This is a genomic window from Mesorhizobium sp. M0800, assembly GCF_040320095.1.
Classification (GTDB): Bacteria; Pseudomonadota; Alphaproteobacteria; order Rhizobiales; family Rhizobiaceae; genus Mesorhizobium.
On the sequence record NZ_JAMYOZ010000001.1, the window covers coordinates 455038 to 512140 of the forward strand.

53 protein-coding genes (2 of these 53 running past the window's edge) are annotated in these 57103 nt (G+C 62.9%); 26 read left to right on the forward strand and 27 right to left on the reverse strand.

The window, feature by feature from the left end; genetic code table 11:
- The 10 genes from NKI18_RS02100 to NKI18_RS02145 all read right to left on the reverse strand — a co-directional run.
- A protein-coding gene (locus NKI18_RS02100; protein WP_352454727.1) for an NAD(P)(+) transhydrogenase (Re/Si-specific) subunit beta crosses the window boundary here: on the reverse strand, positions 1 to 981 show its 5' portion. It extends 417 nt beyond the left edge of the window; 981 of the gene's 1398 nt are visible here — the first part of the coding sequence; the start codon lies at positions 979 to 981; the stop codon falls past the left edge of the window.
- A 6-nt stretch (positions 982 to 987) separates the two neighbouring features.
- On the reverse strand, positions 988 to 1410 hold the full coding sequence (locus NKI18_RS02105; RefSeq protein WP_036238371.1) for an NAD(P) transhydrogenase subunit alpha part 2: 423 nt from the start codon (positions 1408 to 1410) through the stop codon (positions 988 to 990).
- Entirely contained in the window at positions 1410 to 2684 is a 1275-nt protein-coding gene (locus NKI18_RS02110) for a Re/Si-specific NAD(P)(+) transhydrogenase subunit alpha (RefSeq protein ID WP_352614383.1), read from the reverse strand. The genes NKI18_RS02105 and NKI18_RS02110 overlap by 1 nt, the downstream gene beginning before the upstream one ends.
- An 81-nt stretch (positions 2685 to 2765) precedes the next feature.
- Positions 2766 to 2990, reverse strand: a complete 225-nt coding sequence (locus NKI18_RS02115) for an aa3-type cytochrome c oxidase subunit IV (protein WP_023676259.1) — start codon at positions 2988 to 2990, stop codon at positions 2766 to 2768.
- A gap of 173 nt (positions 2991 to 3163) precedes the next feature.
- On the reverse strand, positions 3164 to 3313 hold the full coding sequence (locus NKI18_RS02120) for a DUF3096 domain-containing protein (RefSeq protein WP_013528205.1): 150 nt from the start codon (positions 3311 to 3313) through the stop codon (positions 3164 to 3166).
- A 119-nt stretch (positions 3314 to 3432) separates the two neighbouring features.
- Positions 3433 to 4212 (reverse strand): N-acyl amino acid synthase FeeM domain-containing protein, encoded by a 780-nt coding sequence (locus tag NKI18_RS02125; protein WP_352614382.1) that lies wholly within the window; start codon positions 4210 to 4212, stop codon positions 3433 to 3435.
- A gap of 150 nt (positions 4213 to 4362) precedes the next feature.
- Entirely contained in the window at positions 4363 to 6675 is a 2313-nt protein-coding gene (locus tag NKI18_RS02130; RefSeq protein WP_352614381.1) for a putative bifunctional diguanylate cyclase/phosphodiesterase, read from the reverse strand.
- A 152-nt stretch (positions 6676 to 6827) separates the two neighbouring features.
- Positions 6828 to 10307 (reverse strand): indolepyruvate ferredoxin oxidoreductase family protein, encoded by a 3480-nt coding sequence (locus tag NKI18_RS02135; RefSeq protein WP_352614379.1) that lies wholly within the window; start codon positions 10305 to 10307, stop codon positions 6828 to 6830.
- A 225-nt stretch (positions 10308 to 10532) separates the two neighbouring features.
- On the reverse strand, positions 10533 to 11063 hold the full coding sequence (locus tag NKI18_RS02140; protein ID WP_352452209.1) for a hypothetical protein: 531 nt from the start codon (positions 11061 to 11063) through the stop codon (positions 10533 to 10535).
- Positions 11056 to 11664 (reverse strand): CGNR zinc finger domain-containing protein, encoded by a 609-nt coding sequence (locus tag NKI18_RS02145; protein WP_352469881.1) that lies wholly within the window; start codon positions 11662 to 11664, stop codon positions 11056 to 11058. The genes NKI18_RS02140 and NKI18_RS02145 overlap by 8 nt, the downstream gene beginning before the upstream one ends.
- A 140-nt stretch (positions 11665 to 11804) precedes the next feature.
- On the opposite strand from NKI18_RS02145, the gene NKI18_RS02150 reads away from it, so the two are divergent.
- From NKI18_RS02150 to NKI18_RS02165, 4 genes are all read left to right on the forward strand, one after another.
- Positions 11805 to 12710 (forward strand): branched-chain amino acid ABC transporter permease, encoded by a 906-nt coding sequence (locus NKI18_RS02150; protein WP_023676253.1) that lies wholly within the window; start codon positions 11805 to 11807, stop codon positions 12708 to 12710.
- A gap of 204 nt (positions 12711 to 12914) precedes the next feature.
- Complete coding sequence (locus NKI18_RS02155) at positions 12915 to 13499, forward strand: TRAP transporter small permease subunit (RefSeq protein ID WP_352452211.1); 585 nt, start codon at positions 12915 to 12917, stop codon at positions 13497 to 13499.
- On the forward strand, positions 13499 to 15277 hold the full coding sequence (locus NKI18_RS02160; protein WP_352614749.1) for a TRAP transporter large permease: 1779 nt from the start codon (positions 13499 to 13501) through the stop codon (positions 15275 to 15277). The genes NKI18_RS02155 and NKI18_RS02160 overlap by 1 nt, the downstream gene beginning before the upstream one ends.
- Before the next feature lie 16 nt (positions 15278 to 15293).
- Positions 15294 to 16319: a zinc-dependent alcohol dehydrogenase family protein gene (locus NKI18_RS02165; RefSeq protein WP_353018723.1), complete on the forward strand. Its 1026-nt coding sequence runs from the start codon at positions 15294 to 15296 to the stop codon at positions 16317 to 16319.
- A gap of 386 nt (positions 16320 to 16705) precedes the next feature.
- Here the strand turns inward: NKI18_RS02165 and NKI18_RS02170 are convergent, their stop codons facing one another.
- On the reverse strand, positions 16706 to 17815 hold the full coding sequence (locus tag NKI18_RS02170; RefSeq protein ID WP_352492671.1) for a TRAP transporter substrate-binding protein: 1110 nt from the start codon (positions 17813 to 17815) through the stop codon (positions 16706 to 16708).
- A gap of 284 nt (positions 17816 to 18099) precedes the next feature.
- On the opposite strand from NKI18_RS02170, the gene NKI18_RS02175 reads away from it, so the two are divergent.
- The gene (locus tag NKI18_RS02175; protein ID WP_352614375.1) at positions 18100 to 18873 is read left to right on the forward strand and encodes a gamma-glutamyl-gamma-aminobutyrate hydrolase family protein; all 774 of its coding nucleotides are present in this window, start codon (positions 18100 to 18102) and stop codon (positions 18871 to 18873) included.
- A 13-nt stretch (positions 18874 to 18886) separates the two neighbouring features.
- On the opposite strand, the gene NKI18_RS02180 is transcribed toward NKI18_RS02175, so the two are convergent.
- From NKI18_RS02180 to NKI18_RS02200, 5 genes are all read right to left on the reverse strand, one after another.
- The gene (locus NKI18_RS02180; RefSeq protein WP_352614373.1) at positions 18887 to 19282 is read right to left on the reverse strand and encodes a hypothetical protein; all 396 of its coding nucleotides are present in this window, start codon (positions 19280 to 19282) and stop codon (positions 18887 to 18889) included.
- 153 nt (positions 19283 to 19435) lie between these two features.
- The gene (locus NKI18_RS02185; protein WP_352614371.1) at positions 19436 to 20416 is read right to left on the reverse strand and encodes a 2-hydroxyacid dehydrogenase; all 981 of its coding nucleotides are present in this window, start codon (positions 20414 to 20416) and stop codon (positions 19436 to 19438) included.
- Positions 20413 to 21435 (reverse strand): LacI family DNA-binding transcriptional regulator, encoded by a 1023-nt coding sequence (locus NKI18_RS02190; protein WP_023676245.1) that lies wholly within the window; start codon positions 21433 to 21435, stop codon positions 20413 to 20415. Before NKI18_RS02190 ends, NKI18_RS02185 begins: the two co-directional genes overlap by 4 nt.
- A gap of 68 nt (positions 21436 to 21503) precedes the next feature.
- Positions 21504 to 22388 carry a DMT family transporter gene (locus tag NKI18_RS02195; RefSeq protein ID WP_352614370.1) on the reverse strand — a complete coding sequence of 295 codons (885 nt, stop codon included), beginning with the start codon at positions 22386 to 22388 and terminating at the stop codon, positions 21504 to 21506.
- A gap of 197 nt (positions 22389 to 22585) precedes the next feature.
- A complete protein-coding gene (locus NKI18_RS02200; protein WP_352568386.1) occupies positions 22586 to 22993 on the reverse strand; it encodes a DUF2000 family protein in 408 nt (135 codons plus the stop codon).
- A 52-nt stretch (positions 22994 to 23045) separates the two neighbouring features.
- Here NKI18_RS02200 and NKI18_RS02205 point away from each other — a divergent pair, with 52 nt between their 5' ends.
- On the forward strand, positions 23046 to 23918 hold the full coding sequence (locus NKI18_RS02205; RefSeq protein ID WP_352614368.1) for an AraC family transcriptional regulator: 873 nt from the start codon (positions 23046 to 23048) through the stop codon (positions 23916 to 23918).
- 1 nt (position 23919) lies between these two features.
- Here NKI18_RS02205 and NKI18_RS02210 read toward each other — a convergent pair whose 3' ends face one another.
- Positions 23920 to 24402, reverse strand: a complete 483-nt coding sequence (locus tag NKI18_RS02210) for a MarR family winged helix-turn-helix transcriptional regulator (protein ID WP_254816029.1) — start codon at positions 24400 to 24402, stop codon at positions 23920 to 23922.
- Between the two features lie 203 nt (positions 24403 to 24605).
- Complete coding sequence (locus NKI18_RS02215; protein ID WP_352614366.1) at positions 24606 to 25328, reverse strand: intradiol ring-cleavage dioxygenase; 723 nt, start codon at positions 25326 to 25328, stop codon at positions 24606 to 24608.
- A 197-nt stretch (positions 25329 to 25525) separates the two neighbouring features.
- Between NKI18_RS02215 and NKI18_RS02220 the strand changes: the two genes are divergently transcribed.
- Entirely contained in the window at positions 25526 to 26593 is a 1068-nt protein-coding gene (locus NKI18_RS02220) for a CobW family GTP-binding protein (protein WP_352614365.1), read from the forward strand.
- A 249-nt stretch (positions 26594 to 26842) separates the two neighbouring features.
- Positions 26843 to 27817, forward strand: a complete 975-nt coding sequence (locus NKI18_RS02225; RefSeq protein ID WP_352614363.1) for a WD40 repeat domain-containing protein — start codon at positions 26843 to 26845, stop codon at positions 27815 to 27817.
- Between the two features lie 8 nt (positions 27818 to 27825).
- On the opposite strand, the gene NKI18_RS02230 is transcribed toward NKI18_RS02225, so the two are convergent.
- Positions 27826 to 28281: a hypothetical protein gene (locus tag NKI18_RS02230; protein ID WP_352614362.1), complete on the reverse strand. Its 456-nt coding sequence runs from the start codon at positions 28279 to 28281 to the stop codon at positions 27826 to 27828.
- A 157-nt stretch (positions 28282 to 28438) separates the two neighbouring features.
- On the opposite strand from NKI18_RS02230, the gene NKI18_RS02235 reads away from it, so the two are divergent.
- The 3 genes from NKI18_RS02235 to NKI18_RS02245 all read left to right on the forward strand — a co-directional run bounded on the left by NKI18_RS02235 (position 28439) and on the right by NKI18_RS02245 (position 32065).
- Positions 28439 to 29821 carry an aspartate aminotransferase family protein gene (locus tag NKI18_RS02235; protein WP_352614361.1) on the forward strand — a complete coding sequence of 461 codons (1383 nt, stop codon included), beginning with the start codon at positions 28439 to 28441 and terminating at the stop codon, positions 29819 to 29821.
- A 14-nt stretch (positions 29822 to 29835) separates the two neighbouring features.
- Positions 29836 to 31257, forward strand: coding sequence for a glutamine synthetase family protein (locus NKI18_RS02240; RefSeq protein ID WP_353018730.1), 1422 nt, complete (start codon positions 29836 to 29838; stop codon positions 31255 to 31257).
- Between the two features lie 118 nt (positions 31258 to 31375).
- A complete protein-coding gene (locus NKI18_RS02245) occupies positions 31376 to 32065 on the forward strand; it encodes a UdgX family uracil-DNA binding protein (RefSeq protein ID WP_084641065.1) in 690 nt (229 codons plus the stop codon).
- A 1-nt stretch (position 32066) separates the two neighbouring features.
- On the opposite strand, the gene NKI18_RS02250 is transcribed toward NKI18_RS02245, so the two are convergent.
- From NKI18_RS02250 to NKI18_RS02265, 4 genes are all read right to left on the reverse strand, one after another.
- A complete protein-coding gene (locus NKI18_RS02250) occupies positions 32067 to 33332 on the reverse strand; it encodes a glycerate kinase type-2 family protein (RefSeq protein ID WP_352614359.1) in 1266 nt (421 codons plus the stop codon).
- Positions 33333 to 33507: 175 nt separating this feature from the next.
- Positions 33508 to 34014, reverse strand: coding sequence for a heme-degrading domain-containing protein (locus NKI18_RS02255; RefSeq protein ID WP_352614358.1), 507 nt, complete (start codon positions 34012 to 34014; stop codon positions 33508 to 33510).
- A 74-nt stretch (positions 34015 to 34088) separates the two neighbouring features.
- A complete protein-coding gene (gene guaD / locus NKI18_RS02260; RefSeq protein WP_023676231.1) occupies positions 34089 to 35402 on the reverse strand; it encodes a guanine deaminase in 1314 nt (437 codons plus the stop codon).
- Position 35403: 1 nt separating this feature from the next.
- Positions 35404 to 36621 carry a urate hydroxylase PuuD gene (locus NKI18_RS02265; protein ID WP_352614357.1) on the reverse strand — a complete coding sequence of 406 codons (1218 nt, stop codon included), beginning with the start codon at positions 36619 to 36621 and terminating at the stop codon, positions 35404 to 35406.
- Positions 36622 to 36761: 140 nt separating this feature from the next.
- On the opposite strand from NKI18_RS02265, the gene NKI18_RS02270 reads away from it, so the two are divergent.
- The 4 genes from NKI18_RS02270 to dps all read left to right on the forward strand — a co-directional run bounded on the left by NKI18_RS02270 (position 36762) and on the right by dps (position 40654).
- A complete protein-coding gene (locus NKI18_RS02270; RefSeq protein ID WP_352614355.1) occupies positions 36762 to 37682 on the forward strand; it encodes a LysR family transcriptional regulator in 921 nt (306 codons plus the stop codon).
- A 75-nt stretch (positions 37683 to 37757) separates the two neighbouring features.
- Positions 37758 to 38771, forward strand: coding sequence for an LLM class flavin-dependent oxidoreductase (locus NKI18_RS02275; RefSeq protein WP_353018736.1), 1014 nt, complete (start codon positions 37758 to 37760; stop codon positions 38769 to 38771).
- Positions 38768 to 40021: an LLM class flavin-dependent oxidoreductase gene (locus NKI18_RS02280; RefSeq protein ID WP_352614354.1), complete on the forward strand. Its 1254-nt coding sequence runs from the start codon at positions 38768 to 38770 to the stop codon at positions 40019 to 40021. Before NKI18_RS02275 ends, NKI18_RS02280 begins: the two co-directional genes overlap by 4 nt.
- A 144-nt stretch (positions 40022 to 40165) precedes the next feature.
- Positions 40166 to 40654 carry a DNA starvation/stationary phase protection protein Dps gene (gene dps, locus NKI18_RS02285; protein ID WP_352590942.1) on the forward strand — a complete coding sequence of 163 codons (489 nt, stop codon included), beginning with the start codon at positions 40166 to 40168 and terminating at the stop codon, positions 40652 to 40654.
- Positions 40655 to 40663: 9 nt separating this feature from the next.
- Here the strand turns inward: dps and xdhC are convergent, their stop codons facing one another.
- The 4 genes from xdhC to uraH all read right to left on the reverse strand — a co-directional run bounded on the left by xdhC (position 40664) and on the right by uraH (position 45873).
- The gene (gene xdhC, locus NKI18_RS02290) at positions 40664 to 41602 is read right to left on the reverse strand and encodes a xanthine dehydrogenase accessory protein XdhC (protein WP_352614747.1); all 939 of its coding nucleotides are present in this window, start codon (positions 41600 to 41602) and stop codon (positions 40664 to 40666) included.
- A 62-nt stretch (positions 41603 to 41664) separates the two neighbouring features.
- Positions 41665 to 44016, reverse strand: a complete 2352-nt coding sequence (xdhB, locus tag NKI18_RS02295; RefSeq protein ID WP_352614353.1) for a xanthine dehydrogenase molybdopterin binding subunit — start codon at positions 44014 to 44016, stop codon at positions 41665 to 41667.
- On the reverse strand, positions 44016 to 45497 hold the full coding sequence (gene xdhA, locus NKI18_RS02300; RefSeq protein WP_352614351.1) for a xanthine dehydrogenase small subunit: 1482 nt from the start codon (positions 45495 to 45497) through the stop codon (positions 44016 to 44018). Before xdhA ends, xdhB begins: the two co-directional genes overlap by 1 nt.
- A 1-nt stretch (position 45498) precedes the next feature.
- Positions 45499 to 45873 carry a hydroxyisourate hydrolase gene (gene uraH / locus NKI18_RS02305; protein WP_352614350.1) on the reverse strand — a complete coding sequence of 125 codons (375 nt, stop codon included), beginning with the start codon at positions 45871 to 45873 and terminating at the stop codon, positions 45499 to 45501.
- 173 nt (positions 45874 to 46046) lie between these two features.
- Between uraH and puuE the strand changes: the two genes are divergently transcribed.
- The 11 genes from puuE to NKI18_RS02360 form a co-directional block, all read left to right on the forward strand.
- The gene (gene puuE, locus NKI18_RS02310) at positions 46047 to 47480 is read left to right on the forward strand and encodes an allantoinase PuuE (protein ID WP_352614349.1); all 1434 of its coding nucleotides are present in this window, start codon (positions 46047 to 46049) and stop codon (positions 47478 to 47480) included.
- Between the two features lie 63 nt (positions 47481 to 47543).
- The gene (locus NKI18_RS02315) at positions 47544 to 48392 is read left to right on the forward strand and encodes a bifunctional allantoicase/(S)-ureidoglycine aminohydrolase (RefSeq protein WP_502900645.1); all 849 of its coding nucleotides are present in this window, start codon (positions 47544 to 47546) and stop codon (positions 48390 to 48392) included.
- Positions 48389 to 48892, forward strand: a complete 504-nt coding sequence (locus tag NKI18_RS02320) for an ureidoglycolate lyase (protein WP_352614347.1) — start codon at positions 48389 to 48391, stop codon at positions 48890 to 48892. The genes NKI18_RS02315 and NKI18_RS02320 overlap by 4 nt, the downstream gene beginning before the upstream one ends.
- Positions 48892 to 49485, forward strand: coding sequence for a nucleoside deaminase (locus NKI18_RS02325; RefSeq protein WP_352454754.1), 594 nt, complete (start codon positions 48892 to 48894; stop codon positions 49483 to 49485). Before NKI18_RS02320 ends, NKI18_RS02325 begins: the two co-directional genes overlap by 1 nt.
- Positions 49486 to 49539: 54 nt before the next feature.
- On the forward strand, positions 49540 to 49845 hold the full coding sequence (locus NKI18_RS02330; RefSeq protein ID WP_352614345.1) for a type II toxin-antitoxin system MqsR family toxin: 306 nt from the start codon (positions 49540 to 49542) through the stop codon (positions 49843 to 49845).
- A gap of 2 nt (positions 49846 to 49847) precedes the next feature.
- Complete coding sequence (locus tag NKI18_RS02335; protein WP_352614344.1) at positions 49848 to 50267, forward strand: type II toxin-antitoxin system MqsA family antitoxin; 420 nt, start codon at positions 49848 to 49850, stop codon at positions 50265 to 50267.
- 91 nt (positions 50268 to 50358) lie between these two features.
- Entirely contained in the window at positions 50359 to 52341 is a 1983-nt protein-coding gene (locus NKI18_RS02340; protein WP_353018740.1) for a CocE/NonD family hydrolase, read from the forward strand.
- Between the two features lie 154 nt (positions 52342 to 52495).
- A complete protein-coding gene (locus NKI18_RS02345; RefSeq protein ID WP_352614341.1) occupies positions 52496 to 54085 on the forward strand; it encodes an ABC transporter substrate-binding protein in 1590 nt (529 codons plus the stop codon).
- A 16-nt stretch (positions 54086 to 54101) separates the two neighbouring features.
- Positions 54102 to 55061: an ABC transporter permease gene (locus tag NKI18_RS02350; RefSeq protein WP_352590910.1), complete on the forward strand. Its 960-nt coding sequence runs from the start codon at positions 54102 to 54104 to the stop codon at positions 55059 to 55061.
- Between the two features lie 10 nt (positions 55062 to 55071).
- Positions 55072 to 55896 (forward strand): ABC transporter permease, encoded by an 825-nt coding sequence (locus NKI18_RS02355; protein WP_352590907.1) that lies wholly within the window; start codon positions 55072 to 55074, stop codon positions 55894 to 55896.
- Positions 55896 to 57103: the 5' portion of an ABC transporter ATP-binding protein gene (locus NKI18_RS02360; protein ID WP_352614340.1), read on the forward strand. 478 nt of this gene lie beyond the right edge of the window; the window shows 1208 of its 1686 coding nt (coding positions 1–1208); its start codon is at positions 55896 to 55898; its stop codon lies off the right edge, out of view. The genes NKI18_RS02355 and NKI18_RS02360 overlap by 1 nt, the downstream gene beginning before the upstream one ends.

Consider the following 57103-nt stretch of genomic DNA (forward strand, 5'->3'; position numbering starts at 1 on the left):
CAGCGCGTGCTGCGCCTGGGCGACGGCCATGCCGTAGCCCGGCACGATGATGACCTTTTGCGCATTCATCATCAGATAGGCGGCATCCTCGGCCGAGCCCTGCTTGACCGTGCGCTCGATGCCGTCATTGGCAATGGCTGATGTCTCGCCGCCGAAGCCGCCGAGGATGACCGAGATGAAGCTCCGGTTCATGCCTTTGCACATGATGTAAGACAGGATGGCGCCCGACGAGCCGACCAGCGCGCCGGTGATGATCAGCGCCAGATTGCCGAGCGTGAAGCCCAGGGCGGCCGCGGCCCAGCCCGAATAGGAATTCAGCATCGACACGACCACCGGCATATCGGCGCCACCAATCGGGATGATGAGAAGCACACCCAGCACCAGCGAGGCGGCAACGATCAGCCAGAACACCACCTTGGACTCGGCGGTGACGAGCAGCACGATCAGCACGATCAGCGCAATGCCCAGGGCCGCGTTGATGAAGTGGCGGCCACCGATCATGATCGGCTTGCCCGACATGCGGCCGTCGAGCTTCAAAAAGGCGATGACCGAGCCGGTGAAGGTGATGGCACCTATGGCAACGCCGAGGCTCATCTCGATCAGTGCCTGGGCATGAATATCGGCGACGGTGCCGATGCCGAAGCTTTCCGGTGCATAGATGGCGGCGGCCGCCACCATGACCGCGGCAAGACCGACCAGCGAGTGGAAGGCGGCGACCAGCTGCGGCATCGAGGTCATGGCAATGCGCCGTGCCGTGACCGCACCGGCCGAGCCGCCTATCAGCAGCCCGAGCACTATGAGGCCGAAGCGCCCGGCCGAAGGGGTCGCCAGCGCCAGCGTCGTGGCGATGGCGATGCCCATGCCGATCATGCCGTACATGTTGCCCTGGCGGCTGGTGGTCGGATGCGACAGGCCGCGCAATGCCAGGATGAACAGGATGCCGGAGACCAGATAGAGAAAGGAGGCGAAGTTGGCGTTCATAGCGGCCTACTTTTCCTTCTTCTTGTACATGGCCAGCATGCGCTGGGTGACGAGGAAGCCGCCGAAGATGTTGACCGATACCAGCATCAGCGCAACGAAGCCGAATCCGGTGGCAAGCCCTGAGGCCGAGATGCCGACGGCCAGCAGCGCGCCGACGACGATGACCGAGGAAATGGCGTTGGTGACCGCCATCAGCGGCGTGTGCAGCGCCGGCGTGACGGACCACACGACGTAGTAGCCGACGAAGATCGCCAGGACAAAGATGGCGAAGCGAAAGACGAAGGGATCGATGGCACCGCCGGACAGCGCGTGAGCGGCGTCACCCGCCGCCTCGGTGCCGGGCGCGGCCGCCAGGTTCTGCACCGCGAGCCGCACGGCAGCTGTCGCCTGGTCGAGCTGGTCGAGGGCTTTCTGCAGAGTCTGATCCATCACGCGATCCCTCCGGTGGTCTTGGGCTTCCTCGAAGCGGCCGTTTTCTTCGCAGCCGGCTTCGCCGAAGCCTCGGCAACCATCGTCCTGGCCGGAATGGCCGGTGGCTCGACATATTGGCCCTTTGGCGGCTGCTGCTCAGCCTTTGCGAAAGCCGGATGCACGATCTTGCCAGCATCGGTCAGCATCGTCGCCTTGACCAGTTCGTCGTCCTGGTTGATGGCAAGCGTCTTCGCCGCCTTGTCGACCAGCGTCTCGAGGAAGGCATAGAGGTTCCTGGCATAGAGAAGCGAAGCGGAGGCGGCGACGCGACCGGGAACGTTGAGATGGCCGACGATCTTTACCCCGTTGGCCGTGGTCACCACCTTGCCGGCTTCGGCGCCCTCGACATTGCCGCCGCGCTCGACCGCGAGGTCGACGATCACAGAGCCGGGTTTCATCGAGGCGACCATTGCTGCCGAGACCAGCTTCGGCGCCGGACGGCCGGGGATCAGCGCGGTGGTGATGACGATGTCCTGCTTGGCGATGTGCTCGGCGGTCAGCGCCGCCTGCTTGGCCTGGTATTCCTTCGACATTTCCTTGGCGTAGCCGCCGGCCGTCTCGGCCGCCTTGAACTCCTCGTCCTCGACGGCCAGGAATTTTGCGCCGAGCGAGGCGACCTGCTCCTTGGCGGCCGGGCGCACGTCGGTGGCGGTGACCACGGCGCCGAGGCGGCGCGCGGTGGCGATGGCCTGCAGACCGGCGACGCCGACGCCCATGACGAACGCCTTCGCTGCCGGTACGGTGCCGGCCGCCGTCATCATCATCGGTAACGCCCGGTCATATTCGGCAGCCGCGTCGATCACCGCCTGATAGCCGGCGAGGTTGGCCTGGCTGGATAGAACGTCCATCGACTGGGCGCGGGTGATGCGCGGCATGAACTCCATGGAGAAGGCAGTAACACCGGCCCTGGCAAGGGCTGCGACGGCAGCGTCGTTGCCGTAGGGATCCATGATCGCGATGACAGCGCCGCCGGACTTATAGCCCTTCAGCTCGGCGTCCGTGGGGCGGCGCACCTTCAGCACCACATCGGCCCTGGCTGCATCGCCGGCCTTGCCGATCGCGGCGCCCACCCGGGCGAACTCCTCGTCGGGAATGCGCGACGCTGTGCCGGCGCCGGTTTCGACAATCACGTCGAAACCCAGTGCCGCCAGCCGCTTCACCGTGTCGGGGGAGGCCCCGACGCGCGGCTCGTTTGCGTCGAGCTCACGAGGGATGAAAACCGTCTGTCCCACCGCATGATCCTTTCGGCCGGAACCCTGTTACCGCAAGACATCGACCGACCCCGGCGGCGCCTTCGACAAAGGTTGGAGGAGTTATCGGAGAATAAAGGCGCCGATGGCCAGGATCAGCACGAATAGGATAGTCCCCGAGAAGAAGCCGCCCACAAAGAAGCCGAACGCCATGGCAAGAAGCACGGCGGCGCAAAATAGCGACCCATATTTGGCCAGCATCACAAAGCCGGCATAGGTGCGGTCGTGCTCGGCATAGTCCATCTTCGCGCCTAGTTCGACAGGACCGGTCGGCGTGTGTTCAGCCATTGGAATACCCCTTCGAAGACATCTTTCAGGCACATAGCGAAAAGCCGCGTTAAGGGCAATGGCGCTATTGCCGCATCGCCGCAGCCAACAATCTCAAGCAAAACTTGAAATCGCTGCGCGAAGCGCGGCGATACCAATCACAATGGATGGCAGGTCCGCTATTGCCGATGTCGTTAGCCGGCGAGATGCGGGAACAGACCGAGCAGGCCGACAACGATCAGATAAAGGGCGACGATATAATTGAGCAGCCGCGGCATCACCAGGATCAGCACGCCTGCAATCAGCGAGATAAGCGGGGTAAGGGCGAGCGTGGAAATGGTCATATCGGTTCCTTTGATCGGATCGCTATCGAAGCGATGCTTGGCGGATGCCGGCCATGCCGACCTACTACCAGCACCCTTGCCCAGAACGCCGAAGCGACCGGAAGGCTCCATGGGCTCGTTCAGGCGGCTTCGCGAAAATACTTGGCGGTGGGCAGGATGGTCAGCGGCGCGAGTTCGCCGGCGCCGGGCGTGTCGAACAACATGCGCTGCTCCATCGGCGTCGAACGGAAAAACGGAAAGCGCGATAGCGACCGCTCGCGGATGGCGCCGACGTCGGCGCGGTAGAGCACGACCTTGTTATAGACGCCAGGGTAGGCACGAGGCTCACTGATCTTCTCGGCGTAGTAGATCCGCTTGTAGAAGCCGGCGTGATCCTCGCGAATGGTCGAAAGACAATAGGGCGCGTTGAAGTGAAAACATGCCATGCCGGCGAGCCGCAGCGTGAGATAAGGTATCTGCGGATAGACGCGCGACCATTCCGGGTCGGAGGCGAACCGACTGGGGCAGATGAAGCTCATGCCCTCCCCCAGCATCGGCAGTACGATGTCACCAAAAGCCTTGGTGGAAGGCGATCTTGGCGTCGACAGCGTGACGTGATGAATACGCAGCGTGCTGACGAGTTCCTGGTCGATGTAGACACCGAACCGGAAGACGTTAGGCACCTCGTCGAGTTCGTCGTGAATGGTATGGTTCTCGTTGTCAGGAACCATATCGTTGGAACGGTACGACTTGTAGCGTAGGCGATAGATGTCCTCGAGATCCTCGCCCTTGTCGCAACGGCGGTATTCCGTCCGCTCCAGCATCGCCGAAACATTCCTGGCGAAACTGGACATGGTTTCGGACGAATTTTCCCCGCCCGCGCTCGCCGCATGGCCGAGCGAAGTCAACTGGGCACACATGAACTCTATTCCCCGCGATTACCGCCACCAGCCGACACTACGGACGGGTCATGAGATGTAAAGATGAAAATAAGTAGAAGCTCGTTTACCGCTCGTTAAGGTTAACAATTAATAAAATTATACTAAAATAGGCGGTTTTTCACCGCGAAGTCAGCGCCGCGGCGCCTTCCTTGCCGTCCGGATGTCCTTGGCGAAGGGCCAGACGGTGCTCGACATCGTCTCGATGCCGGACGCGCTGAGTGCCGACCCGAACAGAAAGCCCTGGACCAGGTCCGGCTTGACCTGCAATGCCAGGATCTTGAGCTGTTCGAAGGTCTCGACACCTTCGATGGTAACCGAAAGTCCCAGCGGCCGTGATAGGTTGACGATGCCCTTGAGCAATTCGAGCGACCGGCTGTTCTGAGTGACATCCATCAGGAACGAGCGGTCGATCTTGATTTTGTCGAGCGGCAGTTTGTGGAGATAGCTGAGGCTCGAATACCCGGTACCGAAATCGTCGAGCGCAATGCGCACGCCGAGCCGCTTCAACTCCTCGATATATTGGCGTGTTAGCGACTTGTCGTCGAGCAGCGCCGTCTCGGTGACCTCGATCTCCAGACGTCCGGCGGAGAGACCGGATTCAGCCAGCGCGTCGCGAACCTTCTGGATGACATCACGGTTGCGGAAATCCTTGGCCGAGAGATTGACCGACACGCTGGTCTGGGCCGGCCATTTGGCGCATTCCGTGCAGGCCGCATGCAGGACGAAGGTGCTGATGTCGGAAATAATCCCCATTTCCTCCGCCAGCGGAATAAAGATACCGGGGGAAATCGGCCCGAGATCGGGATGATCCCAGCGGCACAGCGCTTCGCAACTGGCGATACGCATCGTGCTCATCGCCACGATCGGCTGATAGACCACCCGCAATTCGTTGTTTTCCACGGCGCTGCGCAGGTCCGCCTTCATCAGCTGACGGCTGCGGAAGGCAGCATCCATGGAGGCCTCGAACAGCCGCCAACCGTTCTTGCCAAGCTCCTTGGCCTTGTAGAGTGCAAGGTCGGCTTTGACGATCATGGCGTCAACGTCGGTATCCTTGACCCGCGACAGCACCGCGCCGCCGGAGGCCTGGATGCGTAATCCGTGGCCGGCGACATCGACCTCGCCCTGTAGATTGACAAAGATCTCGTCAACCTGGCCGGTCAGGTGGCTTTCATCCTCGATGCGCTCGAAGAAGATCATGAACTCGTCGCCGCCGAAGCGGCTGACGGTGATGCCTGGCCCAGCGACTGCCGCCAGCCGCTCGGCAACGGCGTAGATCAATCCGTCGCCGACCGGATGGCCGAGCGTGTCGTTGACGCTCTTGAAATCATCGAGATCGAGCACCACCAGCCCGCAGAGACGCTCGGGATCCCCTGAGGACATGGCTTCCACCACCAACTCGTGGAAGTAGGCGCGGTTGGGCAGGCCGGTGAGACTGTCGTAGCGCGCCATGAAGCGGATCTTGTCTTCCGCCTCGACTCGGGCGGTCACATCCTCGAAAGTGACGACGCCCAGTTCCTGGCTGCCTTCGCGCGCCGAAAATTCATAGTGCTGGCCGTTGGCGAGCGAGACCAGAACCTTGCGGTCGCGGCCCTCGCGCAGCGCACGCGTCAGTTGGGCTTCGATGTAGCGGCAATCCTTCGGCGCCAGCATGCCGCCGGCAACCCCACGCATCAGCAGACCGTGGATCGACCGGCCGAGCAGCGCATCGGCCGATTTGAGGGACATCAGGTGCGCGGCTTCGGCATTGGCCACCGCCACCCGGCCGTCGGGACCGAGCATGACAAGGCCATGCGACATGGTGTTGAGCGCACGGTTGAAACGTTGCGCAATGCGGTTCGCCTTTTTTTCTTCCGAGACAGCGGCGAAAAGTACATCGCGGACAGTGTTGGCGAATTTGCGGATCGCAAACAGGAACGGCGCGGACAGGAGCCCGAGAAGGATGTGGTAGATATCGCCACGTAAAAGGAAACCCAACGAGATCGGCCACGTCAAGGCAAGCGTCAGGATGGTGACCATGCGCGGGGAGCCGTAGTTGCGCCCGGCAATGGAGGTGGCCGTGGCCAGCGTCAGGCAGACGGAGGCGATCTCAGCGAAATTGTCGCGCGCAAAATAGATGCCAAGCAGGCAGAACGCGCCAAGCGTGAGCCCGTGCAAGGACCCGTAGAGGATATAGTCGTTCTCGCGCTTGTGCGCCTCTTCCCAGGTCGTCGGCGGGGGCAAGCTGTTGTATTTCCGGAAGTTTCTCATCCGGAAGATGCCGACAAGAACCATCGTGATAGCGACAAGCAGATAAAGCGGGTCGCCGCTTTTCCACCAGACAAGAGCAATCAGGAAGCTCTGCGCGACAATGCCGATCGAAAGCGTCACGCCGTCGCGAAACAGAGTTTCCACGAACGGAATGTAAACGTCGACCGGAATCTCGTTTTTTCTTCTCAGATTCACGCCTGGATCCCAATCCTGGGGAACCCAGCAGTGTCACATTGGCCTTAAGAAAGGTTTAGAGCGGCGTTTCGAGCCCTGCCGGCATCCATTGGTGACGCGGCGGAAGCATGGAAACTACAGTTCAGGTAAACAAGGCGTATCACAGCGCTGAATTATTCGGCGGCTTGAAGTTGCGGCCGCAGCGGCGCCGTCGAGAGGCGGTCGAGCAGACGCTGGCGTTCGCCGGCGGCTTTTTCGGCACTGGCCTGCTTGACGTGGCCAAAGCCGCGGATGAGCGCCGGTACCGAAACAAGCGCGGCAGCAACCTCGATCTTGCCCGGCGCCAGCGCGCCGGCGACAAGCTCCAGGTCGGCTTCATAGAGGGCAAGAAGCTGCCGCTCCATACGCCTCTCGGCGCTGTAGCCGAACAGGTCGAAAGCGGTGCCGCGCAGGCCCTTCATCGCCGCCAGCAGGCGGAACCCGTTCATCATCCACGGGCCAAAGCTCGATTTCTTCGGCTTCCCGTCACTGCCGCGCCTGCCCATGATCGGCGGTGCGAGATGGAATTCAAGCTTGCCGTAGCTCTGGAACTGCTTTGCGAGCTCTGCGGCAAAGGAGCCGTCCGTATAAAGCCGCGCCACCTCGTATTCGTCCTTGATCGCCATCAGCTTGAAGAGGTTCTTTGCGGCAGCCTCGGTCACCACGGTCGACCCGGGCACAGCATTGGTTTCGGCCTTGCGCAGCGCCGCCAGTCTGTCGGCATAGCGCTTGCCATAGGCGGCGTTCTGATAGGCGGTCAGGAAGGCGACGCGGCGAGCAATGATATCGTCCAGCGTCTCGGCAATGGCGGAATGCTGCGTGGCCTTGCCCGGCTGGGCGAGAAGGCTGCGGACGAAATCCGGCTGGTGGGCGGCGCGGCGGCCCCAGCGAAATGCCGCGACATTCATCGCTACCGCCTCGCCGTTGAGCTCGATCGCCTTCTCGACCGCCTCCGCCGACAGCGGCAAGCCGCCATGCTGGAAGGCGAATCCGAGCATGAACATGTTGGCACCAAGCGAGCTGCCGAACAGGGCAGTGGCGGTGCGGGTGGCGTCGAAGAAATGCGTCCTGTCGTCGCCCGCGGCCGTTCTTATCGCTTTCTTCAGCCGCTCGATGGGCAGCGAGAAATCGGCCGAACGGGCGAACTCGCCCGGCATGATCTCGGCAGTGTTGGCGAGGAAGATGGTATGGCCTTCGCGCACCGCGGCCAACACCTTCTTGGCACCCGAAACGACGAGATCGCAGCCGAGCACGAGATCGGCCTTGCCGGCCGATACCCGAATGGCGTGGATGTCGTCCGGCGTGCGGGCGATGCGGACATGGGTGAACACCGAGCCGCCCTTCTGGGCGAGGCCGGCCATGTCGATCATGCCGCAGCCCTTGCCTTCCAGGTGCGCGGCCATGCCGAGCACCGCGCCTATTGTGACGACGCCGGTGCCGCCGACACCGTCGATGATCGCCGCCCAGCCTTGTTCACCGAGCGTAAATTGCGCCGGCGCCGGCACCCCAGCGAGCGGGTCGGCCGCGCCGGCTACGCCTTCGGCTTTCCTGATTTTGGCGCCGTGAACAGTGACGAAGGAGGGGCAGAAACCGTTGACGCAAGAGAAGTCCTTGTTGCAGCTCGACTGGTCGATCTTACGCTTGCGGCCGAATTCGGTCTCGACCGGCTGGATCGAGACGCAATTCGACTGCACGCCGCAATCGCCGCAGCCTTCGCAGACCAGCTCGTTGATGAAGATACGCTTGTCGGGATCGGGGAAGGTGCCGCGCTTGCGGCGGCGACGCTTCTCGGCGGCGCAGGTCTGGTCGTAGAGCAGCACCGAGACGCCTTTGACCGAACGCAACTCGCGCTGGACGAGATCGAGGTCGTCGCGGTGATGGATGGTGGCGCCGGCGGGAAATTCCACCTTGCCGGTATATTTGTCCGGCTCGTCGGTGACGATGGCGATGCGCTCCACGCCCTCGGCGCGCACCTGCCTTGCGATCATGTCCACCGTCAGGCCGCCCTCGTGCGGCTGCCCGCCGGTCATCGCGACGGCGTCATTGTAGAGGATCTTGTAGGTGATGTTGGCGTCGGTCGACAGCGCGAAGCGGATCGCCAGCACACCCGAGTGGTTGTAAGTGCCATCGCCCAGATTCTGGAAGATGTGCTCGCGCTTCGAGAACGGCGCCTGGCCGACCCACTGCGCGCCCTCGCCGCCCATGGCGGTGAAGCCGACGGTGTTGCGGTCCATCCACAGCGCCATGAAATGACAGCCGATTCCGGCGGCGGCGAGCGAGCCGTCCGGCACCTTGGTCGAGGAATTGTGTGGGCAGCCGGAGCAGAAGAAGGGCGTGCGCGAGGCGATGTCTGACGTGTCGGCCAGCATCGCCTGGAACTGGCGCAACTTCGCCACCCGCGCGGCGATTTCTTCCGACGGGCCGATCGTTCGCAAAATCCTCTCGCCGAGCGCGATGGCAATATCGTTGGGGTCGAGAGCGCCCTTGGCCGGGAACAGCCAGTCGCCGGTCTCGTCCTTCTTGCCGACGATGACCGGCTGCGTCGCGGTGCCGTAAAGGTTCTCGCGCAGTTGCACCTCGATCAGCGAGCGTTTCTCCTCGACGACGACGATAGTATCGAGGCCGCGAGCAAAGTCGGCGATGTGTTGCAGGTCGAGCGGCCACGGGCAGCCGACCTTGAACAGCCTGATACCGATACGACTGGCGGCCGCTTCGTCGACGCCGATATCCTCCAGCGCCTGGCGAACATCGAGATAACTCTTGCCGATGGTGACGATGCCAAGCTTGGCGCTGGTGCCGCCCGAATAGACGATCCGATTCAGCCCATTGGCGTGGATGAACGCTGAAGCGGCGGCGCGCTTGTATTCATGCAACCGCTCCTCCTGGCCGAGCATGTCGATCTCGTTACGGATGTTGAGGCCGCCGGGTGGCATGTCGAAGTCCGGGATGACGATATCTAGCCGGTCGAGCGCGGCATCGACCGAGGCTGTCGATTCGATGTTGTCCTTGACGCATTTGATCGCCGCCCAGGTGCCGGCAAAACGCGACATGGCAAAGCCGTAAAGGCCGTAGTCGATGATCTCCTGGACGCCGGCCGGATTAAGGATCGGCACCATGGTGTCGACGAACAGGAACTCGGTGGCATGCGCGTTGGTCGAGGATTCGGCCATGTGGTCGTCACCCATCAGAGCCAGCACGCCGCCATGTTTCGACGACCCGGCGAGATTGGCGTGGCGGAACACGTCACCGGAGCGGTCGACGCCCGGACCCTTGCCGTACCAGACCGAAAAAACGCCGTCATGGGTACCCTCGCCCAGCAATTCGGCCTGCTGCGAGCCCCAGCAGGCGGTGGCGGCGAGTTCCTCGTTGAGACCGGGCTGGAAGACGATGTCCGACTGCGCGAGCTGGTTCCTGGCCTTCCACAGCTGCATGTCGAGGCCGCCGAGCGGCGAGCCGCGATAGCCGGAGACGAAACCGGCGGTGTTCAGGCCGGCCCGGCGGTCGCGCTCGCGCTGCATCAGAAGCATGCGGATGACTGCCTGGGCACCCGACAGGAAGATGCGCTCCTTTGCCAGGTCGAACTTGTCGTCGAGCGCGACCTTGTGCAGCGTCATCAGGCATTTCCTGTGCGGAGGCCGCGCCTGGAGGTGCGCGGCCAACGTCGGAGTCGAGTGCCCACAGTCTTTCTTCCCTTGCCGGGGAGGTCAAACAAAATCGAAGGTGCCAGGCGGTCCGCAACAAACGATCCGTGCGCGGCCGTGTGGCGCCACGAAACGCCTGTCGGGGAGGATGGCCGAGCATGAAAAATTCCGGCGGCGCTCAGTGCCGCTGGTGATGCATCATGCAGCCTTTGGGCAACTGGGCTTCGGTTCACCGGGCAGCTTGCCGTCGACATGGCCGGCCAGGTCCTTGTTGAGCTCGTAGACTGGCCCGACCACCAGAGGCCGGTCGGGCAGGACCGACTGGTCGAGCGAGGACGTCAGAGTGGTCGCGAAACTCTGCAGCAACTTGCCGCTGGAATCCTCGATGCGGATCGACACCGCATAGGGCTTGTCCTTGACAACGCAGGTAAGCGGCGGGCTGGTGAGCGTCACATGCGGCAGCTTCGGCCATATTTTCTGGGTGACGATGATCGGATCACCGCCGGCCGGGTTCTGGAAGGAGACCACAGCGACCTGCCCCTCACCCACCGGCCGCAGCGGATTGAGAGTGATGACATAGGTGGCGATACCCAGCCGGTAGTTGAACTCGAACAGCTTCCCGGAAATGGCGAACAACTGGTCCTTGCCGGAATCACGGCAGGCGCCGAGCGCGGCCGCCGCGAACAACGCCGCGACGACAATCATCGCGCGTGAGAATCTTCTAGACATTGGTGACCTCCCTGGCCGCGGTCCGGCGGCGATAGTGTCGGTTTGCCTTCTGGCGGTTGCCGCACACCGCCATGTCGCACCAGAGGCGGCTGGAATTGCGGCTTTTGTCGACAAACAGCCAGCTGCAGTTCGGACATATCCGCAGCCTGGCGATGGTGTCGCTACGCAGCAGCGACAGCGCCGAGACCGCAAGCGCGGCCTCGAAGGCAATCGGCGTCGCCGGATCACCGAACGGTTTTCCAGGCGTGCCGATTTCGGTGCGGCTATGAGCGAGGCCATCGGCGCAGGCTTCCAAGAATTTCGGCATATCGCCGGTCGCGATCGCACCTTTCGATACCGCGCCGCGAAACAGCCGATCGGTCGTCTCCCGGATCGACAGCACTACCGGTGCGATCTTTTCAGGCGCCGGCGCTACGAGCCGCCTGCCGCCGAGCTCGGCGGCGCGAAAGGCACTCGCGGCTTCGGCAAAGCGGGCGATCTCGGCCGGATCGTCGAAACGGTCGAAAGTTTTCTCCGGGTCGTTCCGCAAAACGACGGTGTTCGCCGTATCGAGAGCCAGCATGCCACCGGTAAAGCGGTGCGGAGTCCAGGATACCGTCATATGGCGAATCTAACTGATAACTCGCGTTTGACAAGTTAGATTCCGGGTGCAACGCTCGTCACTGAGGCGATCGCCGTACTGAGAATATCGTTCGTCCCAAACCTCTGCCCCGATTGCGGGGCATGCATAGAGGGTCTTGCATGCTCTATTTCTTCCAGCAGGTTCTGAACGGGCTGCATTCGGGCGCGCTCTACGCATTGCTTGCCTTCGGCTACGTGCTGACCAACGGCATCCTCCACCGTACCAATCTTGCCTATGGCGCGCTGTTCGCCTTTTGCGGGCATACGATGATCCTCACCGCGGCGTTCGGCTATCAGGCGCTGTGGCTGACGCTGTTTGCATCGGTCGCGCTCGGCGTAGCTGCGGCATTCCTTTATGCGGCGCTGCTCAGCCATGTCCTGTCGCGAAGTATCTTCGAACCGCTGGCCGACCGCTCGCCCAACGCCATCGTGGTGACGACGCTCGGCATATTGCTGGTCTTGTCGGAAGCCAGCCGCATCGCCGCCGATACCCATGACCTATGGTTGCCGCCAATGCTGGCCCAGACCATCGTCTTCGCGCAGAATGCCAGCTTCAAGGCGACGTTGACGCTGATCCAATTGCTCGATTGCGCCGCCGTACTGGCGGCCATCGCGCTGGCTGCTTGGGGCTTCGCATATTCGAGCTTCGGCCGGAGCTGGCGCGCCGTATCCGACGATCCCAAGGCGGCTGCGATGTGCGGCGTCGATGTCCGTGCGGTGTTTCGGCGTGCGGTGCTTTTCGGCGGCCTTTGCGCGGCACTGGCCGGCGTGCTCGCCGCCTTCTACTACGGCAACATCAGCTTCGGCACAGGGTTGGTCTACGGGTTGAAAATCCTGTTCGTGACCGCAGTGGGCGGCTATCTTTCGCCTTTGCGGGCGGCACTGGGCGCCGCCGCTTTCGGCATGGCCGAATCGCTATGGGCCGGCTATTTTCCGCTCGAATGGCGGGACGGCTGGATGTACCTGTTCCTCGTCGCCATGCTTGTGCTGATCGGCGCCGGCCGCGACCAACAGAAGATCGCCTGAGCCGCACCCGACTTTGCTTGGGTGAAAGCGCCGCATGTCCTTGGACATGCAAAGGACGCGGCAGCATTTTGCCGCCCGTCATCTCACAACTGTGTTTATGCGGGCTGTCCCGTGTTGACCCGCCGGACCACGCACTGCATACCGTTGGTCCACAGCGACGCGACGGACAGGGAACCGCCGCGCTCTGACACAAGGGAGGAATGCATGGCAGGGCTTCTCGCTCTTTCCAGAACCATTGACCGTTTGAACGAATTCATCGGCAAATGGGTTTCGTGGCTGATCCTGCTGGCGATCCTGGTAAGCGCCGCCAACGCCGTCATCCGCAAGGTGTTCGACATGTCCTCGAACGCCTGGCTGGAATTGCAATGGTATCTGTTCGGCGCCGCCTTCATGCTGGCCGCCGCCTACACGCTGAAGCAGAACGACCATATCCGCATCGATATCGTCTACGGCATGTTCTCGCGCCGCGTGCAGCACTGGATCGACCTTTTCGGTCACGTCTTCTTCCTGATGCCGTTCGTGACGTTGATGGTGGTCTATTTCGTTCCCTATGTGTCGCTGTCGTATCGCAGCGGGGAGATGTCGAACAATTCCGGCGGGCTGATCATCTGGCCGGCGAAGGCGATCCTGCTGGTCGGCTTTTTTCTGCTCGCACTGCAGGGCATTTCCGAAATCATCAAGAAAATCGCCATCATGCGCGGTCAGATGGACGATCCCACTCCGTTCATATCGGCGCATGAGCAGGCCGAACTCGAAGCCAAGGCGCTCGCCGAAGAGGTGCGCTCGTGATCGAGTTCATCGCCCAGAACATGGCGCCGATCATGTTCGCCTCGCTGGTCGTCTTCCTGCTGATCGGCTACCCCGTCGCCTTCTCGCTCGCCGCCAACGGCCTGATGTTCTTTTTCATCGGCGTGCTTCTGTCGCCCTATTCGGGCGGCTCGATCAATCTCGCCTGGCCGTTGCTGCATGCGTTGCCGGATAATTTCTATGGCAGCCGGGTGATGTCGAACGATACGCTGCTGGCGATCCCGTTCTTCACCTTCATGGGCATCGTGCTCGAACGATCCGGCATGGCCGAAGACCTGCTCGACACGATCGGCCAGTTGTTCGGACCGGTCCGTGGTGGCCTCGCCTATGCCGTGATTTTCGTCGGCGCGCTGCTCGCCGCGACGACCGGCGTGGTGGCGGCCTCCGTCATTGCCATGGGTCTGATTTCGCTGCCGATCATGCTGCGCTACGGCTACGACCGGCGGCTGGCATCCGGCGTCATTGCCGCGTCTGGGACGCTCGCCCAGATCATCCCGCCGTCACTGGTGCTGATCGTCCTGGCCGACCAGCTCGGCCGCTCGGTCGGCGATATGTATAAGGGAGCGCTGATCCCCGGGCTCATTTTGACCGGCATCTACATGCTCTACATCCTGCTCATGTCGATCTTCCGGCCGAAGTCGATGCCGGCCCTGCCGCTTGAGGCCCGCACGCTCGGCCACGGCGTGCTGTCGCTGCTGGCGGCGCTGCTGGCGGCGGTGGTGGTTTCCTATGCGGCGTATCGCTACCTTGCGCCGAACCATGGCGGCAACGCCGATATCCTCGGCGCCACCATCGGCGTCATCTTCATCTATGTCGTGGCGATCGTCGACCAGCGCCTGAAGATCAACCTGATGTCCAGACTGGCACAGCAGGTGGTCATCGTGCTGATCCCGCCGCTGGCGCTGATCTTCCTGGTGCTGGGCACCATCTTCCTTGGCATCGCCACGCCGACGGAAGGCGGCGCCATGGGCGCCGTCGGCGCGCTTGCAATGGCGGCGGTGAAGGGGCGGCTGTCGCTCGACGTGGTCAAGCAGGCGCTGGCCTCGACGACCAGGCTGTCGTCCTTCGTTCTGTTCATCCTGATCGGCGCGCGGGTGTTCTCGCTGACCTTCTACGGCGTCAATGGCCACATCTGGGTCGAGCACCTGTTGACGTCGCTGCCGGGCGGTGAAGTCGGTTTCCTGATTGGCGTCAACATCCTCGTCTTCGTGCTCGCCTTCTTCCTCGACTTTTTCGAGCTTGCATTCATTATCGTGCCGCTTTTGGCGCCAGCGGCTGACAAACTCGGCATCGACCTGATCTGGTTTGGCGTGCTTTTGGGCGTCAACATGCAGACCTCCTTCATGCATCCGCCCTTCGGCTTCGCGCTGTTTTATCTGCGCTCGGTCGCCGCGCGCGTGCCCTATCTCGACCGACTCACCGGCAAGCAGATCGCGCCGGTCACCACAGGGCAGATCTATTGGGGCGCAGTGCCCTTCGTCTGCATCCAGGTGATCATGATCGGCCTGACCATCGCCTTCCCGCAGATGGTGATGCACTACAAAGGCACTGTCGTCGATCCTGGCACCATCAACTACCAGGTGCCGGAAACGCCTGGCATCGGCTTGTCGCCGCTTGGCACGCCGCCGGCCAACGGCGGCACTGCCCCGGCCTCACCTTCCACACCCGATTTGTCGCAGCCGCCGAGCTTCGACGAAAAGCCGCCCGCGAAACCGGCGGCGCCGGCAATCGATCTGTCGCAACCACCGAGTTTCAATTGAGGAAGGCCCGGCAGCCATGAAGGCGGTTCGGTTGGAGCGAGTGGGCAGCCTCGCCGCGTGCGAGGTCGAGAAACCGACCGCCGGGCCGAACGATCTGCTGGTGCGCATCGAGGCGTGCGGCGTCTGCGGCACCGACAGGCATCTTTTCCATGGTGAATTCCCCTGCACGCCGCCGGTGACGCTCGGGCATGAATTCTCCGGCATCGTCGAGGCGGTCGGACCTGCCGTATCCGGCTTTTCCGTCGGCGACCGCGTCACCGGCGATCCCAACATTGCCTGTGGCCGATGCGAGCATTGTCAGGCCGGCCGGGTCAATCTCTGCGGCAATCTACGCGCCATCGGCATCCATCGCGATGGCGGCTTTGCCGAATATCTTGTCCTGCCACAGAAACAGGCCTTCGTCTTGCCAGGCGATCTGAAGCCTACGCATGGTGCTTTCTGCGAGCCGCTCGGCTGCTGCCTGCATGGCGTGGACCTTGCCGCGATCAAACCAGGCTCGTCGGTCGCGGTGCTCGGCGGCGGCGTGATCGGCCTGCTCACCGTTCAGCTGGCAAAGCTCGCCGGTGCGACGACCATTATCTTGTCGACCCGTCAGGCCTCGCGGCGGGCTCTTGCCGAGCAATTTGGCGCAACGGCGACGCTCGATCCCAGCGCCTTCGATGTCATCGATGCGATCGTCGGCCGGTCGGGTTTGATGCCGGGCGGCGTCGACGTGGTGTTCGAATGCGCCGGCGTGAAAGACACTGTTGAGCAGGCGATGCGGCTGGCCAAAGCGGGCGGCACCGTCGTTGTCGTCGGCGTGATGCCGCAAGGCATGAAAGTGACGTTCGAACCATTCGATCTGCTGTTCCGTGAGTTGAAGGTCCTGGGTTCCTTCCTCAACCCCTTTACCCATCGCCGGGCCGCCGATCTTATTGCCTCGGGGGCGATCGAAGTAGATCGGCTGATATCGCGACAAGTCAGCCTCGACGAGGCGGTGGCGATCATTGCCAACCCGCCGGCGCCAGGTGAGGTCAAAGTCCTGGTAGTGCCTCAGAGCTGATCCATCGGGCCAGTTGCCACCGGCAGGCTTCGCGGTTCTGCGTCGCATCGATGGCTTCATCCTCATCTGATAAAGCCGGGCTGATGAAGCCGGGGAAAGGCGACCCCGCCACCTATGCCGGCGCCGGCCTACAACCGGGTGAGGTCCAGCAACTGATGCGTGGCCGCATCAAGTCGACAGTGTTCTATTGCCATGCTCCGGGCGGGAATACTGGTGGAAGTCAGTGCGTCCGAGGCTGACAGAAAGGAACACGGGGCGTGCTCAGGGTCCTTTGACAAGAACCACGTCTTACTGGAGCGGAATGCATTCAAATAAAACCGGGCATCCGCTTTGTTTTAGCCCATTTCTGCGACGCCGAGTGGAGCCACTCGGCGTCGCAAAATGTTCTAGAGCTTGCTGTTGCGCTGCTGGACCATCATGAAGGTGTCATAGTTGTACTCGGCCACCTGCGCCCAGAGATAATGCTCCTTGCGGAACGCCTTGATCGAATCCCAGATCTTCTTGAACGGCGCGTTCGAGGCTTCCATCTCGGCATAGACTTCGTTGGCCTTTTCGAAACAGGCGGCCATGATCTCCTGGCTGAACGGGCTCAACTTGGCACCGCCGGCAACCAGTCGCTTAACCGCCGCCGGATTGAGATAGTCGTATTTCTGCAGCATGTTGGCGTCGGCCGCTTGAGCGGCAGTATGCACCAGCGACTTGTAAGCCGGCGAAAGTTCGTCGTATTTCGCCTTGTTGAACATCAGATGGACAGTCGGTCCACCTTCCCACCAGCCGGGATAGTAGTAATAGGGCGCAACCTTGTAGAAGCCGAGCTTCTCGTCGTCATAGGGGCCGACCCATTCGGCGGCATCGATCGTGCCTTTCTCCAACGCCGGATAGATGTCGCCACCGGCGATCTGCTGCGGAACCACGCCGAGCCTTTGCACCACTTTGCCGGCAAAACCACCGATACGCATCTTGAGGCCGGAAAGGTCGGCGACCGTTTTGATCTCCTTGCGGAACCAGCCGCCCATCTGCACGCCGGTATTGCCGCCCGGCAGCCCGAACAGACCCTGCGTCGCCAGGAACTCGTTGAACAGATCGATGCCGCCGCCATGATAGTGCCAGGCGTTTATGCCGCGCGCGTTGAGCGAAAACGGAACCGCCGCTCCCAGCGCCCAGGTCGGGTCCTTGCCCCAGTAATAGTATGCCACCGTGTGGCAGGCCTCGACGGTGCCGGCAGTGGTGGCATCGGCGGCCTGCAGGCCGGGAACGAGTTCGCCGGCGGCGAAGACCTGGACCTGGAAGTTGCCGTCGGTCGCCTCCGACAGCATCTTGGAAAACACTTCGGCGCCACCATAGATCGTATCGAGCGACTTCGGGAAGGACGACGCCAGCCGCCAGGTCACTTTCGGATTGGACTGGGCGATGGCCGGCGCGGCAAGTGTCGCGGCAGCGGCCGCGGCGCCAACGCCGGCGGTGCCGGCCTTGCGGATGAACGAACGACGATCCATGAAGTTCCTCCCTTTTGGATCCACTGACCGACATTCGGGACACTTCGGCGCCCGGATCGGCTTCGAGCCGACAATACACAGGCAAGGAGTCGAGTCCAGCGCGGCAGCCCGGTTTGAGCGGCGCATTTCGGGGAAATTCACGGCGTTGGGGCAGATCTTGCAACTATAGTCTAAGGTCGATTAACTGGCCTACGCGACACGCCGAAACTTGCCATGGAAATGCGCCTTCGGATCGCCTATTTTGCAGGCAGATAATTCGTTGCACCCGATGGGATCCGGACCAAATGCACCAGCCGCTCGTCGCCGTATCGACCGATGTCCGCCAGTTCGACAATTACACCTGGCATGCCGCGCCACAGCAATATCTCGAAGCGGCGCTTTCGGGTGCAGGCGTGTTCCCGCTGCTGGTACCGTCCTTCGGCGACCGGCTCGACTTCGACGAACTGCTTTCCGCCGTCGACGGCGTCATGGTCACCGGCTCCAAATCGAACGTTCATCCCTCGCTCTATGGCGGTGACGCCAGTGAAGCCAATGGTCCCTACGACCCCGCCCGCGACGCCACCACGCTGCCGCTGATCCGCCGGGCGGTGGAGCGCGGGGTGCCATTGCTCGCCATCTGCCGCGGCATCCAGGAGATGAATGTGGCGCTGGGTGGCACGCTGGCCACTGAAATCCAGGAACGCGCCGGTTCGCTCGACCATCGTGCGCCGGCAAGCGACAATCAGGACGAACGCTTCGCCATCCGCCAGAGCGTGTCGATAAAACCCGGCAGCTGCCTGGCCGGGGTCTTCGGCGCCGGCGACATCATGGTCAATTCGGTGCATCGCCAGGCCATCGACCGGCTTGGCCCAAAGCTGCAGGTCGAAGCGGTCGCCGCCGACGGCACTGTCGAGGCGGTTTCGGTGCGCGATGCACGGGCTTTCGCCGTCGGCGTCCAGTGGCACCCCGAGTACTGGGTCAAATCGGACAGCATCTCGGTAAAGATATTTCGCGCTTTCGGCGATGCGGTGCGGCTGCATCAGGCGGCGAAATCGGGTGCGCGCGCAGCCGCGGAATAGTCTGCCGCGCTCGCTAGTTGCCGGCCGACGCCAGCGTCAGCAGCGGCAGCGCCGGCGCGTAGGATTCGTAACCATCGCCGTCGGCGACTGAGAACATGACGATCGGATCGCTGCCGTTGGCGCTGAAGGTGACCGTGCCGTCATCCTGCTCTCGCCAGAACTTCGCCTGCTCGACGCCGGGCAACACCCGGCGGCAATTTGCTGCGACCGTCAACAGCGACAGGCCTTGCGAAATCTCGGCGCCGCGGCTGACCGCACAAGACCCCTCGTCGCCATGGGCTACCAGCCTGTAGTTGCCGGATGAAGGCGGTGACTCACTGGCTGCACGGCTTTCACCGCTACCGGCGTAAAACAGCTGGGCGCTGCCGAACAGCACAGCGACTGCCATCAATGCAGGAAGCGTCTTCATCCTGGTTCTCCGCGCATTTCAAGCGCGCCGGTTCGAAGAGATCAGGGAGGCGCGCTTCATCTTGCTGTCATGTCCGTCAGGCGGACATACACTGCGAAGGGACCAGAATGATTCCGAAGGGTTAAGCTGAAGTAAATAGATATGGCAGCCCGCTTACGGCCTTGCCTTGACATTTGCCGTCTCCGGCACCGGCGTCAGCGCCTTGCGCTGCGAAAACCACGAGACCAGATTTTCGACGCACAGGTCCGCCATGGCGCGGCGGGTGTGCTGCGAGGCCGAGCCGACGTGTGGCAAAAGCGAGGTGTTGGGCGCGGCAAGCAACGCCGCTGGCACATTCGGCTCGTCGGCAAAGACGTCTAGCCCGGCAGCGGCGATGCTGCCGCTGGCAAGTGCGGCGGCAAGGGCTGGTTCGTCGACCGTGCTGCCCCGGCCGATGTTGACAAAGACGCCGTTCGGCCCAAGAGCCGAGAGAATTTCGGCATTGACGGCCTTTTCCGTCGAAGCCCCGCCGGGCGCCACCGAGATCAGTGTGTCGACCGCCTCGGCGAGACCTTTCAGCGTCGGGTGATAGTCATAGGACAGGCCTTCGACGCGGCGCCGGTTGTGATAGGCAATGGGCAGCCCAAAAGCGTCGAGCCGGCGGGCAATGGCGAGGCCGATGCGGCCCATGCCAAAGATACCGACATGGCGCCCGCGCAAGGTCAGCCGGCTCAGCGGATAGTTGCCGTTGCGCAGCCAGCTTCCGTGGCGTAGCCAGGCCTCGGCGCGCGGCAGTTCGCGGATGGTATTGATCAACAGGCCGAGCGCCGTATCGGCGACCTCTTCGGTCAGCACATCCGGTGTGTTGGTGACCATGATGCCGCGCTGTGCGGCGTGGCGGACATCGACCGAATCATAGCCGACGCCGAAATTGGCGATGATCTCGAGCTTTGGCAGCGCGTCCATCAACGCGGAGCTTATCCCGCCAAAGGCGGCGATGCCGCGCACCGTATGACGCATCTCGTCGGTCACCAGCGACGGATCGGCGCGTTCGATCCGGACGCGGCTGAACACCCCGTCGATGCGGCCGACCGCATGATCGTTGAACTGGCCAGGCACCAGAATGGCGACAGCTTGCTGTTTGGTTTTTGTCATGCACGTTCCACCGGTTTGCCGGTCGACTGGCGCACATGCAGTTCCGGCTTGATCAGTTCCTGCGATGGCCGCACCGTCTGTCCGTTAAGTTTGTCGAGCAGCGCGCTGGCGGCGCGGCGGCCAACCTCGCGCTGGCCGTTCCAGACGGTGGTTAGCGCCGGCGTCGCGATCGCCGCCTCCTCGAGGTCGTCATAGCCGGTAACAGAGATGTCGATGCCCGGCACCAGCCCGGCGCGCGCAATGCCGTTCATCAGGCCGATGGCGACGAGGTCGTTCCAGCAGCAGGCCGCGGTCGGCCTGTCCTTCAGCGCCAGGAACTGCCCGGCGGCCTCGAAGCCGGCCTGTTTGGTGCGCGGGCCGGCGATGCGCCAGGACGGCCTGACCTCAAGCCCCGCCGCCTCCATGGCGTTGACATATCCCTGATAGCGGTCGCGGCCGGTCGAGGTCTGGTCGGTACCGCCGATCATTGCGATGCGCTTGTGGCCAAGCGAGATCAGATGATTGGTAGCAAGCCCGGTGCCATAGGCATCGTCGCCGCGAAATACCGGCACGTCGGCACCTTCGACGGTGCGTGCAATCAGCACTGCCGGGAGACCGTTCTCCTCGGCCATGATTATGTCTTCGGGCGGCGTGCCGATGGCCGGCGACATGATGACGCCGTCGGCGCCGAGTTGCAGAAGCGTGTCGATGAAGGTGCGTTGTTTCTCGAGTTGGTCGTAGTGGTTCGACAGGATGAAGGTTTGCCGGCTGCGGTCGAGTTCGCTCTCGATCGAACGCAATATCTCGGCAAAGAACGGGTTCATGATGTCATGGACGACGACGCCGACAATGCCCGAGCGCGAGGTGCGCAGGCTGGCGGCGCGGCGGTTGTAGATATAGCCGATGGCGCGGGCATGTTCCTTGATGCGATCGCGGGTGCCGCCGGCGACCAGCGGGCTGTCGCGCAAGGCCAGCGAGACCGTGGCCGTGGACACGCCGAGCGCATCCGCGATGGTGGAAAGCTTGATCTTCTGTGCCAGCGCCCTGCGCTCCCGAAGCAATTTAAACTGTTTAAAGGCCGGCTCTTATGCCATCGATCCCGCGCAAATCAAAGTTTTTTTGCCAGCGCTTCCGCCTCCGCGTCCAGCGTCGCGCGGTTGCGCAAGCGAAGCCGGTGCTCGCGGTGAACGATGTAGAGGCCGCTGGCGACGATGACTGTGGCACCGACCAGCGTCCAGCGATCGGGAAACTGGTTGAAGACGATCAGGCCGGAGATGATCATCCAGATCATCTGCGAATAGGGATAGGGAGCCAGGGCCGTGGTGGTGGCAAGGCGATAGGCCTGCACAAGAAGCCAATGACCGATGGCGCCGAAGACGCCAAGCATCAGCAATATGAACCAGTGCCAGCCATCCTGCGGCAGCGAAGGCGAAAACGGCAGTGTCGGCAGCAGCAGCACGGCCGGCGCCAGCGCCGAAAACAGGATGAGGCTTTCCGAGGTTTCCGTAGCCGACATGCTGCGCGTCATGATGACGTAGAAACTGTTCGATAGCATCGAGCCGAGCGCAAAGAGATGGCCGACGCCAAAAACGCCGACGCCCGGCCGGGTGATGATGAGGACGCCGACAAAGCCGCTCATGATCGCCAGCCAGCGCCGCCAGCCGGCCCATTCCCCTAGCAACGGACCGGCAAGCGCGGTGATCACCATCGGGCCGAAGAAGTAGATCGAGGTGGTTTCCGCCAGCTGCAGCGTCCGCAGCGCGAGAATGTTGCATATCGTCGATCCGAACAGGAGCAGACCGCGCGTGAGATGCGCCGGTAGGTTGGCGGGACGAAAGCGCAGCGGCTCACGCCATCCGCGCAGAAAGACGCCGACGATCAGCACATGGACCGCGAAGCGGGTCCAGGCGACGATCAGCGCCGAGACGCCGGCCAGCACAAGGTACTTGCTGCTGGTGTCGAGGAAGGTGAAAAACACATAGACGGAAAGCATGCACAGGACCGCCGCCGGCGATGTCGCGCTTTCGTCATGTCTTGGGGGAGCATTCAATTTCAGGCCGGACGGGAAGCAAGGCGGTCCCTCACCAATGCGGCAATTGTCGCCTGCGGGCAAGCCAAAACAGTCTGGCACAACGACAGCCGCCGACAGGCTCAGTTTGTTTCCCAGTGGCCGACCTAGTGGCCGACGACTCAGGCGTGCATGCGGGCGCCCTTGGTGATCTTGTCGACGAGCTTCTTTTCGGCGCGAAGCGCGATGCCGACCACCTTGGCATCCTCCGGCGCAAATTCGGCAAAGACGGCGCGGTTGGCCAGATCATACCCGGTCGAAAACATATCCTCGACATAGAGCGAAACCGTCACACCACGCTCCAGCGCCCGCCGCTGGATCGCGCCGAGCGTCTGGCCGTCCGCCGAAAGCACGATGACCGGCTGGATCGACAGCGGGTTGTAGATATTGCCGGCGCGATCACGGTAGGGGTCGCCGATAATGTCGGGAAATTGCGCGACGATGCCGCTGGTCAGAAAGGCGGTGACATTGAGCTTTTGCCAGACGGGAAGATCATCCTTGAGCACGATTGCAAATTTCGTATCGAACATGCGACAGTTTCCAATCCGAAAAGGGGGCCAATCCGAGGCTGCGAGTGAAGCGATGGCGCACGATCTAGACCGGGAAGCCTTTCAGGGTCTTGGACGTTTGTGCGTGGATGCAGCCGAGAACTGCATCGTACCGGCACCCGGTGCTGCCGGGATGGAACGCATCGAGGCCCGGTTCCACGGCAATGCCTTCGATCTCCATCGCCACGACACCTATGCGATCGGGGTGACGCTTTATGGCGTGCAGCGCTTCCGCTATCGCGGCCAAACGCATCAGAGCCTGCCTGGCCAGATCATTATCCTTCATCCCGACGAACTGCACGATGGCGGTGCCGGCACCGAAGACGGCTTGCGATACAGAATGCTCTATTTGGAGCCGTCCCTGATGCTCGATTGTCTCGGCGGCGGATCACTACCATTCGTCGGGAATGCCGTGGTGACAGACCGCGATCTCCGGGCGACGCTGCTTTCCGCGCTCGGGCCGTTGAATCAGGAACTGGACGAGCTGTTTGTCGTCGATTTCATGACGCAGCTTATGCAAAGCTTGGCCCGGCACGCCGGTCAGCCGACGAAACCGGTAGCGAAAACTGCGTGGCGCGCCGCCAGCCTGGCGCGCGACTATCTGGAGGAAAATGTCGCGCGGATTGTACGTTCGGATGAATTGGAGGCGATAACCGGATTGGACCGTTATGCCCTGTCGCGGCATTTCCGCGCCACCTTCTCCACCAGCCCGCACCGGTTCCTGTTGATGCGCCGGCTTCAACGAGCCCGTCGGATGATCGAAGCCGACGAGCCGCTGGCGCAAATCGCCATCGCAGCCGGCTTCAGTGATCAAAGCCATTTCAATCGGCATTTCAAGAAGGCGTTCGGCGTCACACCGGGACGCTGGTCGGCACTGACGCGGCAGCCGTCAGCGGCGAACGCGTGAGCTATTCAAGCATCTTGTCCTCGATATCGAGTTCGTCATCCGGGAGCACCATTTCGCCGTTCGACAGGTTCGCCTCGACGCGGGCAAGCAGCTTGAACAGCGCTTTCTGATCCTTCTTGTCGAGACCCTTCAATGCCTGCTTTTCGGTCTTCTTCACCGACTTCTCGATGGCGTGGATGATTTCGCGGCCGGTGTCGGTGAGGAAAATATGCGCCTGGCGGGCATCGGCGGACGAGGCCCGCTTCTCCAGAAAGCCCTGCGCCTGCAGCCGGTTGATGGTCTTGGTGATGGTCGGCGGACGCACGCCGAGGCGGCCGGCAAGGTTGCCGGGCGTCTGCCCGTCCTCGCGGTCGAGCGCCAGCATGATCTGGTCCTGGCCGGCATAGAAACCATGCGCCAGAAGCCGGGCGGCGAGCGCCGTGCGCGCCAGCCGCGCCGCCGAATGCAGCCGGCTCATTGTTGCAGTCTTGTCCGCCTTGGCCATGCTCATCCCTCCTCGGCCGAACCGGAGCGGACAGCATAGAAGCAGGCCGCCGATTGGCAATGACGATCGAAAACATTCCGGCTCGGAAAATAGCTTTGCCGGCAAGCTTCGCGGTGTTCGCCGTGGCTAATGCCAGATGTTTATTTCAGTTAGATGACAAACGACTTTCCGCAATGGCTGGATGAGGACGTGACGAGGTGTTCTCAACCGGCTTTCACCGCGACCACCATCAACGCCTGATAGGCGTCCGCCATTTCCCGCAGCGCTGCCTGCGACAGCGGCCCGGCCTGCCGCGCAATGCCGTCCCGCGCGTTCGATGTATCGCGTTTGCCGGGGCGATCTTTATAAGGCGCGACGGTGGCGAATATCTGCTCGCTGAGGCTGTCGGGGAAGAACATCTGGCCGGTCATCACCGAGCGGTCGTCGGGGAAGATCTTGAAATGGATGTGGGTGGTGCGGCCGCGATACCAGCCGGGATAGATGGTGGCGAAAGAAGCGATGCCGCTTTCATCGGTTCTCTGCCAGCCGCGGAGAAAGCTCTGGCCGGACGTGTCGATATCCTGCCCGTCGCCCTGTCCGGGATAGTCGGAATAGCTGCCTTGGGCGTCGCAATGCCAGATATCGACGCGTGCGCCGGGAAGCGGCTGGCAGGCGGCGTCGACGATTTGCAGCCGCACATTGAGGCCGATGCCCTTCTTGCCCTCGGTGATATCGGCGCGTTCGAGCTTCGGGTCGAAATAGAACGGCCCTTCGGTGACCTCGGGCGTGATGGCGCAGACGCCGGCACCGGCTTCGAACAAAGCAAGCCCGGCATAGGGCGAAACCTGCCCGGCCCTTGCACCGGCGGGCAGGAATATGCCGCCAGCGGTAACCGCAACGAGACCGAGCGCCTGCCGACGGCTTAGTGGCAACGACTTGTCGGACATCTGGCGCCTCTTCAACGCGAACAGCTCCGTAAATGACCCCGCCTATCTAGGGCCCGCTGTCAGGCGGCGCCAATGAAAGTTCGGTAATGTGAGGAAAGTTCGGCAATACCAGCCCCTCTTTGGCCCACCGGTTTGCCTCGTGCAAAAGCCGAGCACACATCCTATATGGAGCCGACAATCCCTATTCGAGGCACAATATGAGCGACGCACAGACGCAGATCCCCGTAACCGTCCTCACCGGCTATCTCGGCGCCGGCAAGACGACACTGCTCAACCGCATCCTTTCGGAAAACCATGGCAAGCGCTACGCCGTCATCGTCAATGAATTCGGCGAGATCGGCATCGACAACGAGCTGATCGTGGAATCCGACGAGGAAATCTACGAGATGAACAATGGCTGCGTCTGCTGCACCGTGCGCGGCGACCTGATCCGCGTCGTCGAAGGCCTGATGCGCAGGCCTGGCCGCTTCGACGCCATCCTCGTCGAGACCACTGGCCTCGCCGATCCCGTGCCGGTGGCGCAGACCTTCTTCATGGACGACGACGTGCGTTCCAAGACCAGGCTCGATGCGGTGGTGGCGCTGGTCGACGCCAAGCACCTGCCGCTGCGTCTGAAGGATTCCCGAGAGGCCGAGGACCAGATCGCCTTTGCCGATGTCGTCGTACTCAACAAGACCGATCTGGTCACCCCCGAAGAGCTGAGCAAGGTGGAGGCGACGATCCGCGCCATCAACCCGGCGGCACGAATCCATCGCACCACACGCGCCAGCGTGGCGCTGTCCGAGGTGCTCGATCGCGGTGCGTTCGACCTGTCCCGGGCGCTGGAGAACGATCCGCACTTCCTCGAGGCGCATGACGATCACGACCATCATGATCATGATCATGACCACCATCACCATGATCACGACGGCCATGATCACCACGATCATGACGGGCATCATCATGCGCACCCTTCCGACATCCATGACGTGACTGTGCAGTCGGTGTCGCTGCGCGGCGGCGAGATGGACCCGAAAAAGTTCTTTCCGTGGATCGAGAAGGTCACCCAGATGGAAGGCCCGAACATCCTGCGGCTGAAAGGGATCATTGCGCTGAAAGGCGATGACGAGCGCTATGTCATCCAGGGTGTGCACATGATCATCGAGGGCGACCACCAGCGCGCCTGGAAGGACGACGAGAAGCACGAGAGCCGGCTGGTGTTCATCGGCCGCGAACTCGACGCCGAGCGACTGAAGACAAGCTTCGAGGCCTGCCAGGCGGCTTGATTTCCGGACTTTATAGCGCTAGCGCTGCCCTTCTCTCCTTCTCCCCTTGTGGGAGAAGGTGGCCGAGCGAAAGCTCGGTCGGATGAGGGGTGTTCCAGCTTGGCAAGGACGGCACTCCGTCCAGCACCCCTCATCCGTCTTGGCGCTGCGCGCCAATCCACCTTCTCCCACAAGGGGAGAAGGCGGAGCCTCGCCGACAGCCCGGCAGGGTTAGATGACAAGCAGAAATCTCGAACGGAATGATCTCTCATGCCGACAGTCGCCCCGCTCGATCTCGAAGGCCACTGCCTCGCCGCCGTGTTTCTCGGCGACGTGCCGCATTTTGCGCTGGCCGACGGCACAATCCATTGGCTCGACCACGGCCACAAGACGGTGCAGGCCAATGACGGAATGCTCGCCGCCTTCCATGATGCGGCAAACGACCGACTGATCACCGGTGGTGAGGACGGCAGGATCTTTGCCGTGACCCCCGGCGGCAATACAACCGAATTGGCGACCGCAGGCAAAAAATGGATAACCAGCGTCGCCGCCGGGCCGCAAGGCGCTGTTGCCTATGCTTCGGGCAAGATTGCCTATGTGCGCTTTGCCGACGGCAAAACCAGGGAACTCTCGCATCCGCGCTCGGTCGAGGGGCTTGCCTTCTCGCCCAAGGGCATGCGTTTCGGCGTTGCCCGCTACAATGGCGCGACGCTGCACTTCCCGGCTGCCGACGGCAAGCCGGTCGAGCTCGAATGGGCCGGCGCCCACACCGGCATCGCCTTCTCGCCGGACGGCGGCTTCGTCGTCACCACCATGCAGGAAAACGCGCTGCATGGCTGGAAGCTCGCCGACGGCAAGCACATGCGCATGTCCGGCTACCCCGGCAAGGTGAAAAGCCTGTCGTGGAGCGCCAAGGGCAAATGGCTGGCGAGTTCCGGCGCGCCGGCGGCGATCGTCTGGCCGTTTTCCGGCAAAGACGGGCCGATGGGCAAGGCGCCGCTGGAACTCGGCACGCGCGGCAGCTCCATGGTGACCACGGTCGCCTGCCACCCGAGCCAGGACGTCGTTGCTATCGGCTATGATGACGGGATGGTGATGGCGGTGCGCTTCGCCGACGCCAAGGAAGTGCTGTTGCGCCGGCCGGGCAAGGGCGCTGTCACTTCGATGATGTGGGACAAGGAAGAGCGCCGCGTCGCCTTTGGCAGCGCTGCGGGCGACTGCGGCGTCATCGATATTTCGGCGTAGCCTGTTACTTACTCGGCTCCGCAAGATACTTTGCCGGTCAATTCAGCCTGCTTGCCGTCCTTTTCGGCATCGGCCGTTACATCATGGATTGAGAGCAAATAGCGACCGTCATAGACGCCTTCGTCGCTGGCCTTGGTCAGGATCGCCAGTTCGACATAGCCGTAGGCGTTTTCGACCTGCCGTTCGTGGTAGACGAGCAGCCGCAATTCCTTGTTGTCGAGCCAATATTGCGTGAGGTTCTGATCCTCGAACAATGTCTCGCGCAGACTGTCGCCAGCCGGCCTGCCCAGAATCTCGAGCTCGCCGCTAAAATTGAAGGTCGGCCCGCCCATGCCTCTGGTGATCCCGGCACCGACCTGAAATTTGACGGCTGCATCCTCGGCGGAACACCAGATGCCGCCGGACGCCAGAGCCGCACCAACCGACGACAGCAGCGTTGCTGCGCAGACGATCGCCCGCACCATCTTATGCCCTCCAGCCGAAGTACCATTGGCGCCCGAAGGCGGCTCGCGGTCAAGCGCCTGTTTTCATTCAAATGACCGCTGACCCAACACAGGGCAGCCGCCCGGCCAATTGCGGTGGCGGATGCCGATTGTCTAAAGTGCGACTGAGAGGGCCGCCATGAACGTCATGAACCATTCAAAGACTTGCATCGGCGGCATCGGCCCGGCCCGGATCGTCGAGTTGCGCGCGACCGAGGCAGAAGTCTTCCGCCGGGCGCGGCCAAAATCGATGGCGAAAATCGGCAATGGCCTGCCCGGCTTCTTCGGCGGCGTGCCGATGCATTGGATGAACGACTGGCCGACGCCGTTCCCGATCCTCGTCGATAGCGCCAGGGGCGCCATCATCAGAGATATCGACGGCAACCGGCTCGACGATTTCTGCCTTGGCGACACCGGTTCGATGTTCGGTCATTCGCCGCCGCCGGTCGCACGCGCCATCCGCAGGCAGGCCGGACGCGGCCTGACCTACATGCTGCCTCCCGAGAACGCGCTCGCCATCGGGCCGTTGCTGCAGCAGCGCTTCGGTTTGCTGTCGTGGCAGATCGCGACGACGGCGACCGATGCCAACCGCTTCGCGCTGCGGGTTGCCCGCGCCGTTACCGGCCGGGAGAAGATACTGGTCTTCAACGGCTGCTATCATGGCTCGGTCGACGAGACGATGGTGCGGCTGGTCGCCGGGAAAGCGGTGAATCGACCGGGACTGGCCGGCGAGTTCCGCGACCTGACGCGGGCGACTGATGTCGTCGAGTTCAACGATCTGCCGGCGCTCGACGCGGCACTCCGGGGCAACGATGTCGCCTGCGTCATCGCCGAGCCGGTGCTGACCAATTCCTGCATGGTGCTGCCCGAAGCCGGCTTTCATGATGGCTTGCGGCGTCTCACCCGTGCGACCGGCACGCTGCTTCTAATCGACGAGACGCATACAATCTCGACCGGTCCCGGCGGCTATACAAGCAAATACGGGCTGGAGCCGGACCTGTTCGTGCTGGGCAAGCCGATTGCCGGCGGCGTACCGGCGAGCGTCTGGGGCATGAGCGAAGACGTTGCGGCCCGCTATGCCGCTTATATCAGCCGGAAAGAGCCCGGCTACTCCGGCATGGGGACAACGCTGTCGGCCAATCCGCTGCAATTCGCAGCGATGCGCGCCACGCTCGAATACGTCATGACCGACGAGAACTACAGCCATATGGACCATCTGGCGCGGCGGCTCGACGCCGGGCTGACCGCCGTCATCGATCGCTATCGTCTGCCCTGGCATGTTGCTCGCGTCGGTGCCCGTGTCGAGTTCATCTGCGCGCCGGGCCCGCTGAGGAACGGCGGCGAAGCGGAAGCTGCGCATGTACCGGAGCTCGAGGCGGCAATCCATGTCGCGCCGGTCAATCGCGGCGTGCTGATCGCACCCTTCCACAACATGATGCTGATCTCTCCTGCGACCAGCGCCGCCCAGGTGAACCGGCTGATCACTGCCTTCGGCGCGGTTGCGGCAAAGCTTACGGCGTGAGACAAGCTTGCGGCATGAAACAAGCGCCCAAGCAAAGTTTGAACCTGGTCACGGCATCCCCTTCGGGCTCGACGCCCGCCGAGGCGCAGGCCCTTCTCGACGCTCATCCCGAGATCGAAGCGTTCGACATCGTGCTGACCGACGCCAATGGCGTCGGTCGCGGCAAGATCGTGCGCCGGCATGAGTTGATGAGCATCTTCGAGGGGGGCCGGCACATGCCGATCTCGATCCTCGGCCTCGACATCACCGGCGAGGATGTTCACGAGACCGGGCTGATCTGGACGACGGGCGACGGCGACCTGCGGGCGTGGCCGATCCCCGGCACACTGGTGCCGCTGTTCGGCACCCAGCCGCCGCGCGGCCAGGTGCTGATGGCGATGTACCATCTCGATGGCCAGCCGATGTCGTCCGACCCGCGGCTGGCACTCGCCCGCCAGGTAGACATCCTCGCGGCCAAGGGCCTGCATCCGGCCGGCGCCTTCGAGCTCGAATTCTTCCTGCTCGCCAACGAGCGCGATGCCGAAGGCAAGGTGCAGCCGGCGGACGCGGTGCTTGACGGACGCCGCTCGGCCAAGACGGAAGTCTATTCCGTCGACCATCTGCACGGCATGGAGCCGCTGTTTTCCGACATCTACGCCGCAGCCAAGGTGCAAGGCATCCCGGCCGAGACGGTCATCTCGGAATATGCGCCCGGCCAGTACGAGCTGACGCTCAACTACCGCAAGGATGTGATGCGGGCGGCCGACGATCTCGTGATGCTCAAGCGACTGGTGCGGGCGCAGGCGCGCCGTCATGGTGTCACCGCTTGCTTCATGGCCAAGCCGATCGAGAAATACGCCGGCTCGGGCATGCATTTTCATGTCTCGCTGCTGGACGATGCCGGCAAGAATGTCTTTGCCGAAACCGGCGGCGAAAGCTGGTCGCTGCCGCTGCTGCGCGGCCTCGGCGGACTGATCCAGACGATGGCGGAATCGATGCTGGTCTTCGCGCCGCATGCCAATTCATGGCGGCGCTTCGTCTCGCAATCCTATGCGCCGGTGGCGCCGACCTGGGGCGTCAACAATCGTTCGGTGGCACTGCGTGTGCCGGCCGGCGATGCCAAGAACCGCCGCATCGAGCACCGGCCATCGGGCGTCGACGCGAATCCTTACCTAGTGGCAGCAACGGTGCTTGCCGGTGTCGTCAAAGGCCTCGACGAAGGCCTCGATCCCGGTCCCGAAACCACCGGCAATGGCTACGAATCGGCCGTCACGCGCACGACGATGCCGGTCGACTGGCGTGCCGCGATCGAGGCGGCAAGGGCGTCGACCTTCCTCAAGGGCGCATTGGGCGAAGACCTGCACCGGACGTTCGTGGCGATCAAGCAGTCGGAATATCTGCGCGTGGCGCGCACGGTCAGCGAACTGGATTATCACCTCTATCTGCACGAGGTGTAGGGCATCACATCGTCTGCCATCCGCCGGTGAAGGCCCATGCGGAATAATTTCAACGGAACCTTCGGCGGGCTTTGCTCATTGCGTGTCTGATTGCAGGAGCGAGCAAGGCCGCCTAGTCATGATCGCCAGGATGCAGACAACCCCGACGCCGCACCATGCCAAAGTGCAGGCAAGACGCTTGCCTGCAAGCAAGTCTCCGGAAACGACAGAAATCGACGCCAGGACGATTCCTGAACTGCGCGAAACAGCCAAGATCTGCCGCCGCTGTCCGCTATGGCACGACGCCACGCAGACCGTGTTCGGTGAGGGCCCTGATAAAGCTAAGGTGATCTTCGTCGGCGAACAGCCTGGCGACCAGGAGGACCTGGCGGGCAAGCCCTTCGTCGGTCCGGCGGGCAAGGTGTTCGACGCGATCCTGGACGATGCCGGCGTCGATCGGCTGAAAGTCTACGTCACCAACGCGGTCAAGCATTTCAAGTTCGAGCCGCGCGGCAAGCGGCGCATCCACTCCAAGCCGAACGCCGGCGAGGTGCAGGCTTGCCGCTGGTGGCTCGACAAGGAAATCGATCTGATCAAGCCCAATCTGGCGGTGGCGCTCGGCGCAACGGCGGCGCAGGCGCTGCTTGGCAAGGTGGTGCCGATCATGAAGATGCGCGGGGCCGTCGTGGAGCGCGACGATGGCTTGCGTGTCTTCGTCACCATCCACCCGTCCTTCATCCTGCGCATTCGCGAGCCGGCGGACAAGCAGGCAGAACGCGACCGGTTCCTGCAGGATATGAGAGCGGTGAAAAAGCTGATGGCCGCCTGAGCTATTTGATCAATATCGCCCGGAGATCGTTGACGTTTGTGCCGGTCGGACCGGGTACGAAAAGGTCATCTACGGCATTGAATGCCGTCCAGGCGTTGTTGCCGGCAAGCATGGCCTTGGCATCGACGCCCGCCTTATGCATCCGCGACACTGTCGAGCCGTCGGCGAAGGCGCCGGCATTGTCTTCCGAACCGTCAATGCCGTCGGTGTCGGCGGCCAGTGCGTGGACGCCCGCCATGCCGCTGATCCCAATGGCGAAGGCGAGCAGGAATTCCGAGTTGCGGCCGCCTTTGCCTTTCGCGCGCAAGGTCACGGTCGTCTCGCCGCCCGACAGGATCAGCACCGGTTTTGCGAATGGCCGGTTGCGCGTCGCCACTTCGCGCGCGATTGCAGCGTGGACGCCGCCGACCTCACGCGCCTCGCCCTCGATGGAATCGGAGAGAATGACCGCTTCGATACCTTGGTACCTGGCTTCGGCCGCAGCCGCTTCCAGCGATACGCCGGCCGAGGCGATCAGATGTACCTCGTTGCGCGAAAAACGCGGATCATCGACGCGCGGTGCATCGGCGGCCGGCGAATTGATGTGCGCCATCACTGAAGCCGGTAGTTTCATGTCATAGGCGGCGATCGACGCTAATGCATCTTCGCGGCTGCCGGAATCGGGAACGGTCGGGCCGGAAGCGACCAGCGCCGGGTTATCGCCCGGAATGTCGGAGACCACCAGCGACACCACCTTGGCTGGATAGGCAGCGGCCGCCAGCCTGCCACCCTTGATCGCGGAAACATGTTTGCGGATGGTGTTCATCGCGGCGATCGGCGCGCCGGAGGCGAGCAACGCCTCGTTGACGGCGATCTCATCGGCCAGCGTCAGACCTTCGGCAGGTGACGGCAGCAGCGCCGAGCCGCCGCCCGAAATGAGCGCCACGACGAGGTCGTCCGCAGTCAGTCCCTGGACCTTTTCGAGCAGCCGTCGCGAGGCCTCCAGCCCCGCGGCATCCGGCACCGGATGCGCCGCCTCGATGATCTCGATGCGCCGGCAGGCCGCGCCGTAGCCGTAGCGGGTGACGACCAGCCCTTCGATCGGCCCGTCCCACACTTTCTCGAAAGCCGCCGCCATCTGCGCCGAGCCTTTTCCTGCACCGATGACGATCGTCCGTCCCTTCGGCCTTGCGGGCGAATGATCCTTGATCGTCCTCTGGGGATCGGCGGCGGCAACGGCGGCGTTGAAGATCGAAATGAGAAAGGACTTGGGATCGAGCGCGGTCATACTGAGCTACCACGGACGCTGTGCGAGCTTCTGCGGCGTTTGCGCTGCCCCTCACCGTTACCCTCTCCCCGTAGAGAGACGGCAAGAGGGGATCGCCAGCGTTGGAGCGTTTCCCTTCTCCCCGTCACTACGCGGGGAGAAGGTGCCGGCAGGCGGATGAGGGGCAGCGCCAACGTCACGATGTTGCTTCCGGCGGCAGGACCAACTCCTGGCTATCGACGCCCAAGTAGCTACACAGCGTATCCACGACCACTCCGTGGTCCTCGCGCTCCGGTAGACCGGAGACGGCGATCACGCCGATGACGCCAGCGCCCTTGACAGTGATGGGAAAGCCGCCACCGGCCAGCACATAGTCGGCAATGTCCAGCCCCTCGCCGGGCTTGAAGCTGCGGTCGGGGCGCTGCTGCTCCAGCACAATGCGGTAGGTGCTTTTCAAGAACCGCCGCACGACGTTGATCTTGCGCCGCGCCCAGTCCGGATTGGAGGCGTTCGAGCCGGGCATTGCCGCATAGAACAGCGGCCGGTCGAAAGTTCTGATATCGACGATGATCGGCAGGTTTTTCTTGAGAGCCCGGTCGCGGATCGCCGAGCCGATCTCGAAAGCGACGGCTTCATCGAAGGCCGAAAAGACAAGCGTGGCTTCCTGTTTCTTGATCAGAGCGATATCGTCCGCAACGGCCATGTCGTTCCCCTGTCGATCTCGCCTGTTGCTTTGGCGGATGGCTGCCGCCCGGTCAAGCCGGCCGCATACGACGGCTACACCCCTATATCCGCCTTGGCCGCCCGGCCGGCGACATAGACCTCGCGCACGGCGCGGTCGTCGCCGAGCGTCTGCAGCAGAAACAATTCCTCGGCGAGCGTGTCCGCCGTCTCCACCCGCAGCCGCATCGCCGGCGTGGCGCGGGCGTCGAGCACGATGATATCGGCGTCGCTGCCTTCCTCCAGGGTGCCGATCTTTTCCGCAAGCGACAGCGCCTCGGCATTGCCGCGGGTCAGCTGCCAGAAGGACTGGAACGGATTGAGCTTCTCGCCGCTCAGCGCGATCACCTTGTAGCCCTCGTCCATGGTGCGCAGCATCGAATAGTTGGTGCCACCGCCGACATCGGTGGCGGCGGCGATGCGAAGCGGCTTCTGGCGGCGGCTATAGCGCTGATAATCGAACAGGCCCGAGCCGAGAAACAGGTTGGAGGTCGGGCAGAACACCGCCACCGAGCCGCTATCCGAAAGCGCATCCGCCTCGCGTTCCGACAGGTGGATGCAATGGCCGAACAGGCTTCTGCGCCCGAGCAGCCCATAGTGTTCGTAGATGTCGGTGTAGTCCCGCGTCTGCGGGTACAATTGCTGCGTGAAGGCGATCTCGGCGTGGTTTTCCGACAGATGCGTCTGCATGTGCAGATCAGGATATTCGCGGCAGAGCGCGCCCGCCATCTCCAATTGCTCGGGCGACGAGGTGATGGCGAAGCGCGGCGTGATGGCATAGTGCTGGCGCCCCTTGCCGTGCCACTCATCGATCAACGCCTTGCTGTCGTCATAGCCCGATTGCGGCGTGTCGAGCACGCCGTCCGGCGCGTTGCGGTCCATCATCACCTTGCCGGCGATGTTGAGCATGTTGCGGTCGTGCGACTCGGCAAAGAACGCTTCGGCAGATTCCTTGTGTACCGAGCAATAGGCCGCGACTGTCGTGGTGCCATGCCGCAATACTTCATCCAGGAACAGCCTGGCGATACGGCGGCCATGCTGGGCGTTCTGGAATTTTGTCTCTTCCGGAAAAGTGTAGGTGTTCAGCCAATCGAGCAGCTCGGCGCCGAAGGAAGCGATGACCTGCATCTGCGGAAAATGTGCATGCGCATCGATGAACCCGGGCAGCAGCAGATATGGCCTGTGGTCGATCTTTTTTGTTCCCGCGCCAGCCTTTTTCTCGACCTCGGCATAGGCACCAGCGGCAACGATCCTGCCGTCGCGCATCAGCAGGCCGCCATCTTGCTCGTAGCGCCAGGCGGAATGGTCGTCGATGGTTTCTGGCCAGCGCAAAAACGACAGCGTGCGGCCGCGCAGCAGCGTGCTGGTCATGCTATTTCCCCGCGCCTTCGAACCAGGCTACCAGCAGTGCCCGTTCCTTGTCGGTGATCTGGGTGACGTTGGCGGGCGGCATGGCGTGGCTGCGTCCGGCCTGCAGGTAGATCTCGCCGGCGTGCTCGGCGATGCCGGCATCGGTATCGAGCATCACGCCCTTAGGTGCGTGGTAAATGCCCTCGTAGGACGGCTCCGCCGCATGGCACATCGAACACCGCCCAAGCACCGTATCACGCACGGCGGGAAAATGTGCCGAGGCGACGTAGACCTGTGCCGCCGAGGACGTTTTGACTTCGCCGGTCAGCAGCTTCGGTGCCGTCGACAGCCAGATGATGACGACGAACAGGACGGCGGCGGCCAGCCAGGTCCAGGTCGGATTGCCTTTGCGCGCATGCCTGGTGTTGAAATAGTGCCGGATCAGCACGCCTATGATGAACACCAGCGAGGCGATGACCCAGTTGAACTCTGTGCCGAACGCCAGCGGATAATGGTTCGACAGCATCAGGAACAAAACCGGCAGCGTCAGGTAATTGTTGTGCAGCGAGCGCTGCTTGGCGATCTTGCCGTATTTCGGATCGGGCTTACGGCCGGCGATCAGGTCGGCGACGACGATCTTCTGGTTGGGGATGATGACCATGAAAACGTTGGCCGACATGATCGTCGCGGTGATGGCGCCGAGATGCAGGAAGGCGGCGCGGCCGGTGAACAGGTGGGTCAGTCCCCAGGCCATGAATACCAGCACCCCATACAGCACCAGCATCAGGCCGGTGTCGCTGTTGCCGAGCGGCGAACGGCACAAGAGATCGTAGACCACCCAGCCGACGCCGATCGTCGCCAGCGACAGCAAGATGCCTGTAGGCACCGACATGGCAAGCACATTCGGATCGATCAGGAACAGGTCCGCACCGGCATAGTAGACGACGCACAGCATGGCGAAGCCCGACAGCCAGGTGGCGTAGGATTCCCACTTGAACCAGGTCAGATGCTCGGGCATCTCAGCCGGCGCCACCAAATATTTCTGCACATGGTAGAAGCCGCCGCCATGCACCTGCCATTCCTCGCCGAAGGCTCCGGCAGGCATGCCCGGACGCTGGCGCAGCCCGAGATCGAGCGCGACGAAATAAAACGACGATCCAATCCAGGCGATACCGGTGACGACGTGCAGCCAGCGCACGGCGAAACTCAGCCAATCCCAGAATATCGCGAAATCCATCATGAAAAAATCGTCCCTGCCGATCCACTGACTTTACGGACTGGAGCGCAAACGGAAAGGGCCGAGCTGCACGATGACTTTCAAAAAAAATTGGAAAATACTAGGCTGATCATACGCAGCCACATGAGAGCCACGGAAGCCGCATGGCCTATCTCGACAACATCGCCGTTTTCGTCCGCGTCGTCGAGCTCGGCAATTTGTCGGCGGCTGGGCGCGACATGCGCATTTCGCCGGCGGTCGCTTCCAATCGGATCAAGGAGCTCGAGAAGCACCTGGGCGTCAGGCTGTTCAACCGCACGACGCGACAATTGATGCCGACCGAGCACGGCACGGTGTTCTACTCTGGCGCCAAGCAGGTGCTGGAGGCGGTCACCGAGGCGGAAGCGGCGGTCAGCGCGTTATCCGGCCAGCCGCGCGGCACGATAAAGGTGACAGCGCCGCTCGGCCTCGGGCGGCGGCTGGTAGCATCCGGAATCCCGGATTTCCACGACAGGTACCCAGATATCGAGGTGCGGCTCCGGCTTTCCGATCACAATGTCGATATCATGAAGGAAGGCATCGACGTTGCGTTCCGGCTGGGCATTATCGAGGATTCCAGCCTCAGGATGCGCGGCATCATGGAGTGCGAACGCGTGCTGGTAGCGGCTCCGCAATATCTGGACGTGCGCGGCGAGCCGACCGAGCCGCAGGAGTTGATCGGCAAGAAACACGATTGCCTGATGCTGCGCTATTCCGGCGCGCGCGAATATGTCTGGACGCTGCAGACGCCGAATGGGCCGCAAAAGTTCGAGGTGCACGGCCCCTACGATACCGATGATGGCGACGTGCTGACCGGCTGGGCGCTGTCCGGCCGCGGCATCATCAACAAGCCGCGCTTCGAGGTCGAGCCGTTTATCCGCGACCAGCGGCTGAAGGTGATCCTGAGCAACTCGCCGCCGACGCCGGTGCAGTTCGCCGCCGTCTACCCGCACAAGAAGCTGCAGGATCCGAAGGTGCGGCTGCTGCTCGATTTCATGGCCGAGCGCTGCCAGCGGCTGATCAGGGATATTCTGGCCGGCAAATGATCGCCGGCTGGCCGGTTGCTTTCCGTCCAGCCGGCGAGATAATTCTCAAGGAATCTCGCTCAACAGGGAAAAGCGATGGCCAACGGCGCCACAATGTGTCTCGCCGTTTCACTGTCTCCGGAAGTCGCCCCTTCCCATCCGCCCGACGCCGGCCCGGACTTCAGTCTGCTGACGCGGTTCGTGCAAGAAGCCGAAGCGGCCGGTCTGGACATGGTGTTGCTGGGCGATTCCGCACCGGTTGCAGGCGGGCCGAACCGCCAAATGCGCTTCGAAGCAACGACCTTGGTGGCGGCGCTGGCGACGGTGACAAGCAGGATCGGCCTCGTCGCGGCAGCGTCGACGGTCGCCCACCAGCCCTATAATCTCGCGCGCCGTTTCGCTTCGCTCGATATTATCAGCCATGGCCGCGCCGGCTGGAACGCGAGCATGATGCCCGACCCGCGCGAGGCGGCCAATTTCAGCCGACAGGAAGGGTTTTCCGGCGACGATTTCCGCCTGCGCGCCGAGGAATTCATCGGCATCGTGCAAGGCTTGTGGAAAGGCTGGGACGCAGACGCGCTGCTGTTCGACAAAGTTGGCGGCCGCTTCTTCGATCCCGAGAAGATGCACCTTCTCGACCACAAGGGCGAATATTTTTCCGTGCGCGGGCCGCTCAACGTGGCGCGGTCGCCGCAGGACACGCCGGTGCTGGTCATGTCCGGCCTGTCCGAGCCCGCCATGGACATCGCCGCCCGCACCGCCGATGTCGTCCTGCTGGATGAGCCATCGATCGAGCCAGCGAAGGCTGGCGATCTGAAGCGCCGTGCGCTTGCCTTCGGGCGCAGTCCGGAGGCGCTGAAAGTGCTGATGAACGTTACCGCCAGCGCCGAAATAACCGCCGCGCCGGACATGTTTGCGGGCAGGCTCGAAGAGTTGCTTCGCTCGAAAGCCTGCGACGGTTTCAACATCGCCGTGCCGCTCACATCGGCGCTCGACGATTTCGTCGGTCTCGTGCTGCCGGAGCTTCGCCGCCGCGGCCTTGTCCGGTCCGGCTACAGCGCGGCGACACTGCGCGCCCATCTCGGGCTTGCAGGGGAGGATCGGCAATGAGCGCCGGTCGAGGCCAGATGAAGCTCGGCGCCTTCCTGTGGGCGACAGGCCACCACATCGCAGCCTGGCGCCATCCGCAGGCGCATGTCACGGCCGGCATCGACATCGATCATTACATCCAACTGGCGCGGACGGCGGAAGCGGCAAAGTTCGACATGATCTTCTGCGAGGACGCCGCCGGCGTGCGCGAGGCCAATGTCAACATCGCCAGCCAAACGTCGCGCTCGATCGGCTTCGAGCCGATCAGCCTGCTTGCCGCGCTCGCCGTCCAGACGGTGCGCATCGGCCTCGTCTCCACGGCGTCGACGAGCTATAACGAGCCTTACGGGCTGGCGCGAACCTTCCTGTCGCTCGACCATCTGAGCGGCGGGCGTGCCGGCTGGAACCTTGTCACTTCCGCCAGCCAGATCGAGGCCGCCAATTTCGGCTCGACCGGCCTGCGCCCGCATGCCGACCGCTACGAACGGGCGCGCGAATTCGCTGCCGTGGTTGCTGGCCTTTGGCAAGGCCGGGGCGGACACGAAGGCAGAAGCTTTTCGGTGCGCGACCCGCTCGATCTGCCGCGCTCGCCACAAGGTGCACCGGTCATGGTTCAGGCGGGAGCGTCGGATGAGGGCCGCGATCTTGCCGCCCGGACCGCCGATGTGGTGTTCACTGCGGCGCAAACATTCGAGGAGGCAAAGGCCTTCTACGACGACCTCAAGGGACGGCTGGCGCCCCATGGGCGCGAGCCGGAGGACGTCAAGATCATGCCCGGCGTCGCGCCGGTCGTCGCGGCAAGCGAAGCGGAAGCCCGGGCAAGACGTGATGAACTGCAGGAGCTGATACCGGACGATGTCGGTGTCGCGCTGCTTTCCAGCTATCTCAGCATATCCGATCTCGCGCGCTATCCCATCGACGGACCGCTGCCCGAGCTGCCGGCCAGCGAAGGCATGCAGAGCCGGCAGGCGCTCGTCATCGAGCAATCCCGCCGCGACAAGCTGTCCATTCGCCAGCTTGCCCGTCATTTCGCCGGTGCGCGCGGTCATTGGCGCGTCGTCGGAACGCCGGCCCAGATCGCCGACGAGCTCGAGGCACGCTTCGAGGGCGGCGCGGCAGACGGTTTCAACGTCATGCCATCCTATTTTCCCGGCCAACTCGATGCCTTTGCCACACTAGTCGTGCCGGAATTGCAGCGGCGCGGGCTGTTTCGCACGGACTATGAAGGCAGCACGCTGCGCGACCATCTGGGCTTGAAAAGGCCGGCGTAAAACGAGCGGAACGAAAGCCGGACATCGCCGTTTTGGGATGCCGTGCCGCGCGGGGATGAGGGCGTCTGCGCGCATGTTCGATTGACCTTCCACAAACTTCACCCTCTTGAAACCACGCGGACGCAACCGCCACAGGAGCCGACCATGGATGCCATCGCCACCCGCAACGACCTGCAATCCAACGCCAAGAAGGAGTGTATCGATCTTCTCAACGCCCGCCTCGCCGACGCCATCGATCTGGCGCTGATCACCAAGCAGGCGCACTGGAACGTCAAGGGACCGCAATTCATCGCCATCCATGAGATGCTCGACACGTTCCGCGAGGAGATCGACGGCCATGTCGACACCATTGCGGAGCGCGCCGTACAGCTCGGCGGCACGGCGCTCGGCACATCGCAAGAGGTGTCGAAGGCGAGTATGCTGGAGGCCTATCCGACCGACATCCACAAGACCCGAGATCATCTGGCGGCGCTGATCGACCGCTATGCCGCAACCGCCAAGCGGGCACGCGCGGCGATCGACGAAGCGGCTGGCGCGGGCGACGCCGACACCGCCGACATCTTCACCGCCTATTCACGCTCGCTCGACAAATTGCTGTGGTTCCTTGAGGCACATACGCAGGAGAAGGAATAGAAGGAAACGTCAGCCGGCCATCGCCTTGCCACGACGCGCTTTGGACGGAGCGTGGGTGGTCAACGCAGTCATGATTTCGGCTGCGGCGAGCGCGGCGATCACCTGCGGGCGCTTGTCCTTGATTGCATCGCCGCCGATCGGCGAGACGAGGCGGTCAAATTCCGCCTCGCTTCCGTCCGCCGATTTCAGGAACCAGTTCCGAAACGTCGCCTTCTTGGTCTTGGAACCGATCATGCCGACATAGGCGGCATCCCGGCGTTTCAGCGCCTCGGCGACGATCAGGAAATCCAGCGCATGGTCATGGGTCAGGACGACAAAGGCGGAGCGGGCCGGCGCCTTGCGCACCATTGCCTCAGGCATCGGCGTCAGCTTGGTTTCGACTCTATCCGGCATGCCTTCGAGCGCTTCGGCTCGCGTCTCGACAACGACGACATGCACCGGCAGCAAGGCCATCGCGGAGGCCAGCGCCTGGCCGACATGGCCGCCGCCGAAGATGTAGACATGCGGTAGCTGCGCTTCCTCGGCTTCCGCCGCCGCAACCAGCTTGGCTTCAAGCGCGGCGTCGACCAGCCGGATCAGCAACTCGACCCTGCCGCCGCAGCACTGCCCGATCTCCGGGCCGAGCGCGATGTCGAGCGTGGCGACAGCGTTGCGGCCAGCCCCCTTCTCCCCGTCACTATACGGGGAGAAGGTGCCGGCAGGCGGATGAGGGGCGGCGCCAACCTCGCCAGGGCCTGCGGCAGATCGACCAAGCATCTGCCGCGCTTTGTCGATCGCCATGTATTCGAGCTGGCCGCCGCCGATCGTGCCGAAAGTGGCCGATCCTGAGACGAGCATGAGGGCACCCGTCTCGCGCGGCGTCGAACCTTTTGTTCCGGCCACCTCAACTAAGGCGACCCGGCCGGCACCGGCAAGAAAGGCTTTCAGGCTCTGCACTTTCGCGTTCATCATTCGCGTTCCCTATCGGGAAATATAGAGTTTTTCGGCCTGAATTGCACGTTTTCCGGGATTCAAGTGCCGGTCCTGGCTTCCCGCTTCAGCCGTTCGATCGCCATCAGCACACGCTCCGGCGTGGCCGGCGGGTCGAGGCGCGGGCAGATCTTGTGGCTAGCAACGCTCGCAACTGCGTCCGACAGCGCATGCAGCACCGACATTGCGAGCGGAAAGGGCGGCTCGCCGACCGCCTTGGAGCGGTGCACCGTCGGCTCGCCTGCTTGCGCCCAGTCGGCCAAAGTCACATTAAAAATCTTCGGCCGGTCCGACGCGAGCGGGATCTTGTAGGTCGATGGCGCATGGGTGCGCAGCCGCCCCTTGTCGTCCCACCACAGTTCCTCCGTCGTCAGCCAGCCCATGCCCTGGATGAAGCCGCCCTCGATCTGGCCGAGGTCGATGGCGCGGTTCAGCGAGCGGCCGGTTTCGTGCAGGATGTCGGTGCGTTCGACGACATATTCGCCGGTCAGCGTATCGACCGAGACTTCCGAGCACGCGGCGCCATAGGCGAAATAGTAGAAGGGATGGCCCTCGCCCTTGTCGCGGTCCCAATGGATTTTCGGCGTCTTGTAGAAACCCGCCGCCGAAAGCTGGATGCGCGCCATATAGGCCTGCCTGACGAGATCGGCGAAGGCGATCTCCTGGTTGCCGATGCGCACGCGGTTGGGCAGGAACAGCACCTGGTCGCGCGGCACCTGGTATCTCTCGACGGCATAATTGATCAACCGGTCCTTGATCTGGCGGGCGGCATTCTGCGCCGCCATGCCGTTGAGGTCGGAGCCGGAAGATGCGGCGGTGGCCGAGGTATTCGGCACCTTGCCGGTCGTCGTCGCGGTGATCTTGACCTGATCGAGGTCGATCTGGAACTCTTCCGCCACGACCTGCGCCACCTTGACATAGAGGCCCTGCCCCATCTCGGTGCCGCCGTGGTTCAGATGCACCGAACCATCGGTATAGACATGCACCAGCGCGCCGGCCTGGTTGTAGTGGGTGGCGGTGAACGAGATGCCGAACTTGACCGGCGTCAGCGCCAGTCCGCGCTTGATGAAGCGGCTGTTGGCATTGAAAGCATCGTTGGTGCGGCGGCGCCTTGCATAGTCGGAACTCGCCTCCAGCTCGGCGACGATGCGGTGGATGACGTTGTCCTCGACCGTCTGGTGATAGGGCGTGATGTTGCGGTCGCTGGTGCCGTAGAAATTCTTCTTGCGGATTTCGAGCGGGTCCTTGCCGACGGCAAACGCGACTTCGTCGATGACGCGCTCGGCGCCGACCATGCCTTGCGGGCCGCCGAAGCCGCGAAAGGCGGTGTTCGATACCGTGTTGGTGTAGAGCGGCGCCGATTGCCCGTGCACCGCCGGCCAGAAATAGGTGTTGTCACAATGGAACAGCGCGCGGTCAGTGACCGGGCCGGAGAGGTCGGCCGAGAAGCCGCAGCGCGCCGCGAACATGAAATCTACGCCCAGAATATTGCCCTCGTCGTCGAAGCCGACCTGGTAGTCGACGAGGAAATCGTGGCGTTTGCCGGTGGCGATCATGTCGTCGTCGCGGTCGGGCCGGATTTTCACGGCCCGATGATGTTTCTTCGCGGCGATAGCGGCCAATGCCGCAAACTGATTGCCTTGCGTTTCCTTACCGCCGAAAGCGCCGCCCATCCGGCGGATTTCCACCGTCACCGCGTGGCTCGGCACACCGAGCGCGTGGCTGACCATGTGCTGGATTTCGCTCGGGTGCTGGGTCGAGGAATAGATGGTGACGTCGTGGTCCTCGCCAGGGATGGCCAAGGCGATATGGCCTTCCAGATAGAAATGCTCCTGGCCGCCTATGCGCATTTTTCCCTTCAGCCGGCGCGGCGCCGCATTGATCGCAGCCGCTGCATCACCGCGCTTCAGCGTCAGCGGCGGCGTGACCAGCTTATCTTTCCGGGGATCGAGCTCACCGACATCGGCGACGAACGGCAATTCCTTGTATTCGACCTTGGCCAGCCTCGCCGCGCGGCGCGCCTGCTCGCGGGTTTGAGCGATGACACAGAAGATCGGTTGGCCAAAGAATTGCACCTTGCCGTCGGCCAGCACCGGCTCGTCGTGACGGCCGGTCGGCGAAATGTCGTTCTCGCCTGGCACGTCGCTCGCCGTCAGCACGTCGATGACGCCGGGTGCCGCGCGCACCGCCGACAGGTCCATGCTGGTGATGGTGGCATGCGTCGCCGTCGAAAGCCCAAGGCAGCCGTGCAGCGTGCCGGCCGGTTCCGGCATGTCGTCGATATAGACGGCCGTGCCACTGACATGCTTGTGCGCGGAATCATGGCGCTGGTCGGTGGCGACGCCGCCTGCGATTTTTTGCGCCTTCAGGTTGGGGGTGGCGTGCTTGTTCATCATGCCGCCTCGTGCCGTGATACCTGGATCGGCGCCCGGGTGCCGGTGGTTTCGGCAAAGAAGCGCAGCAGCAGGTTGCGCGCCGCCAGCGCCCGGTATTCGGCGCTTGCCCGCATGTCGGTCAGCGGCGTGAAATCGTCGGCATACGCGGCCATCGCCGCCTCGACCGTCGCTTCCGTCCAGGGCTTGCCAAGCAATGCCTTTTCGACGCCAAAGGCTCGCTTCGGCGTTGCCGCCATGCCGCCATAGGCGATGCGCACATCCGCCACCGTGCCATGCTCGGCGAGCTTCAGGAAAAACGCGCCTAGCGCTGCTGTGATGTCTTCGTCGCGGCGCTTGGTGATCTTGTAGACGGCAAATTTCGTCTCGCTACCTGGCACCGGAACATGCACGGCCTCGACGAATTCGCCGGGCTGCCGGTCCTGCTTGCCATAGGCGATGAAAAACTCCTCGAGCGGGATCGTTCGACGCTTGTCGCCGCGGCGCAGCGTCAGGCGGGCACCGAGTGCGATCAGGGGCGGCGGCGTGTCGCCGATCGGCGAACCGTTGGCGATATTGCCGCCGATGGTGCCCATGTTGCGCACCTGATCGCCGCCGATGCGGTCGAACAGCGGGCCGAGCGCCGGGATGCGTTTCGCCAGCGTCGAGAAGGCTTCGCTATAGGTGACACCGGCGCCGATCGAGACGACGCCCTTGTCCTCGGAAATCCCGCACAGACCATCGAGATTGCCGATGAAAACCGCCGGCGCAATATCGCGCATGTGCTTGGTCACCCAAAGGCCGACATCGGTCGAACCCGCGACGACAGTGGCGCCCGGCTCCTTGACGAGTACGCTGGCCAGATCGTCGGCATTGGCCGGCACGATCAGCCGCTTGTTGCCGGAGCCGATCTCGATGCGCGAACCGTCCTTCATCGCTTCGAGCTTTGCCGTGACTGCCTTGCGCTCCGCCGCCAACGGATCCTTTGCCGCCGTGCCGTAGCTGGAGATGGCACGTGCGGCGCGCATGATCGCCTCATAGCCGGTGCAGCGGCAGAGATTGCCTTGCAGCGCCTTTTCGATGGCGGCGTCCGACGGCTCCGGCGCCCGCATCCACAGAGCATAAAGCGACATGACGAAACCCGGTGTGCAGAAGCCGCATTGCGAGCCGTGGAAATCGACCATCGCCTGCTGTACGGGGTGCAGTTTTCCTGCGTCGCCGCGCAGATGCTCGACGGTCACGACATGCGTGCCGTCTAGCGAGCCAAGGAAGCGGATGCAGGCATTGACGCTTTCATAGACCAGTGTTCCACCGGAGAGCCTGCCGACCAGCACCGTGCAGGCGCCACAGTCGCCCTCGGCGCAACCTTCCTTGGTGCCGCGCAGCGAGCGGTCGAGCCGCAGCCAATCGAGCAGGGTCTGGTCGGGTGCAACCGTGCTGAGCGCGACGTCCTCGCCATTGAGGATGAACCGGATTTCGTTGCGTGTCTTGATCCCGGCCATCTCAGCTTCCCCGGTAAGTCGAATAGCCGTACGGGGACAGAAGCAGCGGCACATGATAGTGCACCGGCTCGGCCATACCGAAGCGGATCGGCACATGGTCGAGGAAGGCCGGTTCCGGCAGTTTTGTCCCTTGCCGGCGCAGATAATCGCCAGCCGCAAAGACCAGCTCGTATTCGCCGGTACGGAATTCCGCGCCGGCAAGCAGCGGAGCATCGCAACGGCCGTCATCATTGGTGACGACCGTTTTCAGATGCGTCCGGGCCTGACCGTCAAGATGATAGAACTCGATCGACAGACCGGCCGCCGGTTTGCCGGCCGCAGTGTCGAGGACGTGGGTCGTCAGGCGCCCGCCTTCGGCTTTCGACGTTTCCGCCACTGGCTGCTCCATTCCCTGCATAGTCGAACACTATTCATGAATTGTGCGCCAATTAAAGGCGATGCATAAGTCCCGGTCGAGCGGAGCGCGACAAAAACACTTTCAAAAATTTCGGGGGAATGCGCAGGCACTCCTTTCGACTATCCTGATCACAATTTCCGGCAGGAGCGAGAATGCGTTACGAACGAGACATGCGGGGCTATGGAGCCAATCCGCCGGATCCGAAATGGCCCGGCGGGGCGCATGTCGCGGTGCAGTTCGTCGTCAATTACGAAGAGGGCGGCGAGAATTGCGTCCTCCACGGCGACAAGGCTTCGGAGGCTTTCCTGTCGGAGATCGTCGGCGCCGCGCCCTGGCCCGGCCAGCGCCACTGGAACATGGAATCGATCTACGAATACGGCGCCCGTTCCGGCTTCTGGCGATTGCTGCGCCTGTTCAGCGCGGCGCAAGTGCCGGTCACCTGCTACGGCGTCGCCACGGCCCTGGCGCGTTCGCCCGATCAGGTTGCGGCGATGCAGGAGGCCGGCTGGGAGATCGCCTCGCACGGGCTGAAATGGATCGACTACCGCGACCATGCGCCAGAAGACGAGCGCCGCGACATGGAAGCGGCGATCCGGCTGCATTATGAGGTCACAGGCGCGCGGCCGACCGGCTGGTACACCGGGCGCACCTCGATCAACACGGTGCGGCTGGCGGCGGAAGAGGGCGGCTTCGACTATGTGTCGGACACCTATGACGACGAACTGCCCTACTGGTTCGAGCATGTGGCACCGGACGGGTCGGCGAAGCCGCAGCTGGTCATCCCCTATACGCTCGACGCCAACGACATGCGCTTTGCCACGCCGCAAGGCTTCAACTCGGGCGACCAGTTCTTTGCCTATCTCAGGGATAGTTTCGATACGCTCTATGCCGAGGGCAAGGCAGGACGGCCGCGCATGATGAACATCGGCCTGCACTGCCGCCTCGTCGGCCGGCCGGGCCGCGTCGCGGCACTGAAGCGCTTCATCGACTACGTCAAATCACACGACAAGGTCTGGCTGGCACGGCGCATCGACATCGCAAAACATTGGCAGGAGACGCATCCGTTCCGGTTGCCGGCGCTGCGCCCGTCGAAAATGGAATTCGAGGCCTTCGTCCATACATTTGGCGGCGTGTTCGAGCATTCGCCGTGGATTGCCGAGCGCGCTTATGAGCTGGAGCTCGGCCCGGCGCATGACAGTGCCGGCGGCCTGCACAATGCGCTCTGCCGCGTCTTTCGCGCGGCAAGCGAGGCCGAGCGGCTTTCCGTGATCAATGCCCACCCCGACCTTGCCGGAAAACTGGCGCAGGCCAAGCGGCTGACGGCGGAATCGTCGAGGGAACAGGCTTCGGCCGGCCTCGACGCGCTGACCGACAAGGAGCGCGAGCTGTTCGCAAAACTCAATGCCGCCTACGTCACCAGTTTCGGTTTCCCCTTCATTATTGCGGTGAAAGGCAAGACCAAGGGGGAGATCCTGGCCGAGTTCGAAGCGCGTATTGGCAACAGCCACGATGTCGAATTCGAAACCGCCTGCAGACAGGTCGAGCGCATCGCGCTGCTTCGTCTCAAGGACATGCTTCCGCAATAGGCTTTGGCTGCCGCGATAGGCCCTGGCTTCCGCAACAGGCTTGAATTTATGGATATGATGAAAATGGCCGAGCGAACCTATTATGCGCCGCAGGGCGGACATCCCGGCCAGAGCGAATTGCTGACCGGCCGCGCTGTGTTCACACAGGCCTATGCCGTCATCCCCAAAGGCGTGATGCAGGACATCGTCACCAGCGCCCTGCCGTTCTGGGATGGGACACGCGTCTGGGTGCTGTCGCGGCCGCTGTCGGGTTTTGCCGAGACGTTTTCGCAATATATCGTCGAGCTCGCGCCTGGCGGCGGCAGCGACCACCCTGAGCTTGACGCCGCCGCCGAAGGTGCGATGTTCGTGGTCGAAGGCGAGCTAAGCGTTTCGCTTGCCGGCAAGAAACATAGCTTAAGGCCGGGCGGCTTTGCCTTCCTGCCGCCGGCGAGTGGGTGGACGGTGCACAATGAAAGCGGCGCCGCCGTCCGCTTCCACTGGATCCGCAAGACTTATGATGCAGTCGACGGCATCGAGCCGCCGCAAGCGTTCTTCGTCAACGAACAGGACATCGCGCCGACGCCGATGCCGGGTACCGAAGGCCGATGGGCGACCACGCGCTTCGTCGATCCGGCCGACATGCGCCACGACATGCATGTCACCATCGTCACGCTCGAGCCGGGCGCGGTCATTCCTTTCGCCGAGACGCATGTCATGGAGCACGGGCTCTATGTGCTGGAGGGCAAGGCGGTCTATCGTCTCAACCAGGACTGGGTCGAGGTCGAGGCTGGCGATTATATGTGGCTGCGCGCCTTCTGCCCGCAGGCTTGTTATGCCGGCGGGCCAGGCAAATTCCGCTATCTCCTCTACAAGGACGTCAACCGCCACGCCAAGCTTGGCAGCGCCGGCGTCGCGAGACCTACACCATGACCCGCATCGTCGCGCGGCCGCTGACCCGCGAGAATTTCGCCGAATTCGGCGATGTCATCGATATGGGCGGCGACAACCATTATCCGATCAATGGCGGCAAGGCCGAGCGCTACCATGACCTCGCCACCGCGGAAGCACGAGGGCCGAATGCGCGCGTGCTGATCTCGATGGTGCGTGGCATGCCCTATGAGCTGCCGTTGAAGCTTACCATGGTGGAGCGCCATCCGTTTGGCAGCCAGGCCTTCATCCCGCTGTCACCACGGCCGTTCCTGGTCGTCGTCTGCCATGATGGCGAGGAAGGCCCGGGCGAACCGCATGCGTTCGTCACCGCGCCCGGCCAAGGCGTCAACTATCCGCGCAATCTGTGGCACGGTGTGCTGACGCCGATCGGCGAGCCGCAGGACTTCCTGGTCGTCGACCGTGGCGGCGACGGCTCCAATCTCGAAGAGTGCCATTTCTCGCACGCCTACGAGATACATCTTCCCGATGGGAGCCGGTGATGACCGACATTTCGCTGATCGACCGCCTGCTCGATGTCATAGAGCACGACATCGTGCCGAAGACGGCCGAGGGCGTCGCGCATGGCAACAAGTTGTTCGGCGCGGCGATCCTGCGCAAGGACGACCGTTCGCTGGTGCTTGCCGAAACCAACAACGAGACGGAAAACCCGCTCTGGCATGGCGAGGTGCACTGCCTGAAGCGCTTCTACGAAATGCCCAAGGCCGAGCGCGTCGATACCAAGGACGCGATCTTTCTTGCCACGCACGAACCTTGCTCGCTCTGCCTGTCGGCGATCACCTGGACCGGCTTCGACAATTTCTTCTATCTGTTCAGCCACGAGGACTCGCGCGACAGCTTCGACATCCCGCACGATTTGAAGATCCTGAAAGAGGTCTTCACCCTCGATCCCGGCGGCTACAATGCCGAGAATGCCTATTGGAAGAGCTTTTCGATCCGCAAATTGGTGCGCTCGCTGCCCGACCCCGAGCGCGGTCGGCTGGAAGCGCGCATCCACACAATATCGGCGCGCTATGACGAATTGTCCGGCGCCTATCAGGCCGGCAAGGACGAGAACGACATTCCGCTGAATTGAATGCCGCAAAGTTCAATGGCTTGAATTGCCACCTTTATGGTGGCATATTGCGTTATGGAGAAACGCAGACCCACTTACGATCTTGATGCAATCAAGGCCGAGTTGGGTTCTGTCGACACGCTGGCAATCACGACGTCCGCCCTGCGGGATGCCATTGGGCTGGGCTTTGATCGCGCCGGTATTGTCGAGGTGATCGGCAGCATCACGCGGAAGATGTTTGTAAAGTCGATGACGACGTTCGCCGACCATCGTGTCTGGCAAGATGTCTATTACGTGCCAGCACGCGACCTGGTTCTCTACGTGAAATTTCAGGCGGACGTCGTGACCGAATTCACAGTCATGTCGTTCAAGGAAAAGTGACTATGGCGATGAAAGAAAATAATGGAACGAATAGCATGACCTCCCCCGAAACAGGAGAAACGCTGACGCGTGGGGTGCGTCCGTTCACTGTGACTTACAAGGGCGAGAGCATGATCGTCGACCTGCCGGGTTATTATCCCTCTTCGGGAAGTGAGGGCGTGCATGTCGGAGACGACATGACCGTCGTCGATGCAGCGCTCCGCATCCTCAAAGAAAAGATCGACGGCGTTCCGGCACCGGCCACCATCCGTCGCGTGCGCACAAAGCTCAAACTGTCGCAGCGCGAGGCAGGATCCCTGTTCAAGGTCGGCGAGAACGCTTTCGACAAATACGAACGGGGTCTGATCGAGCCGAGTGGCCCAACCATTCAGCTGATGACGCTGTTGGAAAAACACCCGGAGTTGGTGGACGAGTTGCGGTAGCCGCGCGGCCTCTCTGACACGTCGCATAATTTGCTGCTCCAGTCGCGAATAGCGATTGAAAGTCGCCTCGCTGCGGGGCGTTATGCCCCGCATGAAAATCGTCACTGAATTCCCACGAAAGATCGTCGAATTTCCGGATATGGGGATCATCATGCCGGACGGCTGCCGGCTGTCGGCGCGGGTGTGGATGCCGGCCGATGCTGCCGACGATCCAGTGCCGGCAATCCTCGAACACCTGCCCTATCGCAAGCGCGACGGCACGATCTATCGTGATCAGCTGACGCATCCCTATTTTGCCGGCCACGGCTACGCCTCGATCCGCGTCGACATGCGCGGCAATGGCGATTCCGAAGGGCTGATGGACGACGAATATTCCGAGCAGGAATTGCAGGACGCTTGCGACGTCATCGCCTGGGCGGCGGACCAGCCCTGGTGCAACGGCAATGTCGGCATGATGGGCATTTCGTGGGGCGGCTTCAACTGCCTGCAGGTGGCGTCTAAGCAGCCGCCGGCGCTGAAGGCGGTCATCAGTCTCTGTTCGACGGTCGACCGCTATGCCGACGACATCCACTACAAGGGCGGCTGCCTGCTGATCGAGAATTTCGGCTGGGCCTCGACCATGCTGTCCTATTCGTCAAGGCCGCCGGATCCGTTGCTGGCCGGCGACAAAAGATGGCGCGACCTGTGGCTGACCAGGCTGGAGAACCAGCCCTTCCTGGCACCGCTGTGGCTGAAGCACCAGCATCGCGATGCCTATTGGAAGCGCGGCTCGATCTGCGAGGACTATTCCGCCATCCATGCCGCGGTGCTGTCGATCGGCGGCTGGCATGATGGCTATCGCAATACGATTTCCCATCTCGCCGTCAATATCGAGGCGCCGGTCAAGGGCATCGTCGGCCCGTGGATCCACAAATACCCGCATTACGCCGCGCCCGAACCGCGCATCGGCTTCCTGCAGGAGGCCTTGCGCTGGTGGGACCGCTGGCTGAAGGACATCGACACCGGCGTCGAGGCCGACCCCGCCTACCGCGCCTATGTCATGGACAGCGTGCGTCCGGCGCGCTGGCATCCCGAGCGGCCGGGCCACTGGGTCGCTGAATCGGAATGGCCGTCACCCAACATCAAGACGCAAGAGGTTGAGCTTATCGCTGAAGGCAACCAAGCTATCGTCGCTTCGCCGCAAAGCTGCGGCCTCGCCGGCGGCGAATATTTCCCCTTCACCTTCGGCCCGGAAATGCCGGGTGACCAGCGCCCCGACGATGCGCTGTCGGTGTGCTTCGACCAGCCGGTGCTGACCGAAACGGTCGACGTTGTCGGTGCTCCCGAAGTTGTGGTCAGGGTCTCGTCGGACCGGCGCCAGGCGAACATCGCGGTTCGGCTGTGCGACGTCCATCCGGACGGGGCATCGGAGCTGATCTCGTACGGCGTGCTCAACCTGACGCATCGCAACTCGCACGAATTTCCCGAAGCGCTGGTGCCCGGCGAAACCGTCAGCGCCCGGGTGGTGCTCGACCAATGCGCCTATCGCGTGCCGGCCGGCCATCGCTTGCGCGTTGCCGTTTCGAACGCCTATTGGCCGATAATCTGGCCGTCGCCGGAGCCGGTCCGGCTCGAATTGTCGGCCGCGACATTGATGCTGCCGGTACGCCCGCCGGCGACAGGCGACGAGGTCACCTTCCCCGCTCCCGAAGGTGCTGCGCCCTGGGCAACGGAGACGCTTCGGCCCGCCAATTCCGAGCGTCATGTCGATCGCGACGAAAAGACCGGAATGATTACGCTTTCCATCGTCGACGATTTCGGTGAGGTGCGCGACCTGGAGCATGGCCTCGCTAATGGCAGCATCGCCAGAGAGGCATGGGCGATCCATCCCGACAATCCGCTGTCAGCCTCGGGCAAGACGCATTGGACCCAGACGCTGTCGCGAAATGGATGGTCGGTGCGCACCGAAACCTTCGCCGAAATGCGGTCCGACGCGCAAAGCTTCGTGGTTAGCGCCAGAATCGAAGCCTACGAAGGCGAGAAACTCGTCTTCGAGCGCAACTTCGAGGAGAAAATCCCGCGCGCACTGCTTTGAGCGCTTATAGCGATTGGTCCAATTGCGACGCACGATTTACGCCACGGCATGTCGCATTCGGTCTTGCTTACCGCTTTCCCTTACGGTCATTATTCTCCCGATCGAAATGAGAAAAACGACCATAAGGTCGGACCAACAGAGTGAGGAACTCAACATGTCAAACGAACTGGAATTTCTCAGCCGGCGCGTTGCGTCCGGCAAGCTGAGCCGTCGCGATTTTCTCGGCCGGGCGGCAGCGCTCGGTGTCACCGCAACCTTCGCCAACTCGCTGCTTTCAAACGCGGCGCGTGCCGCAGGCCCGGTCAAGGGCGGCACGCTGAAGGCCGGCCTGGTCGGCGGCTCTTCGGCCGACAGCCTCGATCCGGCCCTGTTCCTGACCCAGGTGCCGTTCGCCTTCGGCAAGATGTGGGGCGAACTGATCGTCGAGCTTTCCCCGGAAGGCACTCTCGAGAACCGCATCGCCGAGGAGATCGGCTCGTCGGACGACGCCAAGACCTGGACGCTGAAAATCCGTGACGGCGTCGAATTCCACAATGGCAAGACGGTGACCGCCGAGGACGTGGCCGCCACGCTCGAACGTCATTCGGACGAAAAGTCGAAGTCCGGCGCACTCGGTTACATGAAGGGCATCGAGAGCATCAAGGTCAGCGGCAAGGAAGTCGTTCTGACGCTGAAGGAGGCCAATGCCGACCTTCCTTATCTGCTCAGCGACTACCACCTGATCATCCAGCCGAACGGCGGCAAGGACAAGGCCGACGCCGGCATCTCGGCCGGGCCTTACAAGGTCACTACCAACGAGCCTGGCGTGCGTCATGGCGGCGAGCGTTTCGCCAACTACTGGCAGGGCGACAAGATGGGCCATGCCGACCAGGTCGAGGTCATCGTCATTAACGATGCCACGGCGCGGACGGCCGCCCTGCAGGGCGGACAGGTCAACATGATCAACCGCGTCGAGCCGAAGATCGTCGACCTGATCAAGCGTCTACCCGGCGTCACCATCCGCAACCATGCCGGCCCTGGCCACTACGTCTTCATCATGCACTGCAACACCGCGCCATTCGACAATAACGATCTGCGTATGGCGCTGAAGCTGGCGATCGACCGCGAGGAGATGCTCGACAAGATCCTCAGAGGCTACGGCTCGCTCGGCAACGACTTCCCGATCAATGCGGCATACCCGCTGTTTTCCGATGATATCGAGCAGCGCAAATACGATCCCGACAAGGCAAAGTTCCACTTCAAGAAGTCGGGCCATGACGGCTCAATCTTGCTCAGAACATCGGACGTCGCCTTCCCGGGCGCTGTCGACGCCGCGCAGCTCTATCAGCAGAGCGCGGCCAAGGCCGGCATCACGCTGGAGATCAAGCGCGAGCCGGGCGACGGCTACTGGAACGAAGTCTGGAACAAGCAGCCCTTCTGCGCGTCCTACTGGGGCGGACGCTCGACGCAGGACCAGATGTATTCGACCGCCTACCTGTCGACGGCCGACTGGAACGATACGCGTTTCCTGCGTCCGGATTTCGACAAGATGGTGCTGGCGGCACGCGCCGAGCTCGACAACACCAAGCGCAAGGCGATGTATCGCGACATGGCGATGCTCGTTCGCGACGAGGGCGGCCTCATCCTGCCGATGTTCAACCAGTTCATCGACGCGACGGGCGCCAAGGTTGCCGGCTGGGTCGACGATCCGCATCAGGAGCTGATGAACGGATACGCTCTGGCAAAGTGCTGGCTCGAAGCCTGAGCCCGGCCTTGCGGATATGTCCTCACCCATCGTGAAACTTGTGGCCCAGCGCATCGCGCTGGGCATTCTGCTGCTGTTGGCCGTTTCGGTCCTGATCTTCGCCGGCACCCAGATCCTGCCCGGCGACGTCGCGCAAGCTATCCTCGGACAGTCGGCGACCCCGCAGTCGCTCGCCAATCTGCGCGAGCAGCTCGGTCTCAACGATCCGGCCTATATCCGCTATTTCCGCTGGCTCGGCGGCGTGCTCACCGGCAATCTCGGCACGGCGATGTCGAGCGGGCAAGATATTGCGACCTCGATCAAGGGGCGACTGTGGAATACGTTGTTCCTCGCCTTCTGGGCGGCGATCGTGGCGGTGCCACTGGCGATCATCCTCGGCCTGATCGCAGTGCGCTACCGCAATGGCTGGGTCGACAAACTGATTTCCGGATTGGCGCTCGCCTCGACGTCCTTTCCCGAATTCTTCATCGGTTATGTGCTCGTCTATTTCTTCGCCGTGAAGTACCAGATCTTCCCGGGCATCTCGACCGTCTATGACGGAATGCCTTTCGGCGAACGCATTCTGGCGATCACGCTGCCGGCGGCGGCGCTGACCCTGGTGGTGCTCGCCCATATGATGCGCATGACGCGCGCCGCGATCCTCAACGTCATGCAGTCTGCCTATGTCGAGACGGCGGAGCTCAAGGGGCTGTCGGCCTTCGCCGTCATTCGCAGGCATGCCTTTCCCAATGCGATTGCACCTATCATCAACGTCGTCATGCTCAACCTCGCCTACCTGATCGTCGGCGTTGTCGTCGTCGAAGTGATCTTCGTCTATCCCGGCATGGGGCAGTATCTCGTCGACCACGTCACCAAGCGCGACGTGCCGGTGGTGCAGGCGGTGGGGCTGATCTTTGCCGCCGTTTACATCAGCCTGAACATCATCGCGGACATAGCGGCGATCGTCGCCAACCCGCGCCTCAGACATCCGAAATGAGGGGGCGGGTATGCTCGTCATAAAACGCATCCCCATCCCGGCGCTGATCGGGCTAGTGCTGACGGCATTGTTCGTGCTGGCGGCGATCTTCGCGCCATGGATCGCGCCGCATGGCAATGGCGAGATCATCGGCGATGTCTGGGAACCAATGTCGGCGACGCATTGGCTGGGCACCGACAATCTCGGCCGTGATCTGTTGTCGCGCATGATTTACGGCGCCCGCATCACCCTGTTCATCGCGGTGCTGGCGACGGCGCTGTCGTTCTCGCTCGGTGCCATCCTCGGCTTCTCGGCCGCGGTGTTCGGCGGCTGGTTCGACACGCTTCTGTCGCGTCTCGTCGATCTCCTGATGTCGATCCCGACATTGATCATGGCCCTTGTCGTGCTGTCGGTGCTGCCATCCAATCTGGTGACGCTGATCTTGGTCATGGGCGTTCTGGATTCGACCCGCGTCTACCGCCTGTCGAGGGCGGTCGCTGTCGACATCAACGTCATGGATTATGTCGAGGCGGCCAAGCTGCGCGGCGAAGGCAGCGGTTGGATCATCTTCCGCGAGATCCTGCCCAATGCGCTGTCGCCGCTGGTTTCAGAACTCGGCCTGCGTTTCATCTATGCCGTACTGTTCCTGTCGACGCTCTCCTTCCTCGGCCTTGGCGTGCAGCCGCCTAGCGCCGATTGGGGCGGCATGGTCAAGGAAAACAAGGACGGCATCGTCTTCGGCATAGCCGCCGCCCTCATTCCGGCGGCGGCGATTGCCGCACTGGCGATTTCCGTCAATCTGGTCGCCGACTGGGTGCTAAACCGCACGACAAGCCTGAAGGGAGGACGCGGGTAATGGCTGACAAGCAACCGAAGCCCGGGCAACCGAAGCCCGGGCAACCGAAGTCCGGCGTGCTGCTCGACATCCGCAATCTGCGCATCGAGGCCACGGTATATCCGCCGGGTGAGGCGCCGAAGAACATCGTGCTGGTGCACGACGTCTCGCTGACGCTCGAGAAGGGCAAGGTGCTTGGCCTGATCGGCGAGTCCGGCGCCGGCAAATCGACCATCGGCCTGTCGTCGATGGGCTACGGCCGCGGTGGCGTGCGCATCACCGGCGGCGAGGTCATCCTCAATGGCCGCGACATCCTGAAGGGCGGCAACGAAGGGTTTCGCAAATTGCGCGGCCGCGAGGTCTGCTATGTCGCGCAATCGGCGGCAGCCGCCTTCAATCCGGCGCACAGGCTGATGGACCAGGTGGTCGAGGCAGCACTCCTGCACGGCACGGCGACGCGGGCCGAAGCCGAAAAGCGCGCCGTGGCGCTGTTCAAGAAGCTCAGCCTGCCGAACCCCGAAAGCATCGGCGAGCGCTTCCCCCACCAGGTCTCGGGCGGTCAGCTGCAGCGCGTGATGACGGCAATGGCGCTGTGCTCGGAACCCGACCTGATCGTCTTCGACGAGCCGACCACGGCGCTCGACGTGACGACCCAGATCGACGTCTTGGCGGCGATCAAGGATGCCATCCGCGACACGCATGTCGCGGCGCTCTACATCACTCACGACCTTGCCGTCGTCGCCCAGGTCTCGGACGAGATCATGGTGCTGCGCCACGGCCGGCTGGTCGAATGGGGCGGCACCCGCCAGATCATCAAGGAGCCGCGCCAGGAATACACCAACGCGCTGGTTTCGGTGCATGAGATCGAACACCAGGAGCAGAAGCCTGGCACGAGCCCGTTCCTGTCGGTCAAGAACATCACCGCCGCCTATGGCCGCAGTCACATCAAGGTGCTGAAGAACGTCTCGGTCGATATTTTCCCCGGCCAGACGCTGGCGGTGGTCGGCGAGTCCGGCTCCGGCAAATCGACACTGGCGCGCGCCATCACCGGCCTCTTGCCGCCCGAACAAGGCACCGTCACCTTCGACGGACGGCCGCTCGCCAACCGGCTTGCCGACCGGCCGAAGGAGGATCTTCGCCAACTGCAGATGATCTATCAGATGGCCGACGTGGCGATGAACCCGCGCCAGACGGTCGGCACCATCATCGGCCGGCCGCTGGAATTCTA

Bases quoted from the DNA above. Each gene is read 5' to 3' on its own strand.
- NKI18_RS02105 (WP_036238371.1), bottom strand. From the start codon at position 1,410: ATGGATCAGACTCTGCAGAAAGCCCTCGACCAGCTCGACCAGGCGACA.
- NKI18_RS02115 (WP_023676259.1), bottom strand. From the start codon at position 2,990: ATGGCTGAACACACGCCGACCGGTCCTGTCGAACTAGGCGCGAAGATG.
- NKI18_RS02120 (WP_013528205.1), bottom strand. From the start codon at position 3,313: ATGACCATTTCCACGCTCGCCCTTACCCCGCTTATCTCGCTGATTGCA.
- NKI18_RS02125 (WP_352614382.1), bottom strand. From the start codon at position 4,212: ATGTGTGCCCAGTTGACTTCGCTCGGCCATGCGGCGAGCGCGGGCGGG.
- NKI18_RS02135 (WP_352614379.1), bottom strand. From the start codon at position 10,307: ATGACGCTGCACAAGGTCGCGCTCGACGACAAGTTCGACCTGGCAAAG.
- NKI18_RS02140 (WP_352452209.1), bottom strand. From the start codon at position 11,063: ATGTCTAGAAGATTCTCACGCGCGATGATTGTCGTCGCGGCGTTGTTC.
- NKI18_RS02145 (WP_352469881.1), bottom strand. From the start codon at position 11,664: ATGACGGTATCCTGGACTCCGCACCGCTTTACCGGTGGCATGCTGGCT.
- NKI18_RS02150 (WP_023676253.1), top strand. From the start codon at position 11,805: ATGCTCTATTTCTTCCAGCAGGTTCTGAACGGGCTGCATTCGGGCGCG.
- NKI18_RS02155 (WP_352452211.1), top strand. From the start codon at position 12,915: ATGGCAGGGCTTCTCGCTCTTTCCAGAACCATTGACCGTTTGAACGAA.
- NKI18_RS02165 (WP_353018723.1), top strand. From the start codon at position 15,294: ATGAAGGCGGTTCGGTTGGAGCGAGTGGGCAGCCTCGCCGCGTGCGAG.
- NKI18_RS02170 (WP_352492671.1), bottom strand. From the start codon at position 17,815: ATGGATCGTCGTTCGTTCATCCGCAAGGCCGGCACCGCCGGCGTTGGC.
- NKI18_RS02175 (WP_352614375.1), top strand. From the start codon at position 18,100: ATGCACCAGCCGCTCGTCGCCGTATCGACCGATGTCCGCCAGTTCGAC.
- NKI18_RS02180 (WP_352614373.1), bottom strand. From the start codon at position 19,282: ATGAAGACGCTTCCTGCATTGATGGCAGTCGCTGTGCTGTTCGGCAGC.
- NKI18_RS02185 (WP_352614371.1), bottom strand. From the start codon at position 20,416: ATGACAAAAACCAAACAGCAAGCTGTCGCCATTCTGGTGCCTGGCCAG.
- NKI18_RS02195 (WP_352614370.1), bottom strand. From the start codon at position 22,388: ATGCTTTCCGTCTATGTGTTTTTCACCTTCCTCGACACCAGCAGCAAG.
- NKI18_RS02200 (WP_352568386.1), bottom strand. From the start codon at position 22,993: ATGTTCGATACGAAATTTGCAATCGTGCTCAAGGATGATCTTCCCGTC.
- NKI18_RS02205 (WP_352614368.1), top strand. From the start codon at position 23,046: ATGGCGCACGATCTAGACCGGGAAGCCTTTCAGGGTCTTGGACGTTTG.
- NKI18_RS02210 (WP_254816029.1), bottom strand. From the start codon at position 24,402: ATGGCCAAGGCGGACAAGACTGCAACAATGAGCCGGCTGCATTCGGCG.
- NKI18_RS02215 (WP_352614366.1), bottom strand. From the start codon at position 25,328: ATGTCCGACAAGTCGTTGCCACTAAGCCGTCGGCAGGCGCTCGGTCTC.
- NKI18_RS02220 (WP_352614365.1), top strand. From the start codon at position 25,526: ATGAGCGACGCACAGACGCAGATCCCCGTAACCGTCCTCACCGGCTAT.
- NKI18_RS02225 (WP_352614363.1), top strand. From the start codon at position 26,843: ATGCCGACAGTCGCCCCGCTCGATCTCGAAGGCCACTGCCTCGCCGCC.
- NKI18_RS02230 (WP_352614362.1), bottom strand. From the start codon at position 28,281: ATGGTGCGGGCGATCGTCTGCGCAGCAACGCTGCTGTCGTCGGTTGGT.
- NKI18_RS02235 (WP_352614361.1), top strand. From the start codon at position 28,439: ATGAACGTCATGAACCATTCAAAGACTTGCATCGGCGGCATCGGCCCG.
- NKI18_RS02240 (WP_353018730.1), top strand. From the start codon at position 29,836: ATGAAACAAGCGCCCAAGCAAAGTTTGAACCTGGTCACGGCATCCCCT.
- NKI18_RS02245 (WP_084641065.1), top strand. From the start codon at position 31,376: ATGATCGCCAGGATGCAGACAACCCCGACGCCGCACCATGCCAAAGTG.
- NKI18_RS02250 (WP_352614359.1), bottom strand. From the start codon at position 33,332: ATGACCGCGCTCGATCCCAAGTCCTTTCTCATTTCGATCTTCAACGCC.
- NKI18_RS02255 (WP_352614358.1), bottom strand. From the start codon at position 34,014: ATGGCCGTTGCGGACGATATCGCTCTGATCAAGAAACAGGAAGCCACG.
- guaD (WP_023676231.1), bottom strand. From the start codon at position 35,402: ATGACCAGCACGCTGCTGCGCGGCCGCACGCTGTCGTTTTTGCGCTGG.
- NKI18_RS02265 (WP_352614357.1), bottom strand. From the start codon at position 36,621: ATGATGGATTTCGCGATATTCTGGGATTGGCTGAGTTTCGCCGTGCGC.
- NKI18_RS02270 (WP_352614355.1), top strand. From the start codon at position 36,762: ATGGCCTATCTCGACAACATCGCCGTTTTCGTCCGCGTCGTCGAGCTC.
- NKI18_RS02275 (WP_353018736.1), top strand. From the start codon at position 37,758: ATGGCCAACGGCGCCACAATGTGTCTCGCCGTTTCACTGTCTCCGGAA.
- NKI18_RS02280 (WP_352614354.1), top strand. From the start codon at position 38,768: ATGAGCGCCGGTCGAGGCCAGATGAAGCTCGGCGCCTTCCTGTGGGCG.
- dps (WP_352590942.1), top strand. From the start codon at position 40,166: ATGGATGCCATCGCCACCCGCAACGACCTGCAATCCAACGCCAAGAAG.
- xdhC (WP_352614747.1), bottom strand. From the start codon at position 41,602: ATGAACGCGAAAGTGCAGAGCCTGAAAGCCTTTCTTGCCGGTGCCGGC.
- xdhB (WP_352614353.1), bottom strand. From the start codon at position 44,016: ATGAACAAGCACGCCACCCCCAACCTGAAGGCGCAAAAAATCGCAGGC.
- xdhA (WP_352614351.1), bottom strand. From the start codon at position 45,497: ATGGCCGGGATCAAGACACGCAACGAAATCCGGTTCATCCTCAATGGC.
- puuE (WP_352614349.1), top strand. From the start codon at position 46,047: ATGCGTTACGAACGAGACATGCGGGGCTATGGAGCCAATCCGCCGGAT.
- NKI18_RS02315 (WP_502900645.1), top strand. From the start codon at position 47,544: ATGGCCGAGCGAACCTATTATGCGCCGCAGGGCGGACATCCCGGCCAG.
- NKI18_RS02320 (WP_352614347.1), top strand. From the start codon at position 48,389: ATGACCCGCATCGTCGCGCGGCCGCTGACCCGCGAGAATTTCGCCGAA.
- NKI18_RS02325 (WP_352454754.1), top strand. From the start codon at position 48,892: ATGACCGACATTTCGCTGATCGACCGCCTGCTCGATGTCATAGAGCAC.
- NKI18_RS02330 (WP_352614345.1), top strand. From the start codon at position 49,540: ATGGAGAAACGCAGACCCACTTACGATCTTGATGCAATCAAGGCCGAG.
- NKI18_RS02335 (WP_352614344.1), top strand. From the start codon at position 49,848: ATGGCGATGAAAGAAAATAATGGAACGAATAGCATGACCTCCCCCGAA.
- NKI18_RS02340 (WP_353018740.1), top strand. From the start codon at position 50,359: ATGAAAATCGTCACTGAATTCCCACGAAAGATCGTCGAATTTCCGGAT.
- NKI18_RS02345 (WP_352614341.1), top strand. From the start codon at position 52,496: ATGTCAAACGAACTGGAATTTCTCAGCCGGCGCGTTGCGTCCGGCAAG.
- NKI18_RS02350 (WP_352590910.1), top strand. From the start codon at position 54,102: ATGTCCTCACCCATCGTGAAACTTGTGGCCCAGCGCATCGCGCTGGGC.
- NKI18_RS02355 (WP_352590907.1), top strand. From the start codon at position 55,072: ATGCTCGTCATAAAACGCATCCCCATCCCGGCGCTGATCGGGCTAGTG.